Here is a 57,671-nt window from a genome sequence, read left to right on the forward strand (position 1 = left end):
TCAGAAAAATTAGCTGTTACTTCAAATTTATAAATACCTTTTAATGCCAAGAAATTTTTTGCCATATCATCTTTTTTTGTATTAAAAAGTATTTTCATTGGGTTGGTTGTGAGAGTGTCGATTTGTCTTGCTAGCATTCTAGGAACCGACTCTCTGTAAAACCTAAATATTCTATTTTTTGAATCATTAAATGCGGATATTCTTAAGTCGCCTTTTATATTATGTAAACTGTCTGATAGTGTGATTACTTCCCCGTCTGGTCTTGTTACATTCCAAACTAATGCAGAAGAATTATCTACATTAGCATGAAAGATTAAATCAACGGGAGATTTATCAAATTTATAATCATATTCAAATACTGCTTTGTATACTGCTTGACTATCTATATAATTAGTTTCTACGCTTATAGGTTTTATATCTGTTGTAATTGCTGATTTTTCTCTGCTAAAGAAATTAAGCCATTCTGGTGGGGCTGATGCTGGGTTATCCTGCCAATATGTGATATCTCTCCAGCGTTTTGGTGCTTCTTTGTATGTGAGTATTAATGGCTCAAATAGCGAAACAAATATTGCCAAAACAAGTATGCATAAACCTACAACGCCTGTTTTATCTTTTTTAAACTCATTAAAAAATTCTATTAGAGGGGCAAGCTTTTTATTAAGATTATTTTTATTAATATCCTTACTCATTACATCTTGCCTCCAACTTTTATTCTAGGGTCTAAGAATCCGTAAGATATATCAAGCACAACCAAACCAAATTGATAAAGAGCAGTAGTAATAGCTAAGTTTCCCATAAGCACAGGTATATCATTTTGCTGAACGGATATCCAATAAAGATTGCCCAAACCCGGCCAAGAGAATATTCCTTCAAATATGATAGAGCCTGCAATAGAGCCAAGCAGTCCTAATAAAGTTATTGTAACTATAGGAGGAGCTGAACTTCTTAAAGTATGCCCTAGTAACACAGACTTTTCTGATATACCTCTAGCACGAGCCGCCATAATATAATCTTCTTGAAGAGTGGATAGCACTATATTTCTCACAACAAAAGAAAGCCCCCAAAATCCTATTGATGTTAATGTGAGCATAGGTAAAGCCATATGCCATAACATATCCAAATAATACATTATGCCTTCAGGTGTGGGTATGGAATGAACCCCTCCAGATGGAAACAAATTAAACTTATAAACAAATATCATTATAAGTATCATAGAAAGCCACCAAGTAGGCATGCCGTAAACTATCATAGTGATAATGCTTGTAGTTCTGTCAAATAATCCGCCTGCTTTTCTTGCCTTTACAAGCCCTATTATTAAACCTATTATCATTTGTATGATTGATGCTGTTGTAAAAAGTATTATAGAGCGGGGGAGGGCTTCTCCTATTATCTTTATAACATCTCTGTTTCCGTTAGAATCCATCATTATAGTAGATTTGCCAAATTGAAATGTAATAGTGTTAATTGCCCTTATAAATATTCTCTCACCAATGCTTCTGTTGAGCCAATATATATCATAATAGTATGCTCTTCTCTCTTTAATAAAGTTTTCCACATCTTCTGTACGCATATTGCTAAGTCCGCGTACTTCGGCATTAATATTTTCTTCTATCTGTGCTTTAAGAGTTTTTTCGCTCACAGTGTTAAATATAGCAGAAGACATAAACATAAGTATCACAAACATGATTATGCCTTTTAGTATTCGTTTGATTACAAAATAAGTAAACATAATATTATCCTTACTTATGATTATACTAAAAAGAGTTAAAATTGTAAAGTATAATAGCTTAAATTATTTTTTATGGTTTTTATTTATGATTTTTTATAATTATATAAACCTGAAATTTTCAATATAGACTATTTTTTATATTTTAAGTATAATAGTTTTATATGATTAATGGAGATAATATGCAAAAAATAATTATTAAAAATTTACTTGTTGTAAAAGATTTTGAAATGGAAATTAATAAATTTAATTTAATTATAGGAGAACAATCTTCAGGTAAAAGCACAATAAGTAAAGCCATATTTTTCTTCAAAGAAATAAACACTCAAATAAAAGTTTATATATTTGCTTATAAAAATAAAATACAATACAGGATAAAAGAAATATATAATAATATAATAAAAGATTTTTTTATAAGTATATTTGGAAAATTGGAAAATATAGATGATAATTTATATTTGAAATATATATACAAATCTAATACTTATATAGAAATTACAAAAAAAAATAATAATTTAAATATTAATTACAGTGAAGATATAATAGTATTTTTTAATAAATTGGAAATTGATATAAAAAAAATTTTTGAAGAATATTTAAATGTTAATAGTTTAATAATATTTGAAGATATTTTTGAAAGAGGTATAGGTAAAGAAATAAATGATTTTTTTGAAAATGAATTAATAACTTACTATATACCAGCTTCAAGAAGTTCTATAGCATTATTGAATAATCAAAGAACTAGATTAGATTATAATACTATAGATCTTATATTTTATCCTTTTTTTACACTTGTTGAAAAAATTGAGTTCCTATTCAAAGATGGAGTTCGAAATTTTATAAATAATAGCAATGATGATAATAAAAAAATATTTCTAAATGAAATGAATAAAAAAATAGAAAAATATATGGGTGGAGAATATTTTTGTGATGATAAGTTTGGGTATATAAAATTAGAAAATAGCAACAAAAAAATACCTGTAGATAAAATATCATCTGGCCAGCAAGAAATATTATGGCTTTTAAATTGTTTATTAGGTATAGCATGGTTAAATAGAAAAAATATTTTTCTTATAATAGAAGAACCTGAAGCTCATTTATATCCAAAAATGCAAAAAGAAATTATAGATTTTATTGTTAATTTTATGAATATGACTAATAACAGTATTTTAATTACAACTCATAGCCCTTATATATTGACAAGTGCTAATAATTTGCTTTATGCTGGAAAACTAAAAGAAAATTATAAAGACAATAAAGAAAAAATAGAAAAAATTAATAATATTGTAGGTGAATATGGAGCTATTAATCCTAATGAAATAAATGCTTTTAAATTATACTTAAATGATTTTAGATATACAAATCTTATTAATGAAGAACAGGAAATTAACTCTGAAGAAATAGACGATGTATCTAATACTATTAATGAAACATATACAAAACTGTTTGATATGGAATTAAATAATGAATAATAATTATGAACTATTAAAAAAAGATGATAGAAAAACTTTATCAGATTCACAAACAAAACTTTATATAAAAGCAGAAAATGATATCTTTATCATAAAAGTGGATAATGGTATATTTAATGACAATGTAAAAAAATGTGATTATTTAGCATATAGAAAAAAAGAAGTTTCTAATTTTATAGAATTAAAAGGTGTAAAAATAGATAAAGCATATATTCAAATTATAGAAACAATAAAAAATATTTCAGACAACAATAAATTGAAACATTTAATAGATACTAAGAAAGTAAAAGCTTATATAGTTAGTAAAGAAAAAAATAAAATTCCTCAAGGTATAGAAAATAAATCAAGAGAATTAGCAAAACTTTTATTTGCTAATTCTAAAATAAAACCTCAAAATATGTTTGAGTTAATTAATTATGTTCTTGTGGTTTCTGATAAAGATAAAAGGCAATCTAATGGAAATAGAATAATATGTTCATCTAAAAAACCTTTAATATTATAATATATACATAAGCAGCTATATTTTTATCAAAAATAAATTTTTTAAATTTAAAATGTTTGCAGGGCTTTGCCCTTAACGAAGTACACACTGAGCACTTCGCTTCTTTTGCGACCGTATGGAGTCCTTCAGAACGACTGTAGGAAGTGCCCTCGACGCGCCACAAAGAAGCAAAAGGGCTATATTTTAGCTTAAATTATTTATTATAGTTTTTATTTACGATTTTTTTATAAAGTTATAAATATTTTGTAATATCTTCTATAATATTGTCTGTATAAATTATAATATAACCTTTATTTTACCGAAAATATTAATATACTATATAGTATTATACTTGAGTATTGGTTTATTAATGATATAATACTCTTTAAGGTATAAAATAAATACTACTATATATAAGCGGAGTATTATGTCAGATAATAATTTAATGCCAGACAATAATTTAGTGTTGGATGAAACAGAAGTTCTTGCCGTAAGATTTATAGCAGAATATCCAGATTTGGACCAATATATATATTTCGTATTTTTTATAGATAAACTAACAATTAATCTTATTACCAAAACAGTATTAGTTTCAGATAATTATGAGTTATTTAAAGTATTAAATAGCTATGATAATTATTTGGAGCTTTATAAATATATAGAAGTTTATAATAATCTAAATTATAAAGTAAATATAGCTTTAGATAAATTAAATAGCGATTTAGATTCTGTTTTGTCTAACAGAACAAATGTAGTTCATACCACTATGGCAGCTATTAATGATGATATTATTTCTATAATAGATATATTTTCAGATACATTAAATGTTTCTATGGATTATAATATAGGCATATACGATGTAAGTTGTAAGGGGCTCGATATTGATGAAGTTAATAGTTTTATACAAGAGTTTAAAAAAGAGTTTGAAGGCAGCAATATAGATATAAGTCAATATAATTTAGATTCAAATAAAGATGAATCAAATAATGAAGAGAGTATTACATCAAAATATAAAATAGTAAATGGCGATTTTGTTGTGGCACCTATTATGGGCAGAGCTATAGCGGATATAAAGTTAGGTGATAAGATTATAGTAAAAGTAGATTATAGTTCTTTTTATCCAAGTATGACATATTTAGATGTGAATTCCAAAAAAAATAATAATAAATATTTGGTTGTAGGCGAGGTTATAGAGAAGACTGTTAATGAAGATTCTACAAGCATAGCATTAGCATTAAGTAATGAACATTGTGCTATAATAGAGGAGACAGAGCCTATAAAAGTTAAGGTATTTAATCCTCAAAAAGATAATTATATAACACCAAACTCTTATCAGGATAACACTAAAGAAGAGCAAATATATAGAATGTTATCACATTTTAATATGTTTAAGTTTTTATTATATGGATTAGGTTTTATTTCTTTATTTGTTTTGATTTATATTTTATTTGTTATAATACTATGATTGATTTTGATTAAAGTTTATAATGATTTAATACCGATAAAAGAGCAATTAAATTTTTTAAAGATAGATAGATGGAAAAGATAAAAGAATATTTTAATGAGTTTCTAGAGATAATATCAGAAAATGGAGAATATGCTGGGGTTGCTTTACTTAAGGGCAGTGTTTTTAGGGTTGATGATGAATATAATGTAAGTATTATTTGTTCGGGTGATTTTGCAGCTAATCATATAAAGAAAGATTTTTTAGAGCGTATAAAAAGTTATTTAAAAGATAAATCTGGATATGATATAAATATTCAAGTGTTAGTTGATGTAGAGATTGTTAATGAAGAAGAAAATAATATTGATGATGCTTCAGAAATAACAGTAACAACAGAAAATAATAATAATAATACAAAAAATAAATATAAATCCAATTTAAATGAATATTTCAAGTTTGACAATTTTATAGAGGGAAGCAATAATAAATTTGTTTTTGCTGCTGCCAAATTGGTTGCTGAGAAACCGGGCAGAGAATACAATCCTCTTTATATATATGGAAGTGTTGGTATAGGAAAAACTCATTTATTACAAGCTATAGGCAATTATTACTTGGAAAATAATCCAGATGCAAAAGTTAATTATATAGATGGAAGCGGATTTAGAGATGAATATATATACGGTCTTCAAAGTAAAAAGTCTGATAACTTTAAAAAGAAATATAAATCTTTAGACATGTTTTTACTTGATGATTTGCAATTATTAGAAAGTGCTCAGGAGACTTCTAAAGAATTGTTTGAAATATTTCAGGCTTTAGATAATGGCTGTAAGCAGATGGTGTTTGTAAGTGATAAGCCTCCGAAGGAACTTAGAAACATTGAGGCAAGATTAAAAAACAGATTTGAAAAAAGTTTAATATTATCCATCGAGCCTCCGCAGTATGAAACAAGACTAGCCATAATAGAGAGAAAACTAATTGATTTAAATACAACTATTGATGAAGAAGTAATAAAATATATGGCAGAAAATATTACAACAGATGTTCGTAAGATTGAAGGAGCTATTAGAGCTTATTTGTCTGTAAGAGATTTGATGAAAATAACTCCTACTGTTGAAGAGTGTGATAAATTAAATATATTCAAAGATTATTTTACTAACAAACCAAAATTAAAAAATGCTACTATAAAAGAAATAAAAAAAATAGTTGCAGATTATTACGGTATAGAGATGAGTGCCTTTACGAGCAGTGAGAGAACAAAGTTTATAGCTAAGGTTCGACATGTTGCTGTGTACTTAGCTTGTGAATATTCTAAAAAATCTGTTACGGAAATTGGCTTAGAGTTTAATAGAGACCATGCTTCTATAATACATGCCAGAGAAAAAATAAAAGAAGAGCTTAAAGCAGATTCACATGTTGCAAGAGAAATCAATGATATAATATCTTCTTTGTCTTAATTTATTAGAATTTAGCCAAATTTAAGCAAATTTATATAAAATTACTATAAAAAATAAATGTATGATATTTTGATATTTTTTCTTGACATTTATATAAATTCTTATATAATATTACTTGTATTGTTAAATAATACAATTTTTCATAAACCTCCTTATCACCCTGCAGATCCTTTCTCGGGGTGATACTTTTTTAAACACCTCTTTATAATTGCCTGTATAATTATTAAACATGTATTATTTGTATAAATGTGTTATTATTGAACATAATATTTATTTTTAAAATAATATTTATTTTTTATAATTGTAAAACCATAACTTCTATGTAGTTTTGATGATTTATAGCACACTCCAGTAAATAAAGCAGGTAATTTAAGCCTATATTAGTATTTTATGCTATTATTTTACTGTTTTTTAATAAATATAATAATAAAAAGATAATATCTTTGGCACGATTATTGCATATATTGCAGTGTAACTTCTGTGAATAATAAAAAGGAAATTAAAAGGAGATTAAATGGAAGAAGAAATGAAAGAAGGCAATGAAACGGCTAATAATGAAAAGGTTAGCGAGGATATTGCAGAAAACAATTCTAATGCAGAAGCTAATGAAACTAATGAAGAAGAACAAAAAGAGGCTTGTGAATGTTGTGAATCTTGCGAATGTTCTGAGAATAATGAAGATGAAATTAGCATTCTAAAAAAGAGAATAGAAGAGTTAGAAAATGAAGTTTCTGATATGAAAGATAAATATATGCGTGCTATGGCTGAGGCAGAGAATATTAGAAAGAGAACTGCCAAAGAAAAAGCTGACGGCATAAAGAGAGCTAATAAAGGTATGTTATTATCTCTTATCAATTTTATGGATAATTTTGAGAGGGCATTAAAATCTTTTGATAATGATGAAACTATAAAGGGAAGCGAATATTACAAAGGCATAGAATTAATACATAAGCAGTTTATAGATTTTTTAACTGATAATGGTGTAAGTGAGATAGAGGCATTAGGAGAGGAGTTTGACCCTAACTTGCATGAGGCATTAACTATGATAGAGGTTCCTGATATTGATAAGGAGCAGGTTGTAGAAGTTTATGCTAAGGGCTACAAATTAAATGATGAACTTTTGAGAACGGCTAAAGTTGTAGTTGGAAAACCAAAAGCAACTGAATAATAATAAATTTTTATTTACTTTATATTTTAAGGAGATTTTTATATGGCACATATTCAACTTTTTAGAGCTTATTTTGAACCTAAAGCATCAAAAACAGAAAGCATAAAACACATTGATAAGGTTTTGCAAGATTTAACAGATGAGATTAACAGACATATAGAAAACAGAGAAGTTATTAATGTTGATCTTAATACATCACATTTAGGAAATGGGCATACTGAATATATTGTAAGTGTTCTAACGAAGAACTAGACTTACAAAGTTTAACAATACATAAATATATATTTAATTATTAACATTTAAGGAGAAGTTTATAATGAGTAAAATTATTGGAATAGATTTAGGAACTACAAATTCATGTGTAGCGGTAATGGAAGGCGGTAAACCTGTAGTAATAACAAACAGTGAAGGAAACAGAACAACACCTTCTATAGTAGCATTTACAAATAAAGGGGAAGTATTAGTAGGACAGCCTGCTAAAAACCAAATGGTAACTAACCCAGAAAATACAATATTCTCTATAAAGAGATTTATGGGCAACACTTATGCAGAAGTATCAGAAGAGCGTTTAAGAATGCCTTATACAGTTATAGAGGAAGACGGAAAAGTAAAAATTAAAACACTTGAAGGAAACTTTACTCCTCAAGAGATAAGTGCTAGAACACTTCAAAAGATGAAACAAACAGCTGAAGAGTATTTAGGTGAAACAGTAACAGATGCAATCATCACAGTACCTGCATACTTTAATGACAGCCAAAGACAGGCAACAAAAGATGCTGGAAGAATTGCTGGACTTAATGTATTAAGAATAATAAACGAGCCTACAGCTGCTGCTTTAGCTTATGGTATGGAGAAAAAGAAAGATGAGAAAATAGCAGTTTATGACTTGGGCGGCGGTACATTTGATATATCTATACTTGAATTAGCTGACGGAGTATTTGAAGTAAAAAGTACAAACGGTGATACACATTTAGGCGGTGATGATTTTGACCAAGCTATAATTAATTGGCTAATAGAAGAGTTTAAGAAAGATACAAGCGTTGATTTAAATAACGACAAAATGGCTTTACAGAGATTAAAAGAAGCTGCTGAAAAAGCTAAAAAAGAACTTTCTAGCTCACTTCAAACAGATATTAATTTGCCGTACTTGACAGCAGATACATCAGGCCCTAAACACTTGAATGTATCTTTATCAAGAGCAAAATTTGAGGATTTAGTAAGAGGCTTAGTAGAGAAAACTCGTATCCCATGTGAAAAAGCATTGAAAGATGCAGGACTTTCTACTAGCGATATAGATGAAGTTATACTTGTTGGAGGTTCTACAAGAGTACCTTTAGTACAGGAAACAGTTAAAAACATATTTGGAAAAGAGCCGAACAAAAGCGTAAACCCAGACGAAGCAGTAGCAATGGGTGCTGCAGTACAGGGCGGTATAATTAAAGGTGATGTTAAAGACGTACTTCTTCTTGACGTTACTCCGCTTTCACTCGGTATTGAAACAGAAGGTTCAGTAATGACTGTTTTAATTAACAGAAACACTACTATACCTACAAACAAAAAACAAGTGTTCTCAACAGCAGCAGACAATCAATCATCTGTAACTATTAGAGTATTACAAGGTGAAAGAAAAATGGCTAATGACAACAGAGAGCTTGGAAGATTTGACTTAGTAGGCATACCTCCTGCACCAAGAGGCGTACCTCAAATTGAAGTTTCATTTGATATTGATGCTAATGGTATAGTACATGTTACAGCTAAAGATTTGGGTACTGGTAAAGAGCAGAAAGTAACATTGTCTTCTTCAAGCGGACTTAGCGAGGAAGAAATAAACAGAATGGTTCAGGATGCAGAAAAACATGCTGAAGAAGATAAAAAGAAAAAAGAGGAAGTTGAGGCTAAAAACAATGCTGACCATATGATTTATCAAACAGAAAAATTGTTGAAAGAAAACGGAGACAAATTACAGCCTTCAGATAAATCAGAGATTGAGTCAAAAATGAGTGCTTTAAAATCAGCAGTAGAATCTAACAATACAGACAGTATAAAAAGAGCTACAGACGATTTACAAGCGGCATGGAGCAAAGCTTCAGAGGCTCTTTACAAACAAGCAGGAGCACAGCAAGGTCAGGCAGATGCACAACAAGCACAGCCAGATAACAGCCAAGATTCAGGCAGAAAAGATGATAGCGTAGTTGATGCTGACTATGAGGTTGTTGATGATAATGACAAAAAATAATTATAGATAAAAAGTAAAAGTTGAATATATAAAGTCTAGTAGGCGGTTGGAAGTTAATTTTTAATAGTTGATTTTCAGCCGCCTATATTTTTATGGAGTATATAAAATGATTGAATTATTGGAAGCCTCTAAAAATAATGATTTAGAAACATTAAAAGCCTTAATAGAAAAAGGAGCTGATATAAATGCTAAAAATGATTATGGAAAAACAGCTTTGATGATAGCTTCAGAGAATGGGCATTTGGAAATTGTTAAGTATTTAATCGATAAAGGTGCAGATGTTAATAATGAAACCATGTATGGAGATACTGCTTTAGTATATGCTTCAGAGAATGGACATTTTGAGGTGGTAAAATATTTAATAGAAAAAGGAAGTGATATAATAAATCATAGCAGTGCTTTATGGTATGCTTCAAAAAATTGTCATAAAGAAATAGCTAAATTATTAATAGATTCTGGTGCAGATATTAATTTTAAAAATATATCAGATGTTACTGTTTTGATATTTGCTTCAATGAATAATCATTTAGAAATAGTAAAATTATTAGTAGATTCAGGAGCTGATATAAATGTTAAGGATAAAAAGGGTGGAACTGCTTTGAGATATGCTTTGGAAAAAGGGCATTTAGAAGTAGTAAAATATTTGATAGATAAAGGAGCTGATATAAATGCTAAAAATGATTATGGAGAAACAGCTTTGATGTGGGCTTCAATAGATGGGCATTTAGAAGTAGTAAAATATTTAATAGGTAAAGGTGCTGATGTAAATGCTAAATCTAACAATAATGGAACAGCTTTGATGAGTGCTTCAAGAAATGGGCATTTAGAAATAGTGAAATATTTGCTAGATAAAGGTGCTGATATAAATGCTAAAAATAGTCATAATTGGACGGCTTTGATATTGGCTTCAAGAAATGGGCATTTAGAAGTAGTAAAATATTTGATAGATAAAGGAGCCGATATAAATGCCAAAGATAAATTTTATAATTGTACAGCTTTGATGTGGGCTTCAATAGATGGGCATTTAGAAGTAGTAAAATATTTATTAGATAAAGGAGCCGATATAAATGCCAAAGATAAAGATAATGGAACAGCTTTGATATTGGCTTCAAGAAATGGGCATTTAGAAGTAGTAAAATATTTAATAGGTAAAGGGGCTGATGTAAATGCTAAAGATGATAGTAATATTACAGCTTTGATATTTGTTTCTAAAAAAGGGTATTTGGAAATAGTAAAACTTTTAATAGATTCAGGAGCTGATATAAATGTTAATGATAAAAAGGGTGGAACTGCTTTGAGATATGCTGTGGAAAATGGGCATTTGGAAGTAGTAAAATATTTGATAGATAAAGGTGCTGATGTAAATGCTAAAAATAATAAAAATATTACAGCTTTGATGTTTGCTTCAATTAATGGGAATTTGGAAGTAGTAAAATATTTGATAGATTCAGGAGCTGATACAAATGTTAAGGATAAAAAGGGTAGAACTGCTTTGAGATATGCTGTGAAAAATGGGCATTTGGAAGTAGTAAAATATTTGATAGATAAAGGAGCTGATGATTTAAATGAAGTTTTGATGAGGGCTTCAAGAAATGGGCATTTAGAAGTAGTAAAATATTTGATAGATAAAGGATTTGATATAAATGCTAAAGATGATAGTAATATTACAGCTTTGATGAGGGCTTCAAGAAATGGGCATTTAGAAGTAGTAAAATATTTAATAGATAAAGGAGCTGATATAAATGCTAAAGATGATAGTAATATTACAGCTTTGATGTGGGCTTCAATTAATGGGAATTTGGAAGTAGTAAAATATTTGATAGATAAAGTAGCCGATGTAAATGCTAAAGATAATGATGGTAAAACAGTTTTGATGTGGGCTTCAAGAAATGGGCATTTAGAAGTAGCTGAATTTTTGAAAGCTAATGGAGCTATATAATTAAAACTATAGTGAGACAAATATATATAAAGTATTGAAAATGCAGTTCTTTTGGTTCTTTTATACCAATACCGAGTAGGTGCCTATCGGCAAAAGAACTGGGGTGCGGGGCAAAGCCCTGCAAAATAAAAAACTTAAAAAAAATTTTTCGGCAAATTCAAATCATATATTCTAAAATAACTATATTTTGTTATATGATTTTTTTGTTCAACTTTTTCCCGCAGCAAAAAGTTGCAAAAAATGCAAATGTTTTAGCTTTGTATGTTGTTAATATATATAAATGAATGTAAGATAATATCTGTATTTTTATTTTATAGATAAAGCTATATTTTATAAAATGCAGTTCTTTTGCTTTTTTACTAAAATATAAATTTATTTTGGGTAAAATGTATTTGTTTCAGCATTATGGTTTTGAGTTATGATTTAGAGTAAGGAAATATAAAGATAGCAGAATTTTTAAAATATAATGGAGGCAGTATGAAAAAGAAAAAAGATGTTGAGTTAATAGAAGTTATTAAAAAGAATGATTTAGAAAGAGTAAAATTTTTAATATCAAATGGTGCTGATGTTAATATAAAAAACAGATATGGTAATACTCCTTTAAATACAGCTTCAGGATTTGGTTATTTTGAAATTGTTAAATATTTGATAGATAAAGGAGCTGATGATTTAAACTTGGCTTTGGGTTATGCTTCAGAGAACGGTCATTTAGAAATAGTTAAATATTTGATAGATAAAGGAGCTGATGATTTAAACTTGGCTTTGAGACATGCTTCATATAGTGGGTATATAGAAGTAGTTAGATATTTGATAGATAATGGGGCTAATGACTTAAATGATGCTTTAAACTATTCTTCAGAGAACGGTCATTTAGAAATAGTCAAATATTTGGTAGATAAAGGGGCTAATGGCTTAAATGATGCTTTAAACTATGCTTCAGAGAGCGGTCATTTGGAAATAGTCAAATATTTAGTAGATAAAGGAGCTGATGATTTAAATATGGCTTTGTGCTATGCTTCAGAGAGCGGTCATTTAGAAATAGTCAAATATTTGGTAGATAAAGGGGCAGATGTTAATAATGAAAATAGAGATGGTGATACTGCTTTAGTATATGCTTCTGAGAATGGACATTTTGAGGTGGTAAAATATTTAATAGAAAAAGGAAGTGATGTAATAAATCATAGTAGTGCTTTATGGTATGCTTCAAAAAATTGTCATAAAGAAATAGTTAAATTATTAATAGATTCTGGGGCAGATATTAATTTAAAAAATATAGAAGATGTTACTGTTTTGATGCTTGCTTCAATGAATAATCATTTAGAAATAGTAAAATTATTAGTAGATTCAGGAGCTGATATAAATGTTAAGGATGAAAAGGGTAGAACTGCTTTGAGATATGCTGTGAAAAATGGGCATTCAGAAGTAGCGGAATTTTTGAAAGCTAATGGGGCTAAATAATTATATTTTGTAATAGAAGTTTTTTGTTAAACTTTATATATTGGAATATTTATAGGTGCAAGATAATGCTTGTATTTTATTTAAAAATGCAGTTCTTTTGGTTCTTTTATACCAATACCGAGTAGGTGCCTATCGGCAAAAGAACTGGGGTGCGGGGCAAAGCCCTGCAAAATAAAAAAACTTTTAGAAGCTTTAAAATTTTTAGTATGTAGTTAAATAACTATATTTTGTTATATGATTTTTTTCTTCAACTTTTTCCCGCATTACACCGTGTGGACTTCGTCAAAGTTTTAGCCATTCGGGCACGCTTCGTAGAGGGGCTAGCCCCCACAAATAAAAAACATATTTTCAACTTATAAGCCTAAATAATCAAATACATCACTCTTTGACAATTTTCTGCAACATTAGTATAATATACACATGAATAAGATTAATCTATTAAATGACTTTTTTATCAGGTATCTTTTAGCTTCTAAAGGTGATGAGGATATACTTGAAAATATAGTGAATGCTGTACTTACTAATATTGGTTTTGAAACAGTTCATAATTTAGAGATAATTAATCCTTATAATCTTAAAGATAATCAATATTTAAAAGAATCTATTTTAGATGTAAAAGCTAAAACTAATGATAATAAAAAAATCATAATAGAGTTTCAGCTCTTTGGAAATATAGATTTTTTAAAAAGAATTTATTATTATATATCAAAAAATATAGCTTTAGAATTAAAAACTAATGAGGCTTACAGAGATATAAGTCAAATAATTAGTATAAATTTTTTAGATTTTAATTTAAACTTTAATGATAATGGAAAAGAGCATAGATGTTTTAAGCTTATAGATACTGATAATCATAATATAAGTTTAGATATGATTCAGATACATTTAATAGAGATAAAAAGATTTAAAAAAATATTAGAAACTTCAACCATTGAAGATATAAAGAAAAATAAATTACTTTCTTGGATAGAGTTTTTTACGTCAAAGGATTTAAATAAAATTATAGACAAGCTAAAGGAGGAAAACATCATTATGAGCAAAGTTATAGAAAAATATAAAATATTTACTTCTGATGAAGAGAGTATGCAAGTTTATAATGCTCGTGAGGCTTTTCTATATGGACAGGAAGTTATGCTAAAGAGGGAGAGGGAAGAAGGTATAAAAGAAGGTATAGAAAAGGGTATTGAAAAAGGTATAGAAAAAGAAAAATATGCATTAGCTAAAAATATGAAAACAGAAAATATAGATATTAATTTAATAAGTAAAATAACAGGTTTAAGCAAAGAAGAAATAGATAATTTATAATTCAATTATTTGCAAACGGATTTATATATGGAAAATAATATTAAAAACGAAACTACTTTTGACAATTTCCTTTCTCTCGACATTAGAGTAGGCACAATCATAGAGGCAGAAGATTTTCCAAAGGCTAAAAGACCTGCATACAAATTAAAAATTGATTTTGGAGAATTAGGAATAAAAGTATCATCTGCTCAAATTACTAAGCTCTACAAAAAAGAAGATTTAATTGGAAGAAAAATTGTTGCCGTTGTAAATTTCCCAAAAAAACAAATAGCTAACTTTTTTTCTGAATGCCTTGTTCTTGGTGCTGTAAAAGAAAATAATGAAGTTGTTTTACTTAGCATTAATGAAGAAGCAGAAAACGGTACTCCTATAGGCTAATTTCTTTTAATTTAACATGCTCATTACAATTTGACTTTTTGTATAATTGATTTATCATTATAGCCAAATACATTTATTATAAATATTTTTTATATTAGAGGAAAATATGGAAAAAATAAAAATAGAGAATGTAGAGCTAACATTATCGCATCCTGATAATTTAAATATAAAATGGACAGGACAAAATGATTTAGTTAGGCAGATAATGGCTTCTTGGCATATAATATCTGAAGATGATATACCACTAAACCCTAGAATTGTGGGTAAGCCCGGTGCTGGAAAAACTACTCTCTCATATTATGTAGCTAAAGAACTTCTTAAAAGAGATGTTTATATATTTCAATGTACAGTGGACACTAGACCAGAGGATTTAATAATAATACCTGTAATATCAGAAAATAACACAATAAGTTATCATGCTTCAAGTTTGGTTACTGCAATGATTAAGGGTGGGGTTGCAATACTTGATGAAGGAAACAGAATGAGTGAGAAAACTTGGGCTTCACTTGCTCCGCTTCTTGATGACAGAAGATATGTTGAAAGTGTGATTGCGGGTATAAAAATAAAGGCTCATCCAGATTTTAGAGTTATAGTTACAATGAATGATGATGCGAGCACTTTTGAACTTCCTGAATATATACATTCTCGTTTGCAGCCTACAATAGAGCTTCCTTTTCCAGATGTTAAAGAAGAGTATGACATATTAAAAATGAATCTTCCTTTTGCTGATGATGAAATATTAAAAATTACTGTTGGTTTTTTACAGAAGTCGCATATACATAATGCTTCTTTTTCTGTGAGAGATGGTATTAGCATGGCGAGATACGCTATGAAGCTTTATAATAGTAATATTGCCCATAGTAAAGATTCTGCTTTTTTAATAGCTTTAAAATCTGTGCTTGGTAATGAGGGCATTAGAATATTATCACTTAATATTGATGAGAATAACAAAGATGAATAATTTTAAAAATTTAAAAAACAAAAAAGAGAAAAGAGATTATTTAAAAGAGAATTATTTTAATAAGTCTATATACTGTGTTACTGCTGAAGATTTTTCTAAGGGACGAAATAATATTGAAGTAGTAGGCTCTATGCTTGAGGCAGGTATAAAGATTATTCAATATAGAGAAAAAGAAAATCCTAAAAAATATATGCGTGAGAAGTATGAAGAATGTGTTAAGATAAGGGAGATGACAAAAAAAAGCAATGCATTATTTTTAGTAGATGATTATGCTGATTTGGCTTTGGCGGCGGATGCTGATGGGGTGCATATTGGTCAAAATGACATGCCTATAGAAGTAGTTAGAAAGATTGTTGGAGAGGATATGATTATAGGGCTTTCTACAAAAAATATTAATGAAGCTAATGAGGCTTTAAATAGCAGTGCTGATTATATTGGTATTGGTCCTATATTTGATACTAATACTAAAATTGATGCTAATAATGCTGTGGGTATTGAGTATTTGGATTATATTGCTAAAAATATTGATATGCCTTTTGTTTGTATTGGGGGCATTAAACTTAATAATATGGATTTGCTTATAGAGCATAATGCAAAATGTTTATGCATGCTTACTGAGATTGTTGCTTCTGATGATATTAAAAATAAATGCGAAACTTTAATAAAAAAAATGCATTCTTAATAATAATTATTTCATTTGTTTTTTTATTTGCTCTAAGTAATTTTTTATTTAATGATAAAGAAGCATTATTTATAGATGATGCTTCTATTGAGGCATTTATTAAAAACTCTAACACTCAAATAATATATGATTATATAAAATTTAGAGAAGATGTTTTTGTTGTTGTAGATAATGATAGTAAATCATTAGACAATATAAAAAATGTTTTTCCAAGTGCTAAATTTATAGGTGAGTTTCGTTTTAAAATATATTCAAGATTAAGAAAAAATATATTATGTTTTTTTAGCGATGATAGTCTAATAGAATATGCTTACAAAAATAAAATAGCGTATTATAAAGTTGTATTAGATATTAATAGTATAAATAAAAATGAGTATATTACATTAAGAGATTCTAATAATTCAAAAATATTTTTATCTATTACAAATGAAAATAACAATTATTATAATATTGATAAAGATTCTATAAAAGTTTTGGACGGCGACACCATAACATATAATAATAATATTTATAGGTTTATAGGGCTTGATGCACCAGAGTTGGAACAAGTTTACGGCAAAGAGGCAAAGGACTATGTTTCTAATTTAATAAAAAATAGTGAAAAAGTTTCTATACTCGTTTCTTCCTATGATGTATTTGATAGGATATTATGTCATATTTTAGTTGATGATGTGCCTTTAGCTTATTATATGATAGAAGAAAAGTTAGCAAAAGAGACTATATTAAAATATGGAGATAATGGTTTTGATGAAATTGCTAGCAATATAGTTTATTTATCGAAGTTTCAGGGTAGGCGAAAGTTTATAGACCCAGCGAGATACAGAAGAGAAAACCGCTAATTTTGTTTAAGATTTTTTAATTATAAATATTAGTATAAATGATATTAATTTTATTTTAAATGTAGTATAAAGTATATATTTTAGCTAAAAAATAGCCTTTTTGCTTCTTTGTGGCACGCCGCAAGGGCACTTCCTTCGGTCGCAAAAGAAGTGGGGTCTGGGGCAAAGCCCCAGATATAAAACAAAAATATAAATATTATTTTAGCTTTATATATTAAAAAAAATATTAGCTATAGTATTTGCACTTTTTGCAACTTTTTGCGGCGGGAAAAAGTTGAACAAAAAACTTGTATAACAAAATATATTTGTTTCAGTATATAAAAAAAGGAGCTTAAAAAAATTAAGCCCCTTTATAGTTATTTATTAATTATTATTTTTTAACATCAATGAGTTTGTCTAAAGCATTTACACTAGCAGATGATGTTGGCTCTATATTAGCATAATCATCAGAGTTAGTGACAATTACAGGAGTAACTGTAGGGTAGCCTGCGGCTTTTATTCCCTCAATGTTAAACTCTAATAATAAATCGCCTTTCTTAATTTTCTGACCATCTTCAATATGAGAAGTAAAATGCTCACCATTGAGTTTAACAGTATCCATACCTATATGGATTAACAACTCAACGCCTTTATCAGAAGTAAGCCCAATAGCATGTTTTGTAGGGAAAGCAGTCTCTATTATTCCGTCAAAAGGAGCATATACTTTGCCTTCAGCTGGGTCAATAGCAATGCCCTTACCCATAGCACCAGAAGAAAATGCTTCGTCTTTAACATCTTCAAGTTTAACAATACTTCCTTTAATAGGAGCATAAACAGTGTCAACAAGTTCATTACTGCTAGCAGATGCTGATTCTTGCTTTTTAGGTTCATTAGCAGCAGTGCTTTCACTAGAAGCAGCAGTAGCATTATTTTCATTGTCGCTTATAGGGTCATTCAAATACTCTTCAAGTCTTGATTTTATTACTGTAACTTTTGGTCCATATATAACCTGTATTCCATTACCTTTTTTGATTATACCAGCAGCACCGCTAGCTTTTAATGTAGCATCAACAACTTTTGAAGGGTCAAATACTGTTACACGAAGTCTTGTAGCACAGCAATCAACATCGCTAATGTTTTTCTTACCGCCAAGTCCTGCAGTTATTAAAGGAGCCTCTTCGTATTGGAATAGTGGATTTGTATCAACTTTCTCTCCGCTTGCAGCAGCCTTAGCAGCAGCAACATCCGCTCTTCTATAAAGTTTAGGCTCTTCACTGTCTGGTTCTCTTCCCGGTGTTTTCCAATCAAATTTCTTAATCAAAGCAGAGAATAAGAAATAGTAAATAAAGAAATAAACAGCACCAACTACTACAATCCATATCCAATTAGTTTTAGCATTTCCTTGTATTACACCAAATAATAGTAAGTCTATTAAACCGCCAGAGAATGTCATACCAACTGTAACATGAAGTATATGCATAAGCATAAAAGATATACCAGCAAGTACACAGTGTATAGCATAGAATATTGGAGCTACAAATAGGAATGTAAATTCTATAGGCTCAGTAATACCTGTAATCATAGCTGTTAGAGCAGCAGAGAAAAGTAAAGCACCTACAACTTGTTTTTTCTCTGGTCTAGAAGTCTTATACATTGCCAAAGCAGCACCCGGTAAACCAAATATCATGAATGGGAATTTACCAGTCATAAAACGAGTAGCATCAACACTGAATGCAGTTGTAGTAGGAGAGCCTAACTGAGCAAAGAATATATTTTGTGCACCTTCTACTAATGTACCGTCTATAACCATAGTACCGCCAAGTGAAGTTTGCCATAAAGGTGTATAGAATACGTGGTGAAGACCGAAAGGTATTAATGCTCTTTCTATGATACCATAGAATAAAGTACCCACATAACCAGAACCAGCTATTAAATCTCCGAGTTTATTCATTACAACCTGTATAGGAGGCCATACAAAATACATTAATATACCCACTACCAAGAAAGTAATAGCAGATATTATAGGCACAAATCTTGTACCGCCGAAAAATGATAATACTTGAGGAAGCTCTATAGTATAGAATCTGTTATGTAAAGCAGCTACTCCTAATCCTACTATAATACCTCCAAATACACCCATCTGAAGTGATAATATACCAACAACATTAGTAGTAGAACCAGCTAATAATTTATCAGCTCCCCCCATAACTGTTATCATCTTACCAATAGAAGCATGCATTACAAAAAATGCTATAGCTCCAGATAAAGCAGCAACCTCTTTTTCTTTCTTTGCCATACCAATAGCTACACTCATAGCAAATATTATAGGCAAGTTTCCAAATATAATATTACCAGCCTCACTTAATACTGATAATATATCATAAGCAATAGTGCCCGGACCTAAAATCCCCATGAGATTATAAGTTTCAAGCATAGTTGTGTTTGTAAGAGAGCTGCCTATACCCAAAAAGAGCCCTGCTACAGGAAGCACAGCTATAGGAAGCATGAATGACCTTCCTACTCTTTGCAATACTCCAAAAAGTTTATCCTTCATATGTAAAAACTCCAATTTTTTTGATATAATATAATATTATCAATATTTTTTTATATGTCAAATGATATTTTGTTTTAACGATACCTTTATCACAAAAAAAGATAAATATTAGCAAATTATAGAATAATAACTATAATAAATATTGAAAATAAATACTTGATTTTTTCGCTTTTACTATTATAATTAAATACTAAAAATAATGAAATTAATAAGAGGATATTATGTCTGAAAATACTACTACATCTAAACTTCAAAAAAATGCGGAATTAATATTTACTTATGTATATAACAATAGAATAATTTTTATATCTGGTTTTGTGTTGATAATAGCAATTATAGCTGGTATTTTAATTTATAATATGAATATAGAAAATGCTGATAAAGAAACAGCAGCAAATTTTGAAGAAGCTTTGGCATTATACGGTATGTATCAAACAGCAAATATTCCTCAGGAACAATTAAACAACCCCGCTTTAATAGTAGATATTACTACAAGAGTTCAAAAAACTTATAATGAAGCTAAAGGAAAAACTCTAAAACTTAGAGCAGCTTTTACTTTGGGCGGGCTTTATTTTGATGTTGCTAACTATAACGAAGCTAAAAAATATTATCAGGAAGTGGCAAACTCTAGAGGCTTTTATTTGCAGCCTGCCGCTTCATACAATTTGGCTAATGTATTAATAGAACAAACTAATTATGCAGAGGCTGCTGCTGTTTTAGAAAACTTTACTAAAGCATATCCTAAAAGTTATTTAACTCCTCAAGCAACTTTAACTTTATCTGATGTATATAGAAAACAAAATGATAAAACTAAAGCTATTAATGTATTAAGAACTTGGGTAAATAATAACACTAATAATACAGAATATTTTAATATATTTAATGAAACTATTACTCTTATAGAAAACAATATATATTAATTTTTTATTAATTTTTTATTAATTTTTTATTAATTTTTTATTAATTTTTAAGGAAAAAACATTGAATAATAATGCTCCTATCATAGTTCAGGGCGATGGCACTATTTTATTGGATGTAAGTACAGAGCATTTTGAAGAAATAAGAAATTTTTTGCTTGTATTTGCTGAGCTTGTAAAGAGTCCTGAATATATTCACACATATAGAATTACATTAGTATCATTATGGAATGCTGCTAGCTTAAATTATAGTGCCGAGTCTATAATAGATTTTTTAAAGAAATATTCTTCTTATGATATACCAAAAAACATTGTAAAACAAATAGAAAGCAGTATATCAAAATATGGAAAAATAAAGATTATTAAAGAAGATGATGATAAATATTATCTTGTAAGCGATGATGAAACTATTATAGAAGAAGTATTGCATTATAAGGCAATGGTAAAATATATTAAAAGAGAAGTTAATGATAATAAAATAGAGATAGACCCAATTTACAGAGGGCATATAAAATTAGCTCTCATAAATATAGGATATCCTGTAGAAGATTTAGCGGGGTATAAAACAGGAGAAGAGTATCATTTTAATTTACGTAATAAGCTTTTATCTAATGGGGAAGATTTTTCTTTGAGGGAGTATCAATTAAATGCAATAGATGCCTTTTATGCAAATGGACGTCCTGAGGGTGGTGCTGGTGTTATAGCTTTGCCTTGCGGTACTGGTAAGACGGTTGTAGGAATAGCTGCTATGAGTAAGATGCAGACAAAAACTCTTATAATAGTTACAGGTGTTACAGCTTGCAGGCAGTGGAGAGATGAGATATTAGATAAAACAGATATACCAAAAGAGGATATTGGCGAATATAACGGACTCAACAAAGAAATAAAACCTATCACAATAGCCACATACAAAATACTTACATATAGAAAAGACAAAGAATCTCCTTTTGTGCATTTTGAATTATTTTTTAAGCATAATTGGGGGCTTATAATATATGATGAGGTTCATTTGCTTCCTGCTCCTATAATAAAGCTTACCAGTGAAATTCAGAGTATGAGAAGGCTTGGGCTTACTGCTACTTTGGTGCGTGAAGATGGGCTTGAAAAAGATGTATTTTGTTTAATTGGTCCTAAGAAGTTTGATATGCCTTGGAGGGAGCTTGAAGAGAAGAAGTTTATTGCTGAGGCTTATTGTTATGATTTGAGAATACCTTTAGATAATACACAGAGAGCTGATTATGTGGTGTCAAGCGATAAAGTGAAGTTTAGAATTGCTAGTGAAAATATACTTAAATATGAAATAGTAAAAAAAATTATAAAAAAACTTGAAGGTAAAAATATACTTATTATAGGGCAGTATTTAAATCAGCTTAATGAAATGAAAAGACAGACTGGATATACCATTATTACAGGTAAAACTCCTCAGGCTGAAAGAGATGAGATTTATAAAAAGTTTAAGTCTGGCGAGATAAAAATACTTATAGTAAGTAAAGTAGCTAATTTGGCGGTTGATTTGCCCGATGCTAATGTATTAATACAAATATCTGGTACTTTCGGCTCTAGACAGGAAGAAGCTCAAAGGTTAGGGCGTGTTCTTCGTCCTAAAAAAGGTGAAAACAAAAGTTATTTCTTTTCGGTTATTACAAGCGACACAAAAGAAGAAGATTTCTCTCATAAGAGACAATTATTTCTTACAGAGCAGGGATATCATTATGAGCTTTTGGATATGGCTTCTTTTGAAGAGCTTACTTTTTCAAAATAAAATTTTATATAAAGTTCTTATTTTTTATATTTTAAATAAAAAAAACACTCTATAGAGAACCTATAGAGTGAAAGTAATGGGTTTGTATATATATCTTAAGAGTGCAACAAATGACTTTTGTGCTATTTATATAAACATATAATAATAAAAATAGTAAAATATTATATAAAAATAATGTGAAAAATGCTATAAAAAATATTATAAAAATTAGTAAAAGATGATGTAAAAAAATGGGCCTGTGAAAAAATCACAAGCCCTTCATAATAGTGTTAGGAGTCTGATAATAATGAATAATTACTTATCTTTTAGTTATACTTATATAACCTAATAATTTAATTTAGGTAAAAATATATTTATATTATTTATTTTTATATATATTTTCTTTTTTTGATATGTTAAATTTTGATAATATATAAACTATTCCAATTAGAAATCTTAAAAAATACATAGATATTGTATAAATAGGGTGAGATAGTAATTTTTTCCATTTGCCTTTTTCTATATATACTCCAAAATATCTATAAAATAATCCAAACTGCTTTTTGGTGATTTCATCATATCCCCATTTTTCAAAATAATTATTAAAGTTTGAAGCATAGTAGCTTTTTTTTATTATATATTGTTTAAGAGTATGATTTTCATGATGATATAGGGGAGATTTTATTATATCAACATCTCCCATTTGTTTTATGCGTCTGTCAATATCCCAATCTTCAGCACTATTTAAGTTTGAATCGAATCCACCTATTTTTATAAAAGCCTCTCTTCTAAAAAAACGAACACCGTCTATTACAGTGGCATCATAAAAAGAGCGTTCGAAATTTCTTACTTTATTAAAAAAAGTGTTGCCATATATTTTTTCTGGTATGTATAAAGCCTGAATATTTTTGTTGCTATTAAAAACTTCTAAGCATTCTGATATAACATTTTCTGATAAAGTCATATCAACATCTAAAAAGCCTATTATTTCACCAGACGACATTTCAGCACCATAGTTTCTTTGAGCAGAGCGTTCTGGGCCTTTAATAAAAGTTTTTGCCCCTAACTCTTTTGCTATTTCTACGGTTCTGTCGGATGAATTATTGTCTACTAATATTATTTCTATGTCTTTATAATTAGAGTTTTTTACAGCATTTATGCAATCTGCAATAAAGTTTTCAGAGTTTCTTGTTGTGATGATTATGCTTACCATTAGTATTTCCAAAAGTATTTTTTAAAAAAGTTATATATAAATAACTATATTTTATAAAAAATAAATTTAGAGTTTTTCCTATAACTGTATGTAAAGCTATATTCAACTCTAATAATTTATCTTCCATATAAAGTATAATTATTTTGATATTGTTTTTAACTTGCACTTTTTGGTTCTTTTTGATGCGGGAAAAAGAACAACAAAAAAAACACAAACTTAAAATTATACAAAAAAATAACAAGAGTTATTAATAAAAGCTCTTGTTATTTAATTTCAAAAAATAAAATTAATTGTTCTTAGCTCTCCAAGTTTCTTTTTCAAACTCGCCTTTTATAGGTATTAAAGATTCATCTAAATCTATTTCAAGTGTAGAGTTAAAAATATTATAAGCTATCATCCAAGATACAAAGCCTACTATAACAACTATTTCTTGGTCGTTGAAATATTTTTTTAATTTAGCCATAAACTCATCAGTAACACCATTAGGGTCTTTTACCATTTGTTTACCTAATTCTGATAATAACTCTTCTTTTTCAGTAAGTTTAAGATTTTTAGGGTCATCGCCTATAGCTTTCAAATCTCTTATAAAAAATAATGAACATAATATACAGCCGTTAGTAGTAGAAACTGAATGTGCTAATATCATAGCAGCTCTCTCTCCTACAACTTCAACGAGTCTGTCATATGAAGTATACCAACCCATCATAGTGTCATAAGTAACATAATCATTAAGAAGTGCTTTTTTCATATTTGTTACACTTCCGCTTTTTTTGATATGATAATCAAAAGCATCCTTTACTTTGCCTTGTGCTTCTTCATATTCTACAAATTTTACTCTTGCCATAATTTTACTCCTAATATAAAAGCTTTATAAAAAATTATTGGTTTTATATTAAAATATAATTTTTTAATGCTATAATGATAAACAACATTTATAATAAGTCAAGCAGTTTTATTATGTTTAAAAGTGTTTGTATAAAATAAAAAACTATTATATAATTTTTTATTATTATGTAAAATATAGGTTATTATTATTTATAAAATTCAAATTAGATATGGACATTATGAAAAAAATAGCAATTATAATTTTTATACTATCATTTAATTTATTATTCGCACAAGAAGAAGAGAAGCTTCCGCCTATGCCTCCAGATAATCCAGAGGTAATACCTATGAGTGAAATAAAAGAGGGTATGGAAGGAGTAGGCTACACTGTAATACACGGCACAAATGTAGAGCCATTTAAAGTAACGGTAATATCTGTATTAAAAAAGATGTGGAACGGAAGCGATGCTATACTTATACAGTTAGAGGGACTTAATTTAGAGCATTCTGGAACGGTTGCAGGAATGAGCGGTTCACCTATATATTTTGATGGCAAAATAGCCGGTGCTTTGGCTTTTGGATGGAATTATTCTAAAGACCCTATTGCAGGGGTTACTCCTATAGAAGAGATGTATAAATTATATAATGACACTAATGTGAGACCTACAGGATTAAAGAGCGGAAATGCTTTGCAGACTCCTTTAATGTTTTCGGGCTTTAATTCTGATTCTTTTAATGAATATTCTTCAAAGTTTAAAGAGATGGGTTTTTACCCTATGCAGGCTGGCGGAACTGTATCTGACACTAATCAAAGCAGCAAGTTTTTGTTTGGGGATTCTGTTGCTATAGTTTTGGTTGATGGAGATTTATCTATAGCTGGAGTTGGTACTGTTTCGCATACTGATGATGAGAAGTTTTTGCTTTTTGGGCACTCTATGTGGGGCAAGGGGCATTTGAGGGCTCCTGTTTCTAGGGCTTATATTAATCATATAGTGGCATCTGTTGCTTCTTCTTTTAAGATAGGTGCTGCTTATTCTAATTATTTGGGTTATACTGTTTATGACGGCACTTTTGGGGTGTCTGGTGTATATGGCGAAGTGCCTGAAGATACTATGATACCTGTTAGTCTTAAAGTTGAAGACCAGAATTTCTTAAACAGAGATTTTAATTTAAGAGTATTAAATGACCCTACATATTTCTCTCAGCTTCTTTCTATGGCTATATATGAGGCTATTAGCTCTACTGCTGGAACAGAAGAAGAAGGGGTATTTAGTATAAGCTATGAGATTGAAACTGATTATTTTGATGAGCCTTATAAAATAGAAGAGAGAATACTCTCTTATTCTTCAAAAGATGCTTTTAGAGAGGCTATTAATCAGCTTGTAGCTCCTGTAGATTTCTTTATATACAATAATTTTAATAGGGTGGCTATAAAATCTATAAAATTATCTGTAAAGAGAAGCAATTTAGAATATGGTTTTATTAATGATATTACATTGTTAGAGCCTAGAGCAGTGGCAGGAGAGACTATACATTTAAGAGTTGGTGTTACTCCTTACGGAAAAGAGAAAACTTATGTAGATATACCTGTAAAATTGCCTGTTAATCTAAGCACTGATGTTTATTCTATATATGCTGCCAATGAATATATATATGCTTATGCACAAAAATTGTTTATGCCGAATAAATATAAAATTAGAAGTTTAGATGATGTGATGAAATATTATAATGAGTCTTATGATGATAAGGCATTAAAGGTTTGGCTGTATTCATCATCGAGGGGGGTTCAGATAGGGGAGTATTCTTATCCAACGCTTCCTATGTCTAAATATGGTGTAATGGCAAAGGATGCTACATCAGATAAGGCTGCTGTCATTACAGATATAAATGGAAATTATGATATGCCATATTCTATACTTGGTTTAATAAAAATAGATATAATAATTGAAGGGGCTAAAAAATATGAAAATCGCTAAGATAATTTTTATACTGCAAACTATACTAATATTATCATCTTCTAACGTTTTTGCTGTTGTAACAAGAAATTATGCCAGCACAAAAAAGGGTTTTTATGATAATGGACTTTATAATGGAATAATGCTTACAGAGCAGGGTTCTTTAAGTTTAGCTCCTCTAATAGAGAAAGAAAGTTCTATAGACGGCAAATATATATGGAAAATCTATCCTGCTAAAGACGGCAGTATGTATGCTGCTATAAGCGGAAGCGGTGCTGAATTATATAAAAAAAATGCTAATGAAACTAATTTCAGCCTTTTTATAAAATCTGACAATGACAATGCTTTTACTGCTGTAATTAGTGATGATGCGGGCAATGTTTATGCGGCAGTTGGACCTTATGCTAGAATTATGAAATATGATAATAGTGGTCAAGAGATTTGGGCTCAAAATGTTGATGACACTTATATATGGGATATGAAGTTTGATGCTAACGGCAACTTATATTTAGCTACAGGCGGAAACAATGCAAGAGTATTAAAAGTGTCTGCTGCTGATGGAGAGATTACTGAAATATTAAAAACAGAAGAACAGCATGCTATGTCATTATATTATGATAAAAAACAAAATAGATTATATGTAGGCACTGCTGGAAGGGGCTTAGTATTATATATTGATTTATCTACAAATGTTGAAAACCCTTCATATAATGTGCTTTATGACACAGCACAAAACGAAGTATATGCCATCACTATGGATAATATAGGCAATTTATATTTTGGTACAGCTACAAGAGAGCCATCATATTTAATACTTCCTTCTATAATAGACAGCGGCAAAACAGTAGAAGACAGTGATAAAGAGTTTAGAAACTCTCTATATAAAGCAGATACAAACGGCACAGTTCAAAGACTTTTCTTCTTAAATCAAACATTAGTATTTGCTATGAGCAGCGACAACAACAATAATATATATTTTGTTACAGGCGATTCTGCTGATGTTTATAGAATCAATGGAAATGACGGCTTATTATCATATATAGGCGGCTTAAGAAATAAGATATTATCAACCTTTGCTGCTACAGATGATGGACTTTATTTTGCAATATCAAAGACTGGTGAAATATACAAAATGGACAACGAATACCCAACAGAAGGTAGTTTCACAAGCGATACTTTAGATTTGAGAGTGCTTAGCAAATTTGGAAGTTTAAATGCTGTAACTACTACTCCTGAGGGTTCTAGCGTTACTATAGAAATTAGAAGCGGAAATGTTGCTAGAGTTGATGAGACTTGGAGCGAGTTTAAGCCTGTTGCAAACAATAGTGGCAAAATAGAAGCTCCTGACGGAAGATTTTTACAATATAAAGTTACAATGAAAACTACAAATCCAGAGATAAGCCCTATATTAAGCTCTATGGATTTTACTTATGTAGAAAATAATTTAGCTCCTGATGTTATTAATGGAGGTTTGGCTACATATTACAGACAGCAAAATGATTCTTCTGAAAATAAAACTCCTCAATTAGAAGAAAATGAGGCTATGGTATATTGGAAGGGGACTGACCCTAATGGAGATAAACTATCATATACTTTAGAATATAGATTAAAGGGTGAACAAAATTATAAGCTTATTGCTGATAATATAGAAAATCAATATTATAAGTTTAAGTCTTATTTGCTTCCTTCTGGAGTTTATGATTTTAAAATAACTGCTAGCGATAAATATGATAATCCTGTGGGAGATATTAAAACAAAATCTCTTGAGGTATTTAATATAAAATATGATAATGAACCTCCTCAGTTGCTTGATTTTAATTCTGTTTCTGAAGGAAATATAAGAAAAATTACATTTAAATTATCAGACAAACTATCATTCTTAAAAACTGTAAGATATTCTACTATTAACAATGAGTGGTTATATATAGTTCCAGATGATGGAGTGTTAGATTCTATGAATGAGAGTTTTACTATCACTATAGAAGATGAAAATATATCATCTATTACTATAGAGGCTATGGATGTTGAGGGTAATATTAAGTATTATTCTTTTATAATATAATAGGAGAGTGCATATAATGGCAGTTAATTGTGTATGGTGCGGCAAGAAAATAGATGATGTTGCAGGGCAGGCTACAATGGACACTTGTGATGAGTGTGAGGAGTTTTTTGAAGAGCATATTGATGATATAGCAAAGTCATTAAATGAGCTTCTTAAAAAAAATGAATCCTCTTCCTCAAAGCCAGATGAGAAAAAGGCTTGGATTAGCTATTCACTCATAACTGCTATACATATGCTAAGCTCAAAGCCTTGTATTGAGTTTAAGGATTCTAAATATAAAGATATTTTATCAGAATAATTTATGAACACAAAATTATTATTATTATTTATATTGTCTGTTTTTTTTATTTTATCTATGTCTAGAAATAAGCAGACTCTCTATTGTGAAAGATGCGGTTTAACTTTTAGAAATTTAGATGAATTATTATCTCAAAGATGTGAAAAGGCTCCCGAAGGTCCTTATTTAAATAGGCATAAACTTTATGAAGGCACAGAGAAAGAGATGTATACCTGTAAATATTGCGGCTATCAGTATAAAACTATAAGACTTCTTACTTCATTAAAATGCACCAAACACCCAGACGGAGAATATAAGGGCGATCATGCTCCTGAATTATAATAACTTTTTTGCTTGATAATAGAAAAAAAATAAAGTATAATCATATAAATTTAAATACAAAAAGAGGAAATTGTATTATGAAACAAACTGTGCTTCTTAAGATATCAGGTGAAGCTTTGCTTGGAGAAAAGGATTATGGCATAGATAATAATGTTGTAGACAGAATAGCTATGGAAATGAAAGAGGCTGGAAACAATACTCAAATAGCTGTTGTTGTGGGAGGAGGCAACATATTTAGAGGAATGCAGCTTTCTAACAAAACAGGTATGGTGAGAGCTACAGCAGATTCTATGGGTATGCTTGCAACTATAATGAATGCCATTGCTTTAAAAGACAGATTTATGGCTGCTGGCACTCCTACACAAATACTTTCTGCTTTTAATATTGAAGGCATGATAGAGGGCTTTGAAAGAGATAAGGCTATTCGTATATTAGAGAGAGGTAATGTGCTTATAATAGCAGGAGGTACATCTAACCCTTACTTTACTACAGACAGCACTTCTATATTGAGAGCTTTAGAGATTGGGGCATCTATTGTATTAAAGGGTACTAATGTTGATGGAGTTTACAATAAAGATCCTAAAACTAATAAAGATGCTGTTATGTATAATGATATTACTTTTAAAGAGGCTATTAATCAGAATTTACGCGTTATGGACATGACTGCTTTTGCTATGGCTAATGATAATAATATGCCTATAAGGGTGTTTAATATGAATAAGATGGGCAATATTACAAGAGCTATTAAGGGCGAAAATATAGGAACTTATGTTCATAATTAAAATATAAAAAATAAAAATTAAGGAGATTATGATGTTTGATTTATTTTGGGGGGCTGGAGTGGCACCTATGTTTGTTGGAATAGTAATTATAGTAATATTTTTAATTATTTTCTTTAGGTTTTTCCCATTAGGTTTATGGGTTACTGCTTTATTTTCTGGGGTGAGAATTAGTATAATTACTTTGCTTACTATGCGTTTGAGGAGAGTTAATCCTTCTTTAATAGTATTGAATCAAATTAAGTTATGGAAGGCAGGCTTAAAAATAAACAGCAATGAACTTGAGGCACATTATTTAGCTGGAGGTAATCCTACTGCTGTTGCTGATGCTTTGATTGCTGCTGATAAAGCTTCATTAGATTTAAGCTTTGAGAGGGCTGCTGCTATAGACTTAGCTGGTAGAGATTTAGTTGATGCTATAAGAACATCAGTTTCTCCAAGAGTTATAGCTACACCATTAATTGCTGCTGTTGCTAAAGACGGTATACAGGTAAAAGCTACTGCAAGGGTTACTGTTAGAACAAACATTAACAGACTTGTTGGAGGTGCTGGAGAAGAGACTATTATTGCGAGAGTAGGTGAGGGTATTGTTACTACTATTGGTAGTGCTGCTACACATAAAGAGGTATTAGAAAATCCTGATAGAATATCTCAGGTTGTTTCTGCTAAGGGGCTTGATTCTGGTACTGCTTTTGAGATACTTTCTATAGATATTGCTGATGTGGATGTTGGAAGCAATATTGGTGCTGTTCTTCAAATTGACCAAGCTGAGGCAGATAAGAAAATTGCTCAGGCTAAGGCTGAAGAGAGACGCGTTATGGCTATTGCACGTGAACAAGAGATGAAAGCTCAAGTTGAAGAGATGAAAGCTAAAGTTGTTGAGGCTGAGAGTCAGTTACCGCTTGCTATTGCTGAGGCTTTGAAAAATGGTAATATTGGAGTATTAGATTATTATAACATGAAAAATATTATGGCTGATACTGAGATGCGTTATAGTATATCTGGAATGGATACAACAAGCAAAAATAATTCTTCTAATAAATAATTAATTTTTTATAAATAAGCGGGCTATTAATTTTTAGCTCGCTTTTTTATTTATTAAATTTTATATAAAACATTCTATTTAAAACACTTTATGGAAATATTAGATTTAGATAGAGCCGAGTATGAATTAAATAAGGCTTATAAATTAAATCCAACTCCTTGGGCTAATCATTCAAGATATGTGGCAAAGGCTGCTAAAATTATAGTAAGCGAATATAATAAAAAAAGCTCTTCTAATAAAAAACTTAATGAAGATGATGCGTATATATTTGGTTTATTACATGATATAGGAAGGTATACTGGCATAAGTGCTGAGAGGCATTTAATTGATGGATATAAATATTGTATTAGTTATGGTTGGGAGAAGATGGCTCAAATATGTATAAGTCATGCTTTTATGATAAAAGATATTAATAGTGCAATAGCTGCTTTTGATATGAGCGATGAGGATTATAATTTTATTAAAAAGTTTCTAAATAATGTTCAATATGATGATTATGATTTGCTTATTCAATTATGCGATAGTTTAGCTTTGCCTGATGGTTTTTGTATATTAGAAAAAAGATTTGTGGATGTTGCTTTAAGATATGGAACCTTTCCGCAAAGTGCATTAAGATGGAAAAAAATATTTGAAATAAAAGAGTATTTTGAATCTACTATTTCTAATTCAATATATGATTTACTTCCAAATATAAAAGATAATATTTACTAAACTAATTTGTTTTTATATGTCTTTTAATATATAATAGCTCTTATGAAAAAAGAAAAAAAAGAAATTTATTTAGATAAAAATGAAAACCCATACAAACCTTCAAAAAATATTATAAAAGAACTTGAGAGTTTTGATATAGAATCTTTTAGGCTTTTTCCAGATTATAGTGCTAAAGAATTAGATTTAGCTATGGCAAATAATCTTAACATTGACAAAGATAATATTATATCTGTTAATGGAATGTATGAAGCTTTTTACTGTGTGCTAAATTCATTTGAAAATAAAAAAATATTTCTTCAAGAGCCTTATAGGGATTTATATAAAAACATTTTAGAATATTCAAAAATTGATTTTGAAATTATAAAAGCAAAAGAAGATTATAATATAGATTTGGATGCTTTTAATAGTATAAAGAAAAGCATAATAATAACAAGCAACCCAAATGCAGAAACGGGACTTTTTATAGAAAATATAGAAAAATATATAAACAATAATAATATATATGTAATAGATGAGTCCTATATAAGTTTTGCTTGGAATAGTGCTTTGAGGTTAATAGATAAATACGATAATTTAATAATAATATCATCAATAGCTCATTCTCATTCACTCTCAGCACTTAATATAAACTTTTTAATATCAAATAAAATTAATATAGAAAAGTTTTCTAACATAAGACAAAAATATGGCATAAATAAATTATCAGAAAAAATAGCTATATCTTCAATTAATGATAAAGAAACAGTTTTGAAAAATGTAAGTTCTATAGTGTTAGAAAGAGATAAAATGGAGAGTTCTTTAAGTAAAGAAGGTTTTTTAGTGCTGCCGTCAAAAGCAAATTTCCTTCTTATAAAACACCCAAATAAAAGCTCTAAATATATATATGACGAGCTTAAAAAGAACAGTATTTTTGTAAAAAGCTATGAAGATAGCAGCGTATTAAAAGATTTTTTAAGAATTACCATATCAGACAGTAAAACAAATAATATATTACTAAAAACTTTATATAATATACTTAATTAATAGCCTCAGAACCGCCTATAATATCAAGAAGTTCATTAGTAATATGTTCTTGTCTAGCTCTATTAGCTTTATTTTTCAAGTCTTCTAAAAGTCTTTCGGCATTATCAGTAGCATTTCTCATGGCAATAGCTCTCTCAGCATTCTCTGACAAAAAAGAACTAGTAATCATAAAGTAAAAATAAGTCTTTATAGCTAATGGAACAACCTCTTTTAATACATCATCAATATTGGGCTCTATCAAATAATCAAGCTGTTTTTTTATTTTTCTTCCCTCAATATCTTCTTCATCTGGAATCATAGGTATTAAGCTTTTAATTTTAGGAATATGAACCACTCTTGTATAATATCTTGTATATATAACTTCCACTCTAGAAGCATTGTCTACAACATAATCATGCATGAAACGCTGTACAACAGTAGCACAATCATCAAAAGTAGACTCTTCATCTATACGCGGATATTTACGAGATATAGGTATATTTTGCTTTTCAAAGTATACTTCACCCTTTTTACCCAATACGTGAAGTTCAACAGTTCTTCCATGTCTGTAGTGGTGTCTAATTCTCTCCATTGCTTCATCTAATATTTTTGTATTATAAGAACCGCATAATCCTCTGCTTGATGTTATTACAAATAATATAATATTTTTTATTGTTTTTTTTGGAGAGAGCAGCGGATGTAAATGATCCATATCTGAATGTGAAAGCTCTTCTACTATTCTGTTTAATTTTTGAGTATAAGGTCTCATGCCTTGCTCTACTGTAAGTATTTTAGCAGTTTTAGAGCGAGCTATCATATCCATAGTTTTAGTAATTTTATGTGTGCTTGTTACAGCTTTAATTCTTGCTTTTAATACATTAAGTTTCTCTGCCATATCATTTTACCTCTAAATCTTTATATAGCTTATCTATTATATTGTTGTCAATATTCTCATCAAATTTACGTGCGAATAAATTATTATTAATATTATTTTTTATATTATCATAATCTTTCATTTGTAAATTAAATGGAGTACCTCCATTCCATATAAGGTATCTTAAACAATCATTCACGCAATTATTTTTAAACTCGCTATTAATAAGTATAGACTGAAAATAAAATTCATCACTTCCCCAAGTATAATTAAATCTTTTAAGAAAGCTAGGATTTTTTTCTGTATAATCTAATATATATTTAATAGCATTATTTGTTAAATTCCACCACTGAGAGCCATAATAAATGTTTTCTGGAGTAATGCGTTTTATAAGCGGAAAGTTGGATAATAACTCTCTTATATTTCTATGTAAAATTAGTCTATATAGTTTTCCAAAGTTATATGAATTTAATCTAAAAGACATCTCTTTATACATAGATTCATTATTTTTAATATTTTCGTATGATATATATTCTTTATTTTTGTTTGTATAAAAGAAGTCAATAATCTCTTTATTTGTTTTTAGAGGTAGATCTTGACCGCTGATAAAGATATATCTATCATAATTATTTTTGTAAGCTTCTTTTATTAAGAATAAAGTAGCTATAACTAAACTAATATCGCCATGATAAGTTTTGAATTTATTATAAACTTTTACATTATCAAAGCTTTTTATGTTTAATTTATTTCTTTTATCTATATGCACATATAAATCAAAATCAGTTTTAAGATGATTAATTAACCTCATTATCTGATTATGATTTTTATGTGCCAAGATTAAAATACAATTTTTATTCATTATTAGAATTTAGCCTTAAACTCTTCTATGATGCTGCTAAGTTCATCAACGTTTTCAATATCTTTCTTTTCTTTTATGCTGTCTAATATATACTGCTTATCAGCCTTCATATATTGAAGAAGTCTCCATTCAAACTCAGGTACTCTTTCTAATTCCACATTATCCAAAAAGCCCTTTGTAGCGGCAAATAATATAACAACTTGCTCTTCCATAGGTATTGGGCTGTATTGTTTTTGTTTTAGAAGCTCAACCATTTTAGCACCTCTGTCTAATTGAGCCAAAGTAGCCTTATCAAGACCTATACCAAGCTGAGAGAAAGCCTCAAGAGACCTATATGATGCCAAATCAAGTCTCAAAGTACCAGCAACCTTTTTCATAGCCTTAGTTTGAGCATTACCGCCTACACGAGAAACCGATATACCAACATCAATAGCAGGACGAACACCGCTCATAAATAAACTTGGAAGCAAATATATCTGTCCGTCAGTAATTGATATTACGTTTGTAGGAATGTATGCAGATACTTCATTATCTTGAGTTTCAATGATAGGTAATGCAGTTAAAGAACCAGCCCCCAATTCATCGCTCAATTTTGAAGCTCTTTCTAATAATCTTGAATGCAAATAAAATACATCGCCGGGGAAAGCTTCTCTTCCGGGAGGTCTTCTAAGAAGAAGTGATATTTGTCTGTATGCATTAGCCTGTTTAGATAAGTCATCGTATATTATGAGAGTGTCTTTTTTCTCCTCATACATAAAATATTCTGCCATCGCACAACCAGCATAAGGAGCAATATATAATAGCGGAGCAGAATCTGAAGCAGTAGCTGCAACCACTATAGTATAATCTAAAGCACCATGCTGTCTTAAAGTTTCAACAACACCTGCAACAGTAGAAGCTTTTTGACCTATAGCTACATATACACATATAACACCAGTATCTTTTTGATTGATAATTGTATCAAGAGCAATGGAAGTTTTACCAGTGCTTCTGTCTCCAATAATAAGCTGTCTTTGTCCTCTTCCTATTGGAGTCATAGAGTCTATTGCTTTTATACCAGTTTGAAGCGGTTGTTTTACAGCCTGTCTATCTGCAATTCCCGGAGCAGGATATTCTATTACTCTTCTTTTGCTTGTAGTAATATCACCCTTACCGTCTAAAGGAACCCCCAAAGGATTAACAACTCTTCCTAAAAGCTCTTCTCCAACAGGAACTTCTAATATTCTTTTTAATCTGCTAACCTTACTTCCTTCTTTTATGCCAACATAATCACCTAAAACAATAGCACCAATAGTCTCTTCTTCCAAGTTAAAAGCTATTCCTATAGCACCGCATTCAAATTTAATCATCTCATTAGCCATAATATGCGGAAGTCCAACTATCCTTGCTATACCATCACCAACCTCTACTACTACACCAACCTCATTAGGAGCAAAATCTGCTTTATAATTTTTTATCTCCTCTTTAAGTAAAGCAGCAATTTCATTAGCTTTTATATTCATAAAACGTTTCCTTAAAAATTATTCGCAAAAATTATTCTGCAATTATTTTTCAATTATTCTGCAAGAAGAGAATCTTTTACACTATTTAAAAGCCTCTTCATACTATAATCATATATAATATCTTCTATCTCTACTATAATACCGCCTATAATAGATTCATTAATATCAATATAAAAATGAACATTCTTATTAACCATTTTTATAATATCTTTTTTCAATTCTTCAATGCCTTCTAACTCTTTAGCAATAGTAATTCTCACAGAGAGTATATCATAAAACTCATTACATAAGTTTTCATATTCTACTATTATAGCAGGTAAAATATTAAATAAATCTTTCTCTACCAATATAGATAACAAATTAAGAGTCTCATGAGATATTTTGTTCTCATACACCCTTCTAATAACATCAACTCTTACATTGCCATCTATAAAATTTGAAGTGAAAAAAGAAAAAGTATCCTTATCTTCAAATAAAGATGAATAAATAACATCAAAATCTTTTTTAATAATATCTATTTTTTTTAATTCATTAGCCGCATCAAACATAGCCTTAGCATAGTTTTTAGCACTTGCCTCATTTTTTACTATTCGCTTAAATCTAGCGGTTTTTTCTTTCTGAACCTCATGGAATATTTCAGTTTTTAAATTTGTAAAAATTTCAGCAGCTATAGGATCCATATTCTCCTCTATAAACTAATAATTATTAAACAAATCTATTTTTCATCATATTTATTTGATTCTTTATACTATAATCATAAACCGTATTGCCAATATTAACTATTATACCGCCAATTAAGCTATCATCTATCTCTATAGTATATTCTATTTTTTTATCAGAAAATGATTTTATAGTGTCTATTATTTGTTTTATAGTATCTTCATTTATGCTGCAAGAAGCTATAATCTTTACTCTCACAGTATTATTATATTCATCAAACATTGCACCATAAATATCTACTATATTAGCTAATTCATCTATAAGCTCATTTTCTATAAGTAAATTGACAAAAGAAAAAATCTCCTTAGAAAATATTGGTTTTAATTTCTTTTCTACAAGTTTTACCTTTTCTCTTTTATCTATTTTTTTATCATCAAAATATTTTTTTATCTCTTCATCTTCAAATAATTTAGAGCATTCTTTAAGTTCTTTATATATTTCATTTATTAAACCAGCATCTTTAGCTATATTAAATATAGCACTAGCGGCTGGTGTTAATAATTTTTCATCATTACTGTTCATTTTAACAAAGCCCTATCTTTATTAGAGATACATATTTTTTATTTATTGTTATCTTTTTCAAAATTATTCACAAACTCATTTATCAAAGCTTGATTATCATTTTTATCTATATTTCTTTTTAATATAGTTTCAGCCATAACAACAGCAATGTCTACCGCCTGTTTTCGTACATTTCCCATAGCTTCATCTTTAGCTCTGTCAATTTCAGAGAGTATTTTACTTCTATGAGATTCAGCCTCTTCACGAGCATTGCCAATAATTTTATCTCTAACCCTATTAGCCTCAATCCTAGCATTTTCTATTATAGAACTAGCCTCTGCCTTAGCATTATCAATCTGCTCTCTGTATGCAGCCAAAGATTTTTTAGCATTTTCCCTAGTTTTTTCTGCCTCTTCCAAGTCCTCTTGTATCTTATCTGCACGTGCATTCAAGCCTTTAAGAATTATCTTCCAAGTAGAAGCTCCAAGTACAGCAAGAACTAGTAAAAACGTTATCCAAGTCCATATAATAATACCCGGATCTATCTTTAAAAGTGCCATAGGTATTTACCCCCATTTATCTTTTATTATAATCAGTATTATTAAATGTTATCTGGTAAATAAAGCTAAAATACATATAACTAAAGCAAATAAACCAACACCTTCTATTAAAGCAGCAGAAATAAGCATCGCTGTTTGTATCTTACCAGAAGCCTCAGGCTGTCTAGCAATACCTTCTACCGCTCTTGAACCTATAAAACCTATACCCAAACCAACTCCAATAGCTGCAAGTCCTGCTCCTATAGTAGCTCCTATTATAGCAAATTCCATTTTTTTACTCCTTTTTATTAAAAAATATAATTTAATTTATAATTAATGCTCATCGCTAATGGCAATCTGTATATAAACCGCCGACAACAATGAGAATATATAAGCTTGTAAAACAGCGACAAACATCTCAAGTACATATATAAAACTTAAAAATAATACCGCAAAAGGTGATACCAATAAAGTTCCAGACATAATGATAAGATAAGGTATTACTATCATCATTATGTGTCCGCCTGTGATGTTCGCAAATAAACGAATAGTTAAAGCAAATGCTCTATTAAACAAAGTTATAAACTCTAAAACCCATATTATAGGTATTAGAGGTATTGGAAGACCTTTTGGTACTAATTTTATCCAATATTTTATTATTCCTTTCTTTCTTATTCCTGCGAATATGTAGACAACAAATACTAATAAAGCAATAGCACCTGTAAAACCAATATTAGCTCCTAAACCGCCTGCCAAATAAGCATAATGTCCATCTTCTGTAGGTAGTTTTATTAAGGCTGGTAAAAGTCCTAAAAGATTAGAAAATAATACGAATAAAAATACAGTTAAACAAAAAGGTACATATTTTTTGCCTTCTTCACCTAAAGCTGCCCCTATAACGTCTTTATTCATATAATCTATTATAATTTCTAATAGGTTTTGTAAATATGTTGGCTTATTAAATGGTCTTTTTAATTTATGAGCCAAATATTTCATACTTAGTATTGATAAAATACCTGCTACTGTTACTAAAATAATATGTTTTGTTATTTTAAAGTCGAAATCTATATAATGTCCTAATTTTATAGGGATTGAGAAGAAAGGATGTTCTGTGTTATCTCCTATCTCTTCCATAATATAGTCATTAATGCTTTCTGCTGCAAATACTTCACCATTTGAAAAAATACTGAAACAAATTAAAAACATTATAAAAACATTTCTAATAAAAATTAATCTATTCATAACTTCTTTTCTTTACTATAATTTTATAAATATAATTTGATATTAATTGTATAACTATTAAATAAAAAATCAAGAATTATTTTACAACTTTTCTATAGCATCTGATACTGTCATAAATATAGGAAAGAAGCTTATTATTTTTGTTAATTCAAAAACTTTTCTTACATTTTCTGTAATTTTTACTATTCCTATTTTGCCGTTTACCTTTTTAAAAGAGCCGATTGCAAATACAAAAACTCCTATTCCGCTGCTGTCTATATAATATACATCTTCCATATCTATAATTATTCTTTTTGCCCCGAAGTCTATTTGTGAGTTTATAGCATCTTTTAAATCTGAAGAAGTATAAACATCAATATCTCCTACTAATCTTATAACAGAAGTATTATTTTCTAACTCTTCAATACTTATTTCCATATTTTTAAACTCCAATAAAATTATATAATATTATATATATAAAAATTAACATATATACTAATTTTTTACAAGGATATTTTAAAAAGCATTCTATAAAAAATAAAGAGCCTGCTTCATTAAAAAAACAGACTCTCTAAATGGAATATTATATTATTTTATTCAAATATTACTCTAGGATTATTATCTATATAGCTTTCTGGTATATTGTTAAGCTCTTTGATTTTTGATATTATAGCATCACGCATATCATTACCAGTCATAACTATATTTTTACCCTTTTGCCCTATAGGATTGCCGTCAGCATCCTTATAGCCATCTCCTCCATCTAAAATGAAGTCTGATATGATTATTACATAATCTTTATTTTCTGTTATGTCTTCTCCATTTAATTTAGCTGAAATTAATTTTCCATCTGTGCCGTATTTTACTTCAACACCTCTTGAATATTGTAAAAATCCGCCGCCGCCTTTTTTGGTATAAGATATTTTTATCATATCAAGTAAATCTTTTCCATTTAGCATTACTATTACAGCCTGATTATTAAATGGAAAAAACTCATTTTGTATTTTACCTAAAGTTATATCTCCATATGGCAAAGATGTTCTTAATGCTCCTGAGTTTATTATAGCAATATCTACGTTGTCATAAGAATCTAACACCAAATCACAGGCAAAATTTCCTATAGCCATAGAATTAGTTCTTATTCCATCTTGACTAAGCTCTATAGGTAAACTTCCTATTCTTACATTAAACTCTTTATCTACTGTGCCTTTCATCTCATCAATAAATGCAAGCATATCAGTATCTTGTTCTATATTGCTGTCCATAGGTATAAGTTTATAATCAATTTTTTCTATTTTTCCATTATTTACAGATAAATCTATTTGTCCTAAATACATTCCATAACTTCCAGCCTGCACTATAGGCGTACCGTTAACAATATCTGCTTCTTCCAAAACAGTATGGCTATGTCCTCCAATTATTACATCAAAAGTTTTAGGAAAAGCTTCGGCAATCTTTTTGTCAATTTCATAACCAACATGGCTTAAAAGTATTGTAACATCATTAGTTGTATTAAGCGGGGTAGATTTTAAGAAATTTTTTAATGATTCTATCTCTTCTTCAAATACTAAATCTTTAATGCTTGATGCACTATATACTGATTCTGTAGTTGTAATGCCTATTATAGCTACATTAAGATCGTTTACATTTGTAACAATATGTGGCAAAGCATAATAACTATTGTCGTTTTTATTTTTTATGTTTATAGATAGAGTAGGGAATTTTCTCTCTTTCATTATTTGAGTAAAATTATCAAGCCCATAATCTACAAAATGGTTTCCAACTGTAGCTGCATCGACCCCAATCATGTTCATAATATCAACTTCATCTCTGCCCATAAATACTGTAGAATAAACGCTTCCTGTAATAGTGTCTCCCGCATGAAGAATTAAAACATTATTATTTGTCTCTTCTACATCTTTTATATATTTAGCTCTTCTTGCAGCCCCATACATATAATTAGTTTCTGCAGGAGTTACTTCTTTGTTTACTATCATTTCTTCTTCATCTCGTCCATGTGTATCATTCATATGTATGATAGTTAATTTGCCATTGTTTGTAGATTTTTTTTCTGTATTATTATTATTGCATGATGATAAAACAAAAAAAATCATTAGTAAAATAATGCTAACTTTTTTCATATATATAAACTCCAATATTTTATATATAAATAGTATATTTTACTAATGACTATTGTCAATTAATTATATTAATATAAATTATTTTTTTTATTTAATACCTGTCTTAAACCTTCTTTTGCTTGATAATCTCCTCCGTTATAGCTTAAAGCATTTCTATAGCTTTCTTCTGCATTATCCAATTCATTTAATCTAAAGTAACATTTACCCAAAGCTAAATTTATATCAAACATTTCTTTTTTATTTTCTGCTATAGTTAAAGCTTCACTATAAGCATATATAGCATCATCATATTGAAGTCTTCTATAACAATAATTACCATAAAGCATGTAATTTTCCACTTTAGGAGACATTTCTACGAGTTGTCTATAATATGAGCTTGCTTCATTATATAAACGAATCTCTTCCATCATAGTAGCTAATGTTTTCCAAGCTGTTTCTCTTATAAATGTGGTATTATTTTCATCATTAGCTGCTACTAACAGAGATTCATTTGCTTTTTTGTATTCTCTGTTTTTATAATATAGCATGCCAGCCCTATATAAACTTTCTCTATCACTAGGATATTTTGACAATGTGTAATTATAATAATTTAAAGCTTCATTATAATTGCCGATGCTTTCATAATATATAGCTAAAGTTCTGCTAGGAAAAGCGTTTCCTATAGATTCTTTTATTGAGTTTTCAAGTAATTTAATTCCTCTGTCTGAGTTTCCATAATATAATTCTAATTCACCTAATCTTGGTTTGAATATTGCATTATTAGTTTCTATTGTATATATTTCTTTATAATATTTTAATGAAGCTGTGAAATTCTTTTGTCTGTAAGTAATATCCCCAAGTCTCTCTAAAGCTGTTTTATATAAATCATCTTTTTTATCTAATATTATGATTTTTTTATAATTATCTTCAGCCTCATCTAATCTATTTCCTTTATAGTATGAATTTGCAAGCAGTCCTATGGCCTCATAAGCATTTGTGTAGTTTTTTATTTTGGATAATCTGTAATAATATTTTATAGCCTTATCATAATTATTTTCTTCTTCATATAAATTACCCAAAGCTATCATAGTATCAATATCATTAGGGTTTTGATTTAATATCTGCTCATAAACCTTTTTAATAGAATCATAATCTTCAACTTGTTCATATACTTTTACTAATCTCTTTACAGATTCTACTTGTGTTTTGGAATTGGCTAAACTTTTTAAATACATTTCTATAGCGCTGTCAGTGTCTCCTGCTATAACATATATATCACCAAGCACATTAGCAGCCATGTCAGCATATTCATTATTGCTCTTTCTCACTAGCTTACTTAAAGTATCATAAGCTAAACTTTGCATTCCTTCGTTTAGGGCTATTATACCAACATTAAACATAGCCTCATCATTCTCTTCAAGTTTGAGCACTCTTTCATAATACCCCTTAGCTAAACGCGGTAAATCTCTATCCATGTAAAATTTACCTATAGTAAGTAGGGTAGGAACATAGTTTGAATTAATAGACAATGCCTCTTCTAATGTTACCAAAGCATCATCATACATCTCCATATTTAAATATGTGATTCCTATATTGTGTTTTAATTCTTCATCAAAATATAAAGAATTGCTTACAGAACTAAATATTTTTAGAGCTTCTTCATAATTTTCTGTATCATTATATATTTTGCCTAATAAAATATTAGCCTCATATTCTTTTTTTGGGTCTATAGTTGTTGCTATTTCTTTTTTTAATATTGATTTAGCTTTATTATAATCTTTTTTTCTGTAGTATTCTTGTGCTAAAGTATATTCATCTACTATTCTTGGGTTTAATTTTATTTTGCCTTGATTAATAGCTACATTTAAAGATATTATAGATATTAAGCCCAATGCTCCTATAGATAATATAAATACAAAGATTCGTATATTTTGAAGTTTTTTTTCAATTTTTTTGTTGTATATCTTCTTCTTGTATTGCATCTAAAATCCCATTAACAAATTTATAAGAATCTTTATCACCAAATATTTTAGCTATTTCTACAGCCTCATCTATTACTACAGACTTTGGTATATCTTTTAAATATATAAGTGAATATATAGACATTCTTATTATAGATTTATCTACATATTGTATTCTTGAAATGTTCCAGTTTTTAGAATATTTTTCTATAATGCTGTCGATTTTTTCTAAATTGTTTATAGTGCCTTCAACGAGCTCTTTAGTAAAACTACTATTAGCTGCTTTTTTATCATCATATTCAAAATTTAATATTTCATTTATATTTGCTTTTTTTTCATTTATTTCATATGAATATAAAGCCATAACTGCATATATTCTAGCCTGTCTTCTTGTGCCATATTTTGATAAATCTAAATCTTTTATTTTTTCTTTAGATTTAACTATTACTTTTTTCTTGATAGCTTTTTTAGGTGCTTCATTATTTAGTTCATTTACTTCTTCATTGTTGTTTATTTCTTCAGACATATATATCCCAGCAAAAAATTAATTTTCTGTTATTATTTTCGGCAATGACATGCTTAAAAAATAATAGCAAATAATATTTTATTTATATATTAATGATAATAAATATTGATAAAAATTGCTATAAATATTTGTTAATTTAGTTTGACAATAAGTATAATTTTTTTATAAATTCAATATCATACAAAAACTCTTTTTTATACTTAAAAATTAATATTGAAAATTTGACCTTTCAGAGTTATTACTATAAAATGTTATTTATGAAAAAATAGATATTGGAGTTATAATTATGAGTAAGGTTGTCAAGTTTTTATTATTATCCTATTCTCTGTTCTTATTTGCTTCTTGCGGCGGCGGAAGCATACATGAAGATGGAGTTTTGCGTTTGAATGTTGGTCCTGAGCCTCAAACTATAGACCCAACATTAAACTCTGCTATAGATGGCAGTATTTATATAATACATGCTTTTGAGGGGTTAGCGCAAAAAGATAAAGATGGTAAAATTGTAGGCGGTGTGGCTGAGAGTTGGGACGTTACTGATAACGGTACTAAATATGTATTTCATATTAGAAGCAATGCTAAATGGTCTGACGGAAAACCTGTTGTGGCTGATGATTTTGTATATAGCTGGAGAAGGGCTGCTGACCCTAAAACTGCTGCTAATTATAGTTATCAGATGGAGCCTTTAAAAAATGCTAAAAAGATTACTGCTGGTGAGATGCCTGTGGAATCTTTAGGGGTTAAGGCTATTGATGACAATACTTTAGAGGTTACTTTAGAAGCTCCTACACCATATTTTGATCAGCTTATGGCTTATCCTGTGTATTTCCCTTTGAGAAGAGATATTGTTGAGGCTAATCCTGATACTTGGACTATGAGTGCTGATACTTATATTGGAAATGGTCCTTTTAAAATGACTGAAAGACAAATTGATAGCAGAATAGTAATGGAAGTGAATACTAACTATTGGAATATTGATGTTATAGTTCCTAAGAAGTTAATTTTTATATTGATGGATAATCCTACTTATGTGGTTGCTGGTATAAAAGACGGTTCTATATATTTCTCTGACAGAGTACCTGCACAGGATATGGATACATTAAAAGAGGAAGGATATTTAGAAATAAAACCATATTTAGGTTTATATTATTATAGTTTAAATGTTACTAATGAAGCATTGAAAGATAAGAGGGTGAGAAGGGCATTAGCTTTGGCTATTGACAGAAATTATATAGTAGAGCAGGTTACAAGAGGAGGTCAGACTCCTGCTGCTGCTGTTGTTCCTCCTCAAATATCTGATGTTAATGGAAGCTTTAGAGATAATGGTGTAAATAGTTTTAGTTTAAATCCTGAAGATTATCAAAAAAACATAGAAGAGGCAAAACAATTATTAGCTGAAGCAGGTTATCCAAATGGAGAGAATTTCCCTGTACTTGAGTTTAAAACTAACCCGGGTGAGCATACTGCAGTATTTGAAGCTGTTCAGCAGATGTGGAAAAATAATTTAGGCATAGACACTACTATAGTAAGCGAAGAGTGGGCAGTATTCCAAGCATCACGTTATAGCAGAACTTATATTATAGCAAGAAATGGATGGATTGGTGATTATGATGACCCTATGACTTTTTTGGGTATGTTTTTAAGTTACAGCCCTCAGAATGTTGAAAGCTATAATAGTCCTATATATGACAGATTATTGGCTAATGCTTCTTCTACTGATGACAATAATATAAGAATGCCTTTACTTCATAAAGCAGAAGAATTGTTTATGGAAGACATGGCTATAATTCCTATATATTATTACACTTTGCCTTTATTGGTAAATGATAATTTAAAAGATGTTCAGTATGATGTGCTTGGTAAACATAAGTTTTTCTATGCTTATTATGACAATACTGAAAAATAATATTTTATAATACAATAAATTAAAGAGAGGCTTTTATTTAATAAAGAGTCTCTCTTTTTAGTTTTAAAAAATTATTTACACTCTCCGCCACAGTTATTATTATTTTATCAAAAAAGCATTTTATATCAATTTTTTGTTGCTGTCATTCTTAAAACATTCTGTTGTTTTGATTAGGATGTAAAAAATTTTATTCTTATATACTTTTCTTAAACTATAACTTATAATATGTAAATATAATCTAATAATGCAGTCTTTTTGGTTCTTTGTGACAACAAAAGAACTGGGGGTGCGGGGGCTAGTCCCCGCAAATAATTAAAAAAATATAGTTTTTAGAAACTTAAAATTTTTAGTCTACATTTCCGCACGTTGAGCTTGCTTAAAAATATAATTAAAATTGTTTTATAAAATTATTAATATTTGTTGTTTAGTTTACCGTGCGGCAGAGAATGTAACAAATTTAAAAAAGTCTTGGATGGGGGCAAAAATTAGAATTTAAAGCAAAAAAGAATATTAATGCAAAATTAAGAGTGAACACAGCAAGACTATAGGGTGGGGAATACTAAATAAAATTTTTTAATATATATCATTTTCTGTTTTTCTCCCCCCATATACATATAGCATCTAATATAGGTATTAAAGATTTTCCTCTTTTTGATAAGCTGTATTCTACTTTAGGCGGTATTTGAGGATATTCTTTTCTGCTAATTAAATCATCTTTTTCTAATTCTTTTAAAGTTACGCTCAACGTTTTATGAGATATGCTTGATATTATTCTTTTTAATTCATTATATCTTACAATTTTTAATTCTGATAATATATATAGTATTATCATTTTATATTTACCAGATATTAAAGACATTGTATAAGCGAATCCTGTATCTTCCATATATTTTTCTTTTAAATTATCTTTTTTCATAAAAATACACCTTTATACTTTACTTTTAGTTAGTATATAACATTTTTGTTAGTACTTGATTATAATAATATATAACACTATAATTATAATATCAATAGTTATTTTATAAACAGGAGTAAAAAATGAAAAAAATAGTAATATTAAATGGAAGCCCAAGATTAAACGGCAACACTTTTTCTTTAATAGAAGAGTTTACAAAGGGTGCTAAGCTTAATGGAAATGATATAATGAGATTTGATTTAGATAGAATGGATATACATTGCTGTAAGGGTTGTTTGAAAGGAGGTAAAAATCCAGATAGCCCTTGTTCTCAAAAAGATGATATGTTAAAAATATACCCGCATTATAAAGAAGCAGATATACTTGTTTTGGCTTCACCTATGTATTATTGGGCTTTTTCTGCTCAATTAAAGATAGCTATAGATAGATTATTTGCTGTTACAGAAATAGACCCGAATTATAAAACTCCGTATAAAGAGTGTTTTATGCTTATGGCAGCAGAGGGAGATGATGAAAATAATTCTAAGCCTGTTATAGAATATTATCATTACTTATTAAATTATCTTGGATGGAAAGATTTGGGATATTTAATAGCTGGAGGAGTGTTTAATGTTGGAGATATTAAATGTAAAAAAGAATTATTAAACAAAGCATTTGAAATGGGAAAATCTATATTATAAAAAATTAAAGAGGGGCTTTTGTTTAATCAAGGGTCTCTCTTTTTTTAAAATTATTTACACTCCCCGCCCTATAAGGTTTATTGTTTTAATTAAAAATAGAACATTCATTAATTTTATTGCTTTATTAAAAGAAGCACTCCCACCCTAGTTTTTATTAGTTTTTTGAATTTTCACTCCGCACGTTTAGCTTGCTTAAAAACATAATTAAAATTATTTTATAAAATTATTAATATTTGTTGTTTAGTTTAGCGTGCGGTAAATAATACAGCAAATTTAAAAAAGCAGCAAATTTTACTTGTTGTAACCTAATACAAAATCTTCCACTTCTTTGAAACTGTTTATATAATAATCATTTTTAAGGTCTAATAAAGTTTGTTTGTCTGTGATGCCGTATAATGCAATTAATACTTTTATGTTAGCATTTTTTGCAAACTCATAATCTGGAATGCCGTCTCCAACCATAATGCTTTCTTCTTCTATTAGACTATAGTCTTTTTTTAAATTGTACCAAATATTTATATCTGGCTTTCTGTAAGGATATATTCCATCGCCTATAACAGCTTTGAAATAATTAAATATATTTAGTTTTTTTGCTGTTGTTATTGTTATCTCGTTTGGCTTGTTTGATATTATAAACATATTAATATTGAGTTTATAAAGTGTTTTAAGTGTTTCTAATACATTGTCATAAAGCTTTGTATTTTCTGTAGAGTGTTTACTATAATAATCAATATAAAAGTTATACACATCATTTTCTATGCTTTCTAAATATTTTTTGTTGTATTTATCAGAAAAATGATTTAACACTCTATTTATTAAAAGCCTAGCACCATTGCCCACATATTTTTTTGTGTGTTCTATATCTAAACTTGGGAATTTGATATATTCCAAAGTTTTGTTTACACTTGCATTTATATCTGGAATGGAATCTATCAATGTTCCGTCTAAATCAAATATTATATTTTTAATCATAATATATTTTTATGCTGAAACAGTTTTTTTATGAGTGTTTCTAAGTTCTTTTAACTCTTTTTTTAATCTTCTTTTTTGATATGATTCAAGCCTATCTATAAAAGTAATTCCATTAGTATGGTCTATTTCATGCTGAAGAACTTTAGCTATATAATCTTTAGCTTCTAATATTTGCTCTTTATTTTCTTTGTCTATATATTTTACTTTTATTTCTTTGTATCTTGCAACCTCATCGCTTATTTTAGGAAAAGATAAACAACCCTCTTCTAATATTTCAGTCTCCTCTCCATGCCAAATTATTTCAGGATTAATTAAAGCCAACTTAAAATCAGGTTTAGTCTCATCATCAAAATCAGGTACAGATATTACTATTACTCTTTTTAATACTCCCACCTGTACAGCAGCAAGCCCAACACCATTAGCTTTATACATAGTTTCAAACATATCATCTATTAAAGTTAAAATCTCTTCATCTACATTTTCAACATAAGATGATTTTTGCTTTAATCTTTCATCTCCATAAATCACTAATTCTCTAATCATATATTTTTTATACTCCTCGTAAAATCCGCTTCTTCTATTAATAATAGTTATTATATAATAATAAACTTTTTATTTATAGTCAAGTTCTTTTTATAATTATATTGTCATGAAGCTATAGATATTGTACTTTTTCTTACTATAATATTTTTGATTCTATCTTTGATTGTAATACAACCTAACAGAGAAATCGATCTGAATTGTTATAAAAGTTAGTATATTATCCTAATTTTTTGTTTTAATAATTTTACAGTTATATTTTTATTTAATCGTAAGAAAAATTTTTTCATATATTCCGTGTAGCATTTCTGCAAGTCTGTTATATCTTGGTGCTGCTATAGAAATATATTTTCGTTCTAATTTCATTTTATAACAATATTTATCAAAAATATTTGTAAATTTTTTTGACCTTATGCTATAATTTTTAATAGTTCATGCAGTTTTATATTTCTTAAAAATGATTGACAAAAATATCAATTTATAATATGATATCTATTATGATAAAAAATGTAATTCTTAATCGCATCGCATCGCATCGCATCGCATCGCATCGCATCGCATCGCATCGCATCGCATCGCATCGCATCGCATCGCATCGCATCGCATCGCATCGCATCGCATCGCATCGCATCGCATCGCATCGCATCGCATTAATTAAAACTTTTTATTTAAAATATTTTTTTAAGTGCATTTACAACTTTTTTAATTGCTCGGTTTTGATATTGCAAAAATATTTAACTTTAATATAAGGATTATATTATGGGCAGAGGATATACTGAAAATCAAATTATAGAAATGGTAAAAGAAAGTTCAAAGAATATGTCTGAATTTTATAAAAAAGATTTTATTAATTATAGAGGAAAAACTATAGATACGAATAAAGAATATACAGAGGTAGTTTCAAAATGGCTTATAGAGAATATCTATTTATTAAACAAAATAGAAAAAATAACTCGTTTTTCTTCTTATAAAGTTGATACACATGATGGTATTCCCGATAACGATAATTCAAATCGTGAAGAGGAATTGCTGGCAATGGAATTGTTTAGAATCAAAGAGCTTCCAATTGTAGGAAAAATTATAGATTATCAAACTCCTTTAAAAAACAAGAGAAGCGATAGAGCAGGAAAAATTGATATTATAAGTATAGATGAAAATAAAACCGTACATATTTTGGAACTAAAAAGAGAAGACAGCAAAGAAACAATGCTTAGATGTGTTTTAGAAGCTTATACATATTTTAAAACTATAGATACGGAAAAATTTTTGGATGATTTTAAATTGCCCACTGATTCTATCATTGAAGCGTCTCCATTAGTATTTTTTGGAGGATATCAACATAAAGAAATGCAGGATATAGATAATTGCAAATATTTAAAAGAGTTGATGAATAAACTAGACATTGTTCCATTTTATATTAAAAAACAAAATAATTATAACATTATAAAAGGATGGATTATATTATGAAAGAAGTAAATGCTGAAACTATTTTTGGCGGTATTTTTGGTCTTGTATCGATTGTTGCAGCCGTAATGGAAATGTATTTTAGCGGATATGAAATGACGTCTATAGCCGGTGCCGTAAAAGATATATCTGCAACTATGGTGGCAGTAATGGTGTTGCTGTTGATTTTTAGAGATTTTTTTAGTAAAAAAATTAATATAAATTTTGAAGATAGATTTAAAAATAAACTGGATAGTTGGGCTCAAAATAACAGAACTATCATAAAAAAGAGCGATATAGATAAACAAGGCTTTTATGGTTATGATATGTTTACAGACATGAATAATTTTTATAAAGGAGCTAATTTCTCAAAAAATTCTGGATGGTTTGTAAGATTTCCTGAAATAAAAGAAAGTAATTATAACAGAAATGATATAAAAATAGATTTTCATTTAAATAAAGGCACTTTCTTTGAAGGTTTATTATTGCAACCTGAGGAATTAGAAGAAAGATATGAGAAAATAGCTTCTAACATTAGAGATTTTATATTTAAATTATATAGCAATAAGATGTCTGAAGCATTTTATAAAAATCAGACTATAACTATTATAATGTCAAATAAGATACAAACTGATGAAGAAATTGATTCTTTAATAAATATTTTAGACAGCATGATTAAAGCGTATTTGGTTTCTGCAAATATAAAGTTGTAATATATGCATATTCGTATTATTAGAGGACAAAATCAAATAGGAGGAAATATAATAGAGGTTAGTACAGAAAGTACTAAAATAATTCTCGATGTTGGAATTGAGTTGGATGAGAAAATTCCAGATGTTCCTTTGGTAAATGGATTATTTCAAGGTGAAGCAAATTATAATGCTGTTTTAATTAGCCATTATCATGGAGATCATATAGGGTTGATTAATAATATATTGCCGAATATCTCTATTTTTATGGGTGAAAAAGCCTATAATGTTTATAAAACTTCAATGGAATATTTGAATAATGATACAGTTGAAATATCAAATTTTTTTCGGTCTGAGAAAGAATTTTATATAGGAGATATTAATATAAAACCTATATTATGTGATCATTCTGCTTTCGATTCATATATGATATCATTATTTTCTAAAAATAAAAAAATACTTTATACAGGAGATTTCAGAGCGAGCGGAAGAAAAAGCTTTTACTCTTTACTGAAAAGGCTTGATAAAGTAGACGTTTTAATAACCGAGGGAACTACTCTTTCAAGAGAAAACTTTTATTCATATACAGAAAAAGACTTGGAAAAAAATGCCGTGGAAACTATACAAAACAATAATTATCCTGTTTTTGTATTAATGCCTTCTACAAATATCGATAGAATAGTTACATTTTATAAAGTAGCTATAAAGACTAATAGAATATTTTTGCAGGATACCTATATGGCAAGTATAACGGCAATAGCAGGAAATAATATACCAAATCCAAAAGATTTTAAAAATGTACGGGTATTTTTAACCATGCCTAGTAATAAAAATTATGAAATATTAAAATCGTATAGAGATAAAAAAATAGGCAGGAAGGGAATAGCAAAAGAAAATTTTATTATGTGCGTAAGATCTTCAATGAAAAGTTATTTGGAAAAATTATCAAATGAAATTTCTTTTAACGGAGGTATTCTCTTTTATTCAATGTGGAAAGGTTATTTGGAAAATGAGGATATGAGTAATTTTATAAAATTTATGGAAAATAAAGGAGTTGAAACTGTTTATTTACATACGAGCGGACATGCGGATGTAAATGCCATAGACAATTTGATAAAAAGAACCGAACCTAAATATATAATTCCCATTCATACGGAGAATTCTAAATGGTTTGAAAAATATAAAAATTGTGAAATTATTTATGATAATCAATTTAATTTTTAATAATATAAATTTTGGAGGGCAAAATGCTTACAGAAATTAAAATCAAAACTATAATGAAAGAAGTTGACAAAAACAATAAGGATATGATCAAAATTTTTGAAAATATCGATAAATTTATTGCGGATCAAAGAAGACAGATTGAAAAAATAGAAAGAGAAAACGAAAAATTGATGAGAGAGCTTTCTAGATAAAAAATTAATACATTTAATTTATATAGCTGATTATTGCATTAATTTTAAGATATGAATATACTTGAAGACTAAAAAAGTTTATAGATTTTTATGTCTTCAAGTGTAGAGTATTTGAATTTTATATTGAATTGTTTAAGCGATTTATAATATATAAACTATATATCTATAATGGTCAAATATGTAATTTACTATTAAGAAAAAATTGTAGGCTGAATATATGATAATAGTCTTTTAATAAAAGCCACTAAATACTCCTCTTCTGTTCTTAAAGAATATGAATTTCATTATCATAATGCAAAACAAATGGTATTAATTGAAAGATTGAATAATGAAAATTTTTTAAATATTTATTTCAAGAAGCTTATAAAGAATTATAAAATGAAATAAATGTTTCTTTGTGTAAAGTATTGAAGTTTTTTATTTTTTTATTATACTTTTAGAATGAATAGAAGAAATCAATTTTTTGATAAGATAATAAAAAACTTCGATAAAGTATCGGACATAGAAAAGAAAAGAATAATTGAAAGACTTGCTTTACTGTCAAATTCTCAAAATATCATAATAGAGAATTTGGAAGAAGGCATAATAGCAATAGACATAAACGGTATAATTCAAGGTATAAATAAAAAGGCATGTTTTTTCTTATCTATTCCAAGAAACTCAGAAGATAAAGCAATTTCAAAATGTATAAATAATACAGACATAGGAAGATTAATATTAGAACTATTAGAAGCAAATAACACAGATACCAAAATTATAAAAGATGATAAAAATGACAGAATGCTTCAAATAGATATTTTGCCTCTTGGAGATTCTGGAATAATTATAGGAACTTTAATAAAAATATTTGATATTACAAAAAGTTATGAATCTGCTCAAAAACTCAAACGTGCTGAGCAGTTAGCTTCTTTTACAACACTTGCTGCAGGGGTTGCTCATGAAATAAAAAACCCTCTAGGCTCTATTTCTATATATGTGCAGTTGATAGAAAAAATTATTAAAAAAAATATGGATAATGATTGCCAATGTTATAATGAGTTTAAGGATTATTGTAATATTATTAAAGAGGAGATTAGCAGGCTTGAAGATACTATTAATTCATTTTTATTTTCTGTGCGTAAATTGGTGCTTAATTTGGAAGATGTTAATATAAACTCTTTGATAATTTCTACTGTTGATTTTTTGAAATATGAAATAGAAAATAATGATATAAAAATAGATATAAAATTTGATATAGAGAATTTAATTTTAAAAATAGATGAAAGATATATAAAGCAATGTTTAATTAACATAATACAAAACTCAATAGATTCTATTATAGAAAAGAAAAAGCACAAAGAGTTTAAATTAGATGAGAATAATATATTAATAAAATTAAAGCTAATAGACAATAATGCTGTAATATCAATTAAAGATACAGGAATTGGTATAAAAGAAGAGGTGTTATCAAAAATATACGAGCCCTATTTTACAACCAAAAGAAACGGCACAGGTTTGGGGCTTACGAATGTTATACGAATAATAGAGGCACATAATGGCAGTTTTAATATAGAAAGCGAATATGGAATTGGAAGCGAGGCTATTATTAAGCTGCCGTTGATGCTTGAGAATCAAAAATTTTTGGAGAGTGATTTTTAATTTATGCCTAAGATATTAGTTATAGACGATGAGAAAAACATAAGAGACGGTATAAAGAAGTCTTTAGAGTATGAGGGTTATGAAGTAGTTACGGCTGAAAACGGAGAGAAGGGAATAGAGACAGTTTATAAAGGCGGAATTGATTTAGTTATCACAGACTTAAAAATGCCTGAAAAGACTGGAGAAGAGTTTTTGCATGACATACTAGAGTTTGATAAACATATACCAGTTATAATACTTACAGGGCATGGCAATATAGAGACCGCCGTTGATATGATGCGTCTTGGTGCTTATGACTTTATGACTAAGCCTTTTAATATTGACAAAATGCTTCTTATTATAGCGAGGGCATTAGAAAATAAAAACATAAAAAAGACAAATGAAACATTAGAAAAAAGAGTAGACTATCATGAAAGTTTTTATGGAATGATAGGCCATAGCAGTAAGATGCTTAAAGTGTATGAAGCAATAAAACAAGTTGCAAGAACAAAGGCTACTGTGCTTATAGAGGGCGAAAGCGGAACAGGTAAAGAATTAGTTGCTAATGCAATTCATCAAATATCAGACAGAGCCAAACAACCGTATATTACAGTAAACTGTGCAGCACTTTCTGAGGGTGTTTTAGAGAGTGAGTTATTTGGGCATGAGAAAGGTTCTTTTACAGGTGCAATAGACAAAAAAATAGGTAGGTTTGAGGCTGCTAATAAAGGCACTATATTTTTAGATGAGATAGGGGAGATTAATCAGGTTGTTCAGGTAAAACTTTTGAGGGTGCTTGAAGAGAGGGTGATAGAGAGGGTAGGTTCTAATACTCCTATTAATGTTGATATTAGGGTTATTGCTGCTACAAATAAAAAATTATTAGATGAAGTGAAAGAGGGTAGGTTTAGAGAGGATTTATATTATAGGCTTAATGTTATAAAAATAGAGATGCCTCCTCTTAGAGAACGCAGAGAGGATATACCTTTGCTTATAGATAATTTTATCAAAGAGTTTTCTCAGGTTCATAATATAGAGATTACTAATGTAGATAAAAAAGTATATAAATTATTATCTTCTTTAAATTGGGACGGTAATGTACGTGAACTTAGAAACACTGTAGAGACTATGGTTGTGATGTCTAAAGATGGTAAGATAGATGAAAGTAATATTCCTAATTGGGTTTTAAACTCTAGCGGGGATGATTTTGTAATAGACAAAGAGATGACATTAGAAGAACTTGAGAAAAAATATATAAATCATCTTTTAAGTAAAAATAATTTTAATAAAGCACAAGTAGCAAAGATTTTAGGTATAGAGCGTGCAACGCTTTACAGGAAGCTTAAAGATTATAATGTTGATTAATAGGTGTATATACTAAAAATTTTTAAATTTATCAAAATACAAATATTGTTTTATATTTTTAAATATTCCTAATATTTATAGTAAAAACATTTGCACTTTTTGCAACTTTTTGCGGCGGGAAAAAGTTGAATAAAAAATTATATAATAAAAGGGACTTTTAAAAGCCCCTTATAATTTTATTTTTTCAAAAAATTATTTCACAGCTGTCATTATAATGTCGCCTGTGCTTACTTCTCTTGGATCTGTTTTTGTGAGAGATTTTAATTCGCCGTAATTTGACATTATTATAGGAGATGTTATATCATATTCTTTTTCAACTTCTTCTTTTTCAAACTCTATAAGTAAAGTACCTGCTTTTACTTTATCTCCTTCTTTAACATGAGCTTTGAAATATTTACCGCCAAGTTTTACAGTATCCATTCCTATATGTATTAATATTTCAACCCCCCCAGATAATAAACCTATAGCATGATTTGTATCTATCATAGTAATAATTTCACCATCTACAGGAGCATATACTTTACCTTCAGAAGGTACAATAGCCATTCCGTCTCCAAGTGCTTTGCTTGAAAAAGCTTCATCTTTCACTTCTGTAATATCAATTAATTTTCCATTAATAGGTGCTTTTATTTGAATTTTTTTAGAGAATAATCCCATATATAACACTCCGTTTTCATTGATTATTTATAGTAAGTTTAACATAAACAATTATAATGTAAAGAAGTTTATTAAATAATATTTAAGATTAATTTCTTATGTTTACAATATCAAAGACTTTATCTTCCTGAAATTTTGAGAGTTTCTCTTTTTCTGTAACTGTGATAAATACTTGTCCTAATGTTTTTATATATTCTAAAATACTTTCTCTTTTTATATTATCAAGCTCAAGCATAGCATCATCTATTAATAGTATAGGAGATTTTTTTCTGTATTCATTTAATATCTTTTCGCTTGCAAGTTTCATTATAAGTGTAAGCATTCTCTTTTCACCTTGAGAAGAAAATTTTCTTGATAGAGAATCTTTATAGAAGAATTGATACTCTGCTCTATGTATTCCAAAATATGTAGTACGCATTTTTATTTGTTCTTTTATTGTGTTTTCTAGCTTTTTTACATACTCATTTTCATTTTCTATATCTTCTATAGTTGATAAATATTTTATTTTATAAGGATTATCATTTTTAAAAATAGTTCTATATATTTCATTCATCTTTTCTTCTAAAAGCATGGAATATTTTTTGTTTTCATTTGCAATATATAAAGATAATTTTGCTATATCTTCATTATAAATATTAGCATCATTTGGGCTTGTTGTTAAATAAATATTTCTCATTTTTAGAAGTTTATTGTATTTTATAAGAGATAAAAGATATTCATTTGAAATACTTGAGATTAGCATATTAAAATAATCTCTTCTAAGTTTAGGCTCTTGTGTTACCATGTCAGTATCATTCGGCAAGAATATAACATAAAGTATTTTACCTATTAAATTTTTTCTTGAAGGGATTTCTTTTTTATTTATAAATACTTTTTTTGTTTTTTTTTGATATACTATTTCTATATTAGTATCATAATTCAAATCATCTTCTTTGAATATTCCTCTTAAAAAATAATTATCATTTCCATATTTTATTAACTCTCTATCTAAGCGAGTTCTAAATGATATGCCATTTCCAAGAATATATATAGCTTCTAATATATTAGTTTTTCCGCATCCATTCATTCCATATAGAATATTAATATGCTTTGAAAACTCAAATGTATTTTCATTATAATTTCTAAAAGAACGCAGAGTGAGTTCTTTAAGTATCATAAATATCCTTAAATATAATAATTAATTTTAAGATTATACACTATAACTCTAAAAGTTTTAAGGTATTTAATTTCTTTATTATAAATCTATTTTTTTGTATAATGCAACGTCCATTTCTCCGTCAATAAATTCACCTAATTTAGGAACTATTGTTGTGAAATGAGTGCTGTTATTATGAGATTTTATAGCTTCTTCATCTCTCCACTCTTCTATAAAAGTTAAACATTTTCCATCTGTGCTTTCATAAATGTCATAAGCTATACATCCGCCTTCTTTTCTGCTTTCTAATATTAATTCTTTAGCTAGTTTTAAAAAATCTTCTTTTTTATCTTTTTTTACATAGTTTTTGGCAATAATTTTAATCATTGTTTATATCCTTATTATTTATTTTTTTATTATATTTATTTTGTGCTATAGTGTATGATTCGAATAATATAGTCTTTATAGCTTCTATTATATCTTTGCTTAAATCATTATCTATATTTTCTCTTTCACTTTTACTAAAAGAGGATAAAACATAATCATTAACTTTTTTTCCAAAACTAGGTCT

Annotated in this window: 57 protein-coding genes (2 of these 57 running past the window's edge); 32 read left to right on the forward strand and 25 right to left on the reverse strand. The window is 28.5% G+C overall.

The window, feature by feature from the left end; genetic code table 11:
- Together GQX97_RS09005 and GQX97_RS09010 are read right to left on the reverse strand one after the other, a co-directional pair.
- Window positions 1-689: the beginning of an ABC transporter permease gene (locus GQX97_RS09005; RefSeq protein ID WP_157151605.1), read on the reverse strand. It extends 730 nt beyond the left edge of the window; the window shows 689 of its 1,419 coding nt (coding positions 1-689); its start codon is at window positions 687-689; its stop codon lies off the left edge, out of view.
- Window positions 689-1,729 carry an ABC transporter permease gene (locus tag GQX97_RS09010; protein WP_157151606.1) on the reverse strand — a complete coding sequence of 347 codons (1,041 nt, stop codon included), beginning with the start codon at window positions 1,727-1,729 and terminating at the stop codon, window positions 689-691. Before GQX97_RS09010 ends, GQX97_RS09005 begins: the two co-directional genes overlap by 1 nt.
- A 179-nt stretch (window positions 1,730-1,908) precedes the next feature.
- On the opposite strand from GQX97_RS09010, the gene GQX97_RS09015 reads away from it, so the two are divergent.
- The 14 genes from GQX97_RS09015 to GQX97_RS09080 all read left to right on the forward strand — a co-directional run bounded on the left by GQX97_RS09015 (window position 1,909) and on the right by GQX97_RS09080 (window position 17,543).
- Window positions 1,909-3,198: an AAA family ATPase gene (locus GQX97_RS09015; protein WP_232473306.1), complete on the forward strand. Its 1,290-nt coding sequence runs from the start codon at window positions 1,909-1,911 to the stop codon at window positions 3,196-3,198.
- A complete protein-coding gene (locus GQX97_RS09020) occupies window positions 3,191-3,700 on the forward strand; it encodes a hypothetical protein (protein WP_157151608.1) in 510 nt (169 codons plus the stop codon). The genes GQX97_RS09015 and GQX97_RS09020 overlap by 8 nt, the downstream gene beginning before the upstream one ends.
- 406 nt (window positions 3,701-4,106) lie before the next feature.
- Window positions 4,107-5,144 (forward strand): hypothetical protein, encoded by a 1,038-nt coding sequence (locus tag GQX97_RS09025; RefSeq protein ID WP_232473307.1) that lies wholly within the window; start codon window positions 4,107-4,109, stop codon window positions 5,142-5,144.
- 71 nt (window positions 5,145-5,215) lie between these two features.
- Entirely contained in the window at window positions 5,216-6,577 is a 1,362-nt protein-coding gene (gene dnaA / locus GQX97_RS09030) for a chromosomal replication initiator protein DnaA (protein ID WP_157151609.1), read from the forward strand.
- Window positions 6,578-7,091: 514 nt separating this feature from the next.
- Window positions 7,092-7,745: a nucleotide exchange factor GrpE gene (locus GQX97_RS09035; protein WP_157151610.1), complete on the forward strand. Its 654-nt coding sequence runs from the start codon at window positions 7,092-7,094 to the stop codon at window positions 7,743-7,745.
- A 42-nt stretch (window positions 7,746-7,787) separates the two neighbouring features.
- Window positions 7,788-7,997: a hypothetical protein gene (locus GQX97_RS09040; RefSeq protein WP_157151611.1), complete on the forward strand. Its 210-nt coding sequence runs from the start codon at window positions 7,788-7,790 to the stop codon at window positions 7,995-7,997.
- 64 nt (window positions 7,998-8,061) lie between these two features.
- Window positions 8,062-9,981, forward strand: a complete 1,920-nt coding sequence (dnaK, locus tag GQX97_RS09045; protein WP_157151612.1) for a molecular chaperone DnaK — start codon at window positions 8,062-8,064, stop codon at window positions 9,979-9,981.
- A gap of 106 nt (window positions 9,982-10,087) precedes the next feature.
- Entirely contained in the window at window positions 10,088-11,920 is a 1,833-nt protein-coding gene (locus GQX97_RS09050; protein WP_157151613.1) for an ankyrin repeat domain-containing protein, read from the forward strand.
- A 444-nt stretch (window positions 11,921-12,364) separates the two neighbouring features.
- The gene (locus tag GQX97_RS09055; protein WP_368666569.1) at window positions 12,365-13,378 is read left to right on the forward strand and encodes an ankyrin repeat domain-containing protein; all 1,014 of its coding nucleotides are present in this window, start codon (window positions 12,365-12,367) and stop codon (window positions 13,376-13,378) included.
- A gap of 420 nt (window positions 13,379-13,798) precedes the next feature.
- Window positions 13,799-14,683 carry an Rpn family recombination-promoting nuclease/putative transposase gene (locus tag GQX97_RS09060; RefSeq protein ID WP_157151615.1) on the forward strand — a complete coding sequence of 295 codons (885 nt, stop codon included), beginning with the start codon at window positions 13,799-13,801 and terminating at the stop codon, window positions 14,681-14,683.
- A 27-nt stretch (window positions 14,684-14,710) separates the two neighbouring features.
- Window positions 14,711-15,061 (forward strand): tRNA-binding protein, encoded by a 351-nt coding sequence (locus GQX97_RS09065; RefSeq protein WP_157151616.1) that lies wholly within the window; start codon window positions 14,711-14,713, stop codon window positions 15,059-15,061.
- A gap of 106 nt (window positions 15,062-15,167) precedes the next feature.
- Entirely contained in the window at window positions 15,168-16,022 is an 855-nt protein-coding gene (locus GQX97_RS09070) for an AAA family ATPase (RefSeq protein ID WP_157151617.1), read from the forward strand.
- Window positions 16,015-16,704 carry a thiamine phosphate synthase gene (gene thiE / locus GQX97_RS09075; protein WP_157151618.1) on the forward strand — a complete coding sequence of 230 codons (690 nt, stop codon included), beginning with the start codon at window positions 16,015-16,017 and terminating at the stop codon, window positions 16,702-16,704. Before GQX97_RS09070 ends, thiE begins: the two co-directional genes overlap by 8 nt.
- Complete coding sequence (locus GQX97_RS09080; protein ID WP_157151619.1) at window positions 16,671-17,543, forward strand: thermonuclease family protein; 873 nt, start codon at window positions 16,671-16,673, stop codon at window positions 17,541-17,543. The genes thiE and GQX97_RS09080 overlap by 34 nt, the downstream gene beginning before the upstream one ends.
- Window positions 17,544-17,913: 370 nt before the next feature.
- Here GQX97_RS09080 and GQX97_RS09085 read toward each other — a convergent pair whose 3' ends face one another.
- Entirely contained in the window at window positions 17,914-20,076 is a 2,163-nt protein-coding gene (locus GQX97_RS09085) for a PTS transporter subunit IIABC (RefSeq protein WP_157151620.1), read from the reverse strand.
- 221 nt (window positions 20,077-20,297) lie between these two features.
- Here GQX97_RS09085 and GQX97_RS09090 point away from each other — a divergent pair, with 221 nt between their 5' ends.
- Together GQX97_RS09090 and GQX97_RS09095 are read left to right on the forward strand one after the other, a co-directional pair.
- Window positions 20,298-20,996, forward strand: coding sequence for a tol-pal system YbgF family protein (locus tag GQX97_RS09090; protein WP_157151621.1), 699 nt, complete (start codon window positions 20,298-20,300; stop codon window positions 20,994-20,996).
- 61 nt (window positions 20,997-21,057) lie between these two features.
- Window positions 21,058-22,755 (forward strand): DNA repair helicase XPB, encoded by a 1,698-nt coding sequence (locus GQX97_RS09095; RefSeq protein ID WP_157151622.1) that lies wholly within the window; start codon window positions 21,058-21,060, stop codon window positions 22,753-22,755.
- Window positions 22,756-23,113: 358 nt separating this feature from the next.
- Here the strand turns inward: GQX97_RS09095 and GQX97_RS09100 are convergent, their stop codons facing one another.
- Window positions 23,114-23,947: a glycosyltransferase family 2 protein gene (locus GQX97_RS09100; protein WP_157151623.1), complete on the reverse strand. Its 834-nt coding sequence runs from the start codon at window positions 23,945-23,947 to the stop codon at window positions 23,114-23,116.
- Window positions 23,948-24,233: 286 nt separating this feature from the next.
- Window positions 24,234-24,791 carry a carboxymuconolactone decarboxylase family protein gene (locus GQX97_RS09105; RefSeq protein ID WP_157151624.1) on the reverse strand — a complete coding sequence of 186 codons (558 nt, stop codon included), beginning with the start codon at window positions 24,789-24,791 and terminating at the stop codon, window positions 24,234-24,236.
- A gap of 211 nt (window positions 24,792-25,002) precedes the next feature.
- Between GQX97_RS09105 and GQX97_RS09110 the strand changes: the two genes are divergently transcribed.
- From GQX97_RS09110 to GQX97_RS09145, 8 genes are all read left to right on the forward strand, one after another.
- Entirely contained in the window at window positions 25,003-26,748 is a 1,746-nt protein-coding gene (locus GQX97_RS09110) for a SpoIVB peptidase S55 domain-containing protein (protein ID WP_157151625.1), read from the forward strand.
- Window positions 26,735-28,789, forward strand: a complete 2,055-nt coding sequence (locus tag GQX97_RS09115) for a sugar-binding protein (RefSeq protein WP_157151626.1) — start codon at window positions 26,735-26,737, stop codon at window positions 28,787-28,789. The genes GQX97_RS09110 and GQX97_RS09115 overlap by 14 nt, the downstream gene beginning before the upstream one ends.
- A 16-nt stretch (window positions 28,790-28,805) precedes the next feature.
- The gene (locus tag GQX97_RS09120; RefSeq protein WP_101503786.1) at window positions 28,806-29,087 is read left to right on the forward strand and encodes a hypothetical protein; all 282 of its coding nucleotides are present in this window, start codon (window positions 28,806-28,808) and stop codon (window positions 29,085-29,087) included.
- A gap of 3 nt (window positions 29,088-29,090) precedes the next feature.
- The gene (locus GQX97_RS09125) at window positions 29,091-29,408 is read left to right on the forward strand and encodes a hypothetical protein (RefSeq protein ID WP_157151627.1); all 318 of its coding nucleotides are present in this window, start codon (window positions 29,091-29,093) and stop codon (window positions 29,406-29,408) included.
- A gap of 77 nt (window positions 29,409-29,485) precedes the next feature.
- Window positions 29,486-30,190: a UMP kinase gene (gene pyrH / locus GQX97_RS09130; RefSeq protein WP_157151628.1), complete on the forward strand. Its 705-nt coding sequence runs from the start codon at window positions 29,486-29,488 to the stop codon at window positions 30,188-30,190.
- Between the two features lie 31 nt (window positions 30,191-30,221).
- The gene (gene floA / locus GQX97_RS09135) at window positions 30,222-31,232 is read left to right on the forward strand and encodes a flotillin-like protein FloA (protein ID WP_157151629.1); all 1,011 of its coding nucleotides are present in this window, start codon (window positions 30,222-30,224) and stop codon (window positions 31,230-31,232) included.
- Window positions 31,233-31,322: 90 nt separating this feature from the next.
- Window positions 31,323-31,943 carry an HD domain-containing protein gene (locus tag GQX97_RS09140; protein ID WP_157151630.1) on the forward strand — a complete coding sequence of 207 codons (621 nt, stop codon included), beginning with the start codon at window positions 31,323-31,325 and terminating at the stop codon, window positions 31,941-31,943.
- 42 nt (window positions 31,944-31,985) lie between these two features.
- Window positions 31,986-32,966, forward strand: coding sequence for an aminotransferase class I/II-fold pyridoxal phosphate-dependent enzyme (locus GQX97_RS09145; RefSeq protein ID WP_157151631.1), 981 nt, complete (start codon window positions 31,986-31,988; stop codon window positions 32,964-32,966).
- Here the strand turns inward: GQX97_RS09145 and atpG are convergent.
- From atpG to nusB, 12 genes are all read right to left on the reverse strand, one after another.
- Window positions 32,959-33,840, reverse strand: coding sequence for an ATP synthase F1 subunit gamma (atpG, locus tag GQX97_RS09150; RefSeq protein ID WP_157151632.1), 882 nt, complete (start codon window positions 33,838-33,840; stop codon window positions 32,959-32,961). The genes GQX97_RS09145 and atpG overlap by 8 nt on opposite strands.
- A 1-nt stretch (window position 33,841) precedes the next feature.
- Complete coding sequence (locus tag GQX97_RS09155; protein WP_157151633.1) at window positions 33,842-34,678, reverse strand: beta-1,6-N-acetylglucosaminyltransferase; 837 nt, start codon at window positions 34,676-34,678, stop codon at window positions 33,842-33,844.
- A 2-nt stretch (window positions 34,679-34,680) separates the two neighbouring features.
- The gene (gene atpA / locus GQX97_RS09160; protein ID WP_157151634.1) at window positions 34,681-36,180 is read right to left on the reverse strand and encodes a F0F1 ATP synthase subunit alpha; all 1,500 of its coding nucleotides are present in this window, start codon (window positions 36,178-36,180) and stop codon (window positions 34,681-34,683) included.
- Window positions 36,181-36,233: 53 nt separating this feature from the next.
- Window positions 36,234-36,860: an ATP synthase F1 subunit delta gene (atpH, locus tag GQX97_RS09165; RefSeq protein ID WP_157151635.1), complete on the reverse strand. Its 627-nt coding sequence runs from the start codon at window positions 36,858-36,860 to the stop codon at window positions 36,234-36,236.
- A 25-nt stretch (window positions 36,861-36,885) separates the two neighbouring features.
- Window positions 36,886-37,422 carry an ATP synthase F1 subunit delta gene (atpH, locus tag GQX97_RS09170; protein ID WP_157151636.1) on the reverse strand — a complete coding sequence of 179 codons (537 nt, stop codon included), beginning with the start codon at window positions 37,420-37,422 and terminating at the stop codon, window positions 36,886-36,888.
- 38 nt (window positions 37,423-37,460) lie between these two features.
- On the reverse strand, window positions 37,461-37,961 hold the full coding sequence (atpF, locus tag GQX97_RS09175) for a F0F1 ATP synthase subunit B (RefSeq protein WP_147731169.1): 501 nt from the start codon (window positions 37,959-37,961) through the stop codon (window positions 37,461-37,463).
- A 48-nt stretch (window positions 37,962-38,009) separates the two neighbouring features.
- Window positions 38,010-38,231, reverse strand: a complete 222-nt coding sequence (gene atpE, locus GQX97_RS09180; RefSeq protein WP_157151637.1) for an ATP synthase F0 subunit C — start codon at window positions 38,229-38,231, stop codon at window positions 38,010-38,012.
- A 42-nt stretch (window positions 38,232-38,273) separates the two neighbouring features.
- Window positions 38,274-39,182, reverse strand: a complete 909-nt coding sequence (gene atpB, locus GQX97_RS09185) for a F0F1 ATP synthase subunit A (RefSeq protein ID WP_157151638.1) — start codon at window positions 39,180-39,182, stop codon at window positions 38,274-38,276.
- Between the two features lie 81 nt (window positions 39,183-39,263).
- Window positions 39,264-39,599 (reverse strand): STAS domain-containing protein, encoded by a 336-nt coding sequence (locus GQX97_RS09190; protein ID WP_157151639.1) that lies wholly within the window; start codon window positions 39,597-39,599, stop codon window positions 39,264-39,266.
- Between the two features lie 155 nt (window positions 39,600-39,754).
- Entirely contained in the window at window positions 39,755-41,302 is a 1,548-nt protein-coding gene (locus GQX97_RS09195) for a bifunctional UDP-sugar hydrolase/5'-nucleotidase (protein ID WP_157151640.1), read from the reverse strand.
- A 68-nt stretch (window positions 41,303-41,370) separates the two neighbouring features.
- The gene (locus tag GQX97_RS09200; RefSeq protein WP_157151641.1) at window positions 41,371-43,263 is read right to left on the reverse strand and encodes a tetratricopeptide repeat protein; all 1,893 of its coding nucleotides are present in this window, start codon (window positions 43,261-43,263) and stop codon (window positions 41,371-41,373) included.
- On the reverse strand, window positions 43,226-43,768 hold the full coding sequence (gene nusB, locus GQX97_RS09205; RefSeq protein WP_157151642.1) for a transcription antitermination factor NusB: 543 nt from the start codon (window positions 43,766-43,768) through the stop codon (window positions 43,226-43,228). Before nusB ends, GQX97_RS09200 begins: the two co-directional genes overlap by 38 nt.
- A 286-nt stretch (window positions 43,769-44,054) precedes the next feature.
- Between nusB and GQX97_RS09210 the strand changes: the two genes are divergently transcribed.
- Window positions 44,055-45,671: a peptide ABC transporter substrate-binding protein gene (locus GQX97_RS09210; RefSeq protein ID WP_157151643.1), complete on the forward strand. Its 1,617-nt coding sequence runs from the start codon at window positions 44,055-44,057 to the stop codon at window positions 45,669-45,671.
- Between the two features lie 583 nt (window positions 45,672-46,254).
- On the opposite strand, the gene GQX97_RS09215 is transcribed toward GQX97_RS09210, so the two are convergent.
- A complete protein-coding gene (locus GQX97_RS09215) occupies window positions 46,255-46,587 on the reverse strand; it encodes a helix-turn-helix domain-containing protein (RefSeq protein ID WP_115599641.1) in 333 nt (110 codons plus the stop codon).
- A 122-nt stretch (window positions 46,588-46,709) separates the two neighbouring features.
- Here GQX97_RS09215 and GQX97_RS09220 point away from each other — a divergent pair, with 122 nt between their 5' ends.
- Window positions 46,710-47,267, forward strand: a complete 558-nt coding sequence (locus GQX97_RS09220; protein ID WP_157151644.1) for a flavodoxin family protein — start codon at window positions 46,710-46,712, stop codon at window positions 47,265-47,267.
- A 291-nt stretch (window positions 47,268-47,558) separates the two neighbouring features.
- On the opposite strand, the gene GQX97_RS09225 is transcribed toward GQX97_RS09220, so the two are convergent.
- The 3 genes from GQX97_RS09225 to GQX97_RS15155 form a co-directional block, all read right to left on the reverse strand.
- The gene (locus tag GQX97_RS09225) at window positions 47,559-48,239 is read right to left on the reverse strand and encodes an HAD family hydrolase (RefSeq protein WP_157151645.1); all 681 of its coding nucleotides are present in this window, start codon (window positions 48,237-48,239) and stop codon (window positions 47,559-47,561) included.
- Between the two features lie 9 nt (window positions 48,240-48,248).
- The gene (gene def, locus GQX97_RS09230; RefSeq protein WP_157151646.1) at window positions 48,249-48,782 is read right to left on the reverse strand and encodes a peptide deformylase; all 534 of its coding nucleotides are present in this window, start codon (window positions 48,780-48,782) and stop codon (window positions 48,249-48,251) included.
- A gap of 475 nt (window positions 48,783-49,257) precedes the next feature.
- Window positions 49,258-49,425: a hypothetical protein gene (locus GQX97_RS15155; RefSeq protein ID WP_368666564.1), complete on the reverse strand. Its 168-nt coding sequence runs from the start codon at window positions 49,423-49,425 to the stop codon at window positions 49,258-49,260.
- A gap of 113 nt (window positions 49,426-49,538) precedes the next feature.
- Here GQX97_RS15155 and GQX97_RS09235 point away from each other — a divergent pair, with 113 nt between their 5' ends.
- From GQX97_RS09235 to GQX97_RS09260, 6 genes are all read left to right on the forward strand, one after another.
- Window positions 49,539-50,246, forward strand: a complete 708-nt coding sequence (locus GQX97_RS09235; protein ID WP_157151647.1) for a hypothetical protein — start codon at window positions 49,539-49,541, stop codon at window positions 50,244-50,246.
- The gene (locus GQX97_RS09240) at window positions 50,243-50,935 is read left to right on the forward strand and encodes a hypothetical protein (RefSeq protein ID WP_157151648.1); all 693 of its coding nucleotides are present in this window, start codon (window positions 50,243-50,245) and stop codon (window positions 50,933-50,935) included. The genes GQX97_RS09235 and GQX97_RS09240 overlap by 4 nt, the downstream gene beginning before the upstream one ends.
- Window positions 50,936-50,938: 3 nt before the next feature.
- Window positions 50,939-52,135, forward strand: a complete 1,197-nt coding sequence (locus tag GQX97_RS09245; RefSeq protein ID WP_157151649.1) for an MBL fold metallo-hydrolase — start codon at window positions 50,939-50,941, stop codon at window positions 52,133-52,135.
- A gap of 23 nt (window positions 52,136-52,158) precedes the next feature.
- Entirely contained in the window at window positions 52,159-52,326 is a 168-nt protein-coding gene (locus GQX97_RS09250; protein ID WP_157151650.1) for a hypothetical protein, read from the forward strand.
- 441 nt (window positions 52,327-52,767) lie between these two features.
- Window positions 52,768-53,964 (forward strand): PAS domain-containing sensor histidine kinase, encoded by a 1,197-nt coding sequence (locus GQX97_RS09255; RefSeq protein WP_157151651.1) that lies wholly within the window; start codon window positions 52,768-52,770, stop codon window positions 53,962-53,964.
- Window positions 53,965-53,967: 3 nt separating this feature from the next.
- Window positions 53,968-55,308, forward strand: a complete 1,341-nt coding sequence (locus GQX97_RS09260) for a sigma-54 dependent transcriptional regulator (RefSeq protein WP_157151652.1) — start codon at window positions 53,968-53,970, stop codon at window positions 55,306-55,308.
- A 192-nt stretch (window positions 55,309-55,500) separates the two neighbouring features.
- On the opposite strand, the gene GQX97_RS09265 is transcribed toward GQX97_RS09260, so the two are convergent.
- The 4 genes from GQX97_RS09265 to pth all read right to left on the reverse strand — a co-directional run.
- Window positions 55,501-55,965 carry a PTS glucose transporter subunit IIA gene (locus tag GQX97_RS09265; RefSeq protein ID WP_157151653.1) on the reverse strand — a complete coding sequence of 155 codons (465 nt, stop codon included), beginning with the start codon at window positions 55,963-55,965 and terminating at the stop codon, window positions 55,501-55,503.
- Window positions 55,966-56,053: 88 nt separating this feature from the next.
- Complete coding sequence (gene recF / locus GQX97_RS09270) at window positions 56,054-57,121, reverse strand: DNA replication/repair protein RecF (RefSeq protein ID WP_157151654.1); 1,068 nt, start codon at window positions 57,119-57,121, stop codon at window positions 56,054-56,056.
- 78 nt (window positions 57,122-57,199) lie between these two features.
- Entirely contained in the window at window positions 57,200-57,487 is a 288-nt protein-coding gene (locus GQX97_RS09275; RefSeq protein WP_157151655.1) for a putative quinol monooxygenase, read from the reverse strand.
- Window positions 57,480-57,671 carry the final stretch of an aminoacyl-tRNA hydrolase gene (gene pth / locus GQX97_RS09280; protein ID WP_157151656.1) on the reverse strand. Its footprint extends 405 nt past the window's final position, so only the last 192 of its 597 coding nucleotides appear in the window; its start codon lies beyond the right edge, outside the window; it ends in the stop codon at window positions 57,480-57,482. The genes GQX97_RS09275 and pth overlap by 8 nt, the downstream gene beginning before the upstream one ends.

Origin of the sequence: Brachyspira sp. SAP_772, assembly GCF_009755885.1 — a bacterium.
GTDB lineage: Bacteria > Spirochaetota > Brachyspiria > Brachyspirales > Brachyspiraceae > Brachyspira.

Excerpts from the sequence above, each read along its gene's own strand:
- GQX97_RS09010 (WP_157151606.1), bottom strand. The coding sequence starts at position 1,729 with ATGTTTACTTATTTTGTAATCAAACGAATACTAAAAGGCATAATCATG.
- GQX97_RS09015 (WP_232473306.1), top strand. The coding sequence starts at position 1,909 with ATGCAAAAAATAATTATTAAAAATTTACTTGTTGTAAAAGATTTTGAA.
- GQX97_RS09020 (WP_157151608.1), top strand. The coding sequence starts at position 3,191 with ATGAATAATAATTATGAACTATTAAAAAAAGATGATAGAAAAACTTTA.
- GQX97_RS09025 (WP_232473307.1), top strand. The coding sequence starts at position 4,107 with ATGTCAGATAATAATTTAATGCCAGACAATAATTTAGTGTTGGATGAA.
- dnaA (WP_157151609.1), top strand. The coding sequence starts at position 5,216 with ATGGAAAAGATAAAAGAATATTTTAATGAGTTTCTAGAGATAATATCA.
- GQX97_RS09035 (WP_157151610.1), top strand. The coding sequence starts at position 7,092 with ATGGAAGAAGAAATGAAAGAAGGCAATGAAACGGCTAATAATGAAAAG.
- GQX97_RS09040 (WP_157151611.1), top strand. The coding sequence starts at position 7,788 with ATGGCACATATTCAACTTTTTAGAGCTTATTTTGAACCTAAAGCATCA.
- dnaK (WP_157151612.1), top strand. The coding sequence starts at position 8,062 with ATGAGTAAAATTATTGGAATAGATTTAGGAACTACAAATTCATGTGTA.
- GQX97_RS09050 (WP_157151613.1), top strand. The coding sequence starts at position 10,088 with ATGATTGAATTATTGGAAGCCTCTAAAAATAATGATTTAGAAACATTA.
- GQX97_RS09060 (WP_157151615.1), top strand. The coding sequence starts at position 13,799 with ATGAATAAGATTAATCTATTAAATGACTTTTTTATCAGGTATCTTTTA.
- GQX97_RS09065 (WP_157151616.1), top strand. The coding sequence starts at position 14,711 with ATGGAAAATAATATTAAAAACGAAACTACTTTTGACAATTTCCTTTCT.
- GQX97_RS09070 (WP_157151617.1), top strand. The coding sequence starts at position 15,168 with ATGGAAAAAATAAAAATAGAGAATGTAGAGCTAACATTATCGCATCCT.
- thiE (WP_157151618.1), top strand. The coding sequence starts at position 16,015 with ATGAATAATTTTAAAAATTTAAAAAACAAAAAAGAGAAAAGAGATTAT.
- GQX97_RS09080 (WP_157151619.1), top strand. The coding sequence starts at position 16,671 with ATGCGAAACTTTAATAAAAAAAATGCATTCTTAATAATAATTATTTCA.
- GQX97_RS09085 (WP_157151620.1), bottom strand. The coding sequence starts at position 20,076 with ATGAAGGATAAACTTTTTGGAGTATTGCAAAGAGTAGGAAGGTCATTC.
- GQX97_RS09090 (WP_157151621.1), top strand. The coding sequence starts at position 20,298 with ATGTCTGAAAATACTACTACATCTAAACTTCAAAAAAATGCGGAATTA.
- GQX97_RS09100 (WP_157151623.1), bottom strand. The coding sequence starts at position 23,947 with ATGGTAAGCATAATCATCACAACAAGAAACTCTGAAAACTTTATTGCA.
- GQX97_RS09105 (WP_157151624.1), bottom strand. The coding sequence starts at position 24,791 with ATGGCAAGAGTAAAATTTGTAGAATATGAAGAAGCACAAGGCAAAGTA.
- GQX97_RS09110 (WP_157151625.1), top strand. The coding sequence starts at position 25,003 with ATGGACATTATGAAAAAAATAGCAATTATAATTTTTATACTATCATTT.
- GQX97_RS09115 (WP_157151626.1), top strand. The coding sequence starts at position 26,735 with ATGAAAATCGCTAAGATAATTTTTATACTGCAAACTATACTAATATTA.
- GQX97_RS09120 (WP_101503786.1), top strand. The coding sequence starts at position 28,806 with ATGGCAGTTAATTGTGTATGGTGCGGCAAGAAAATAGATGATGTTGCA.
- GQX97_RS09125 (WP_157151627.1), top strand. The coding sequence starts at position 29,091 with ATGAACACAAAATTATTATTATTATTTATATTGTCTGTTTTTTTTATT.
- pyrH (WP_157151628.1), top strand. The coding sequence starts at position 29,486 with ATGAAACAAACTGTGCTTCTTAAGATATCAGGTGAAGCTTTGCTTGGA.
- floA (WP_157151629.1), top strand. The coding sequence starts at position 30,222 with ATGTTTGATTTATTTTGGGGGGCTGGAGTGGCACCTATGTTTGTTGGA.
- GQX97_RS09140 (WP_157151630.1), top strand. The coding sequence starts at position 31,323 with ATGGAAATATTAGATTTAGATAGAGCCGAGTATGAATTAAATAAGGCT.
- GQX97_RS09145 (WP_157151631.1), top strand. The coding sequence starts at position 31,986 with ATGAAAAAAGAAAAAAAAGAAATTTATTTAGATAAAAATGAAAACCCA.
- atpG (WP_157151632.1), bottom strand. The coding sequence starts at position 33,840 with ATGGCAGAGAAACTTAATGTATTAAAAGCAAGAATTAAAGCTGTAACA.
- GQX97_RS09155 (WP_157151633.1), bottom strand. The coding sequence starts at position 34,678 with ATGAATAAAAATTGTATTTTAATCTTGGCACATAAAAATCATAATCAG.
- atpA (WP_157151634.1), bottom strand. The coding sequence starts at position 36,180 with ATGAATATAAAAGCTAATGAAATTGCTGCTTTACTTAAAGAGGAGATA.
- atpH (WP_157151635.1), bottom strand. The coding sequence starts at position 36,860 with ATGGATCCTATAGCTGCTGAAATTTTTACAAATTTAAAAACTGAAATA.
- atpH (WP_157151636.1), bottom strand. The coding sequence starts at position 37,422 with ATGAACAGTAATGATGAAAAATTATTAACACCAGCCGCTAGTGCTATA.
- atpF (WP_147731169.1), bottom strand. The coding sequence starts at position 37,961 with ATGGCACTTTTAAAGATAGATCCGGGTATTATTATATGGACTTGGATA.
- atpE (WP_157151637.1), bottom strand. The coding sequence starts at position 38,231 with ATGGAATTTGCTATAATAGGAGCTACTATAGGAGCAGGACTTGCAGCT.
- atpB (WP_157151638.1), bottom strand. The coding sequence starts at position 39,182 with ATGAATAGATTAATTTTTATTAGAAATGTTTTTATAATGTTTTTAATT.
- GQX97_RS09190 (WP_157151639.1), bottom strand. The coding sequence starts at position 39,599 with ATGGAAATAAGTATTGAAGAGTTAGAAAATAATACTTCTGTTATAAGA.
- GQX97_RS09195 (WP_157151640.1), bottom strand. The coding sequence starts at position 41,302 with ATGAAAAAAGTTAGCATTATTTTACTAATGATTTTTTTTGTTTTATCA.
- GQX97_RS09200 (WP_157151641.1), bottom strand. The coding sequence starts at position 43,263 with ATGCAATACAAGAAGAAGATATACAACAAAAAAATTGAAAAAAAACTT.
- nusB (WP_157151642.1), bottom strand. The coding sequence starts at position 43,768 with ATGTCTGAAGAAATAAACAACAATGAAGAAGTAAATGAACTAAATAAT.
- GQX97_RS09210 (WP_157151643.1), top strand. The coding sequence starts at position 44,055 with ATGAGTAAGGTTGTCAAGTTTTTATTATTATCCTATTCTCTGTTCTTA.
- GQX97_RS09215 (WP_115599641.1), bottom strand. The coding sequence starts at position 46,587 with ATGAAAAAAGATAATTTAAAAGAAAAATATATGGAAGATACAGGATTC.
- GQX97_RS09220 (WP_157151644.1), top strand. The coding sequence starts at position 46,710 with ATGAAAAAAATAGTAATATTAAATGGAAGCCCAAGATTAAACGGCAAC.
- GQX97_RS09225 (WP_157151645.1), bottom strand. The coding sequence starts at position 48,239 with ATGATTAAAAATATAATATTTGATTTAGACGGAACATTGATAGATTCC.
- def (WP_157151646.1), bottom strand. The coding sequence starts at position 48,782 with ATGATTAGAGAATTAGTGATTTATGGAGATGAAAGATTAAAGCAAAAA.
- GQX97_RS15155 (WP_368666564.1), bottom strand. The coding sequence starts at position 49,425 with ATGCGATGCGATGCGATGCGATGCGATGCGATGCGATGCGATGCGATG.
- GQX97_RS09235 (WP_157151647.1), top strand. The coding sequence starts at position 49,539 with ATGGGCAGAGGATATACTGAAAATCAAATTATAGAAATGGTAAAAGAA.
- GQX97_RS09240 (WP_157151648.1), top strand. The coding sequence starts at position 50,243 with ATGAAAGAAGTAAATGCTGAAACTATTTTTGGCGGTATTTTTGGTCTT.
- GQX97_RS09245 (WP_157151649.1), top strand. The coding sequence starts at position 50,939 with ATGCATATTCGTATTATTAGAGGACAAAATCAAATAGGAGGAAATATA.
- GQX97_RS09250 (WP_157151650.1), top strand. The coding sequence starts at position 52,159 with ATGCTTACAGAAATTAAAATCAAAACTATAATGAAAGAAGTTGACAAA.
- GQX97_RS09255 (WP_157151651.1), top strand. The coding sequence starts at position 52,768 with ATGAATAGAAGAAATCAATTTTTTGATAAGATAATAAAAAACTTCGAT.
- GQX97_RS09260 (WP_157151652.1), top strand. The coding sequence starts at position 53,968 with ATGCCTAAGATATTAGTTATAGACGATGAGAAAAACATAAGAGACGGT.
- GQX97_RS09265 (WP_157151653.1), bottom strand. The coding sequence starts at position 55,965 with ATGGGATTATTCTCTAAAAAAATTCAAATAAAAGCACCTATTAATGGA.
- recF (WP_157151654.1), bottom strand. The coding sequence starts at position 57,121 with ATGATACTTAAAGAACTCACTCTGCGTTCTTTTAGAAATTATAATGAA.
- GQX97_RS09275 (WP_157151655.1), bottom strand. The coding sequence starts at position 57,487 with ATGATTAAAATTATTGCCAAAAACTATGTAAAAAAAGATAAAAAAGAA.